This is a genomic window from Streptomyces sp. NPDC004732 (genome assembly GCF_040609235.1).
GTDB lineage: Bacteria > Actinomycetota > Actinomycetes > Streptomycetales > Streptomycetaceae > Streptomyces.
Genome location: NZ_JBEXJR010000003.1, coordinates 452,353 through 505,666 on the forward strand (window position 1 = coordinate 452,353; position 53,314 = coordinate 505,666).

Genomic DNA, 53,314 nt, shown 5'->3' on the forward strand with positions numbered 1-53,314 from the left:
GTACCGACCAAGGACGCGGTTGCCGATCACGGCCGCAGCTACGCCGAACGGCTGCGGTCGGCCGGGACGCCGGTACGGCTCACCGAGTACCCCGGAGCCCGGCACGCGTTCCTCACCCTGCCGGGCGTGGAGCCCCAGGCCGAGGCAGCACGGGCGGAGATCCTGGCCTTCCTCCGAACCGCCCTCACCGCGTGATCGCCCTCACCACGTGGCTGCCCTCACCACGTGACTGCCCTCACTCACCGCATGACGGAAAGGAGAAAGCACTCCGATGACGAAGACACGCCATCAGCGCTGGACAATCGGCGCGATGTACACGGGCCTTGGGCTCACGGCCGCCGCGACGGCCCTCCCCTACGCCGACCGTGCCACCAGCCATCTGCTCGCCGACCACATCCGGGCGGGCTATCCCACGTACACCCCGGCGGAGGTCGACTCGGCCGTCACCACCTATCTGGTCCTGCTGTCCGCCATCGGAGTGCTCGGCGTCATCGGCTGGCTCTGGACGACCTGGGCCGTCAAGGCGGGCAAGTCGTGGGCCCGTCCTGCCACGACCGCGATGTCCTTGCTCAGCGCGAGCGTCGGACTGACCGGGCTGCTCACGATGGACACCTCCGGCGAGACCGGTCTGCCACCGGCGCTGGGGTGGGCCGGGATGGCTCCCACCCTGGCGGCCCTCCTGGCGGTCACGCTCCTGTGGCGGCGCCCGCGAGATTCGGGGCGGGCGTCCGAACCCACGCTCCCGTCAATCCGCGCCCGGTAGGGCCCGTTCGAGGAGGACCTCCGCCGCCGCCCGCGCGTACCGGCCGTAGTCCGCGTCGTCCAGCACCATGGCGCGACTGGCCGCCCCGTCCGCGAGGGTGACCAGCTGTTCGGCGAGCGCGGCGGGCTCCTGGCAGCCCAGCTCCGTCACCAGCGCAGTGACCAGTTCAACCATCCGCAGCTTCTGTTCGCGGGCGTAGGAGTGGACCGCGCTCTTCGGGTCGGGGAACTCGGCGGCGGCATCGATGAAGGGGCACCCCCGCACCGGGACCGCGTCCGCCGCGGGCTGGTCGAACAGTCGCAGGATCCGCTCCCGCGGGGGGATGTCCTCGCGCGTCAGCACGCCTTCCAGGGTCGCGCCGGACGACGCGAGGTTCGCCAGGTGGGCGAGGACCAGATCGTTCTTGGTCCGGAAGTGCGCGTAGAGCGTCCGCTTGGACACCGGCGCCTGGTCCGCGACCTGTTCCATGCCGGTCGCGTTGATCCCCTGGGCCGCGAACAGCTGGGCGGCGGCGGCCAGGATGCGCTCCCGGCCCCCACGTCCTCGCTGCTGAGGTGCGGTCGTCGTCGTGGCCATGGCGCAAGTATACGTCTGCGTTTACTTCAGAGGGTTCGGCTCGCTACGATCACCCCCAGGTAAACGCTCCCGTTTACTTCCGCCATCGCCGAGGAGTGCACCATGAGAAGCCGAATCCCCACCGAACTGAGCGGCTGCGCCGAGAAACTCATACGCGGCCGTCACGCGACCCGCGCGTTCCGCCCGGAGGCTGTGCCCGCGGAGACGATGCGCGCGATCTTCTCGCTGGCGGGCGCCGCGCCGTCCAACTCCAATACGCAGCCGTGGCAGGTGGAGGTGGTGAGCGGCGCGGCGCGCGAGCGACTGGCGACGGCCCTGCTGGCGGCTCACGCCGAGCGGCACACCTCGGTGGACCTCCCGTACTCCGAGGACATGTACGCGCAGGTGCACCGGGCGCGCCGGGCCGCGTTCGGCGCCGAGCTGTACGGAGCGCTGGGCATCGCGCCCGACGACCACGCGGCACGTGCGGCCTACGACGCGGAGAGCCTGCGCTTCTACGGCGCACCGCACGCCGCGTTCCTCTTCGTCGACGGTGACGGCGCGGCACGGCCCGCCGCCGACGTCGGCGCGTACATGCAGACACTGCTCCTGGCGATGACCGCGTACGGCGTGGACAGTTGCCCGCAGGGACTGCTGAGCTTCTACGCCGACACCGTCCGGGACGAGCTCGGCGTCACCGGAGGAAAGCTGCTCGTGGGCATCTCGTTCGGTTACGCCGACGAGAGCGCGCCAGTGAACCGGGTGACGACCGGGCGCGCCGCGCTGGGCGCGACCACGGCCTTCCACGACTAGGCGGCAACCAGGCGGTTTCATCATGGTGGCCGGCCGCCCTGCGCACCGTTGGACTTCGGCCCCGCGGGACGGATGAGGTAAGAAGACACCCGTGACCGAACCACCCCAGACCGCCACCCAGCACGCGTTCATCGCCCTCGCACCGCCCGACGACGCGAAGAACGAGCTGGCGCACGCCCTGGGTCCCGCCTACGCCGCCCACCCCGACCTGCGCTGGAACCGCATAGAGGACTGGCACGTCACCCTGGCCTTCCTGGGCGAACTGCCGGTGCCGATCGTCAAGCGGCTTCGTGCACCCCTCGCCGACCTGGCAGCTGCCCGACCTCCTCTCCGACTGGCGCTGCTCGGTGGCGGGCACTTCGACGAGCGCGTGCTGTGGAGCGGCATCGAGGGCGATCTCGAAGGACTGCACGAGCTGGCCGAAGCGGTACGTGCGCGGGTCAGGGACTGCGGCATCGTTTTCGCCGAGCGTCCGTTGCGCCCCCACCTCACGCTGGCCCGCGCGCGCCGCTACGACACCGCGTCCGTAGCGGCGGCGGCCGCCTGCCTGGACGGCTTCACCGGACGCTCCTGGCAGACCGAGCGCCTCCACCTGGTCGGCAGCACGGTAAGCGGCCACCTGGGCCCGCGGCGCTATCAGGACATCGACGCATGGTCCCTTGCCGCCGGTCACCAGCAAAGGCGGCCAAACCGGCCAAAGGGGACCCGATCCGAAGCCGCCACCGACTGCTCTGCATGATCATGATCACCAGGACGACTCGGTCGAGCAGAAGAACCCCTTGACGGGACGTTACCAAGGGTCCTGCCTGCAACGCCGGGTGCCTGGGACCGGGCAGGTGGCACTCTGGAGACACACCGTGAGGGCGCGGGCGGGGGAGGCCAAGTGGTCAGTACCGCAAGGGCATGGAAAGCCGACGGAGCTGTCGGCAGGTGGAATCAGCCGGCTCCCAGACTCCTTGGGTACCTCGTGTGAGCCCCCGAGACCGTAAGCCGGGTCCGTTTACACAGATGAACGCCCGGGCGTCGGGGCGCGCACAGATCATCCAGGTCGCCGGGGACTACCATCCCGCAATCGGCGACGGCGGCGCGGCCGGCGGGCCCGCCGGCGTGTCACTGCCGCCCGTACCGGGTGGGCTCGTGGGCCGGGACGTTCAGGTGGCAAGCCTCCTGCGCCTGCTGGACCCCCGCGAGCACGCCCGCGCCCAACACGGTGGCCACAACGGCATGAGCGGGAACATGGGCACGGCTGCGGTCGTGGCCGTGTCGGGGTTGCCCGGAGCCGGCAAGACGGCACCTGCCCTGCACGTGGCCCAAGAGGCCTTGAACCGAGGCTGGTTCACCGGCGGCGCGCTGTTCGTGGCTCTCCGCGGCTACGACCCGGCCGGGCAGGTCGGCGCCGCGCAGGCCTTGAGCCTGCTGCTGCGTGGCCTGGGCGTGCCGACGGTCGACCTCCAGCCGACGCTCGACGAGCGCAGCGTGCTGTTCCGAACGGAACTCCACAACCGTGCCGCCCAAAGCCGACCGGTCCTCATCGTGGCGGACGACGCGGCGTCCATCGACCAGGTCCTGCCCCTCGTGCCGCCCGGAGGCGGACACCGCCTCCTGCTCACCTCCCGTCTCAGCCTCTCCTCACCGGCGCTGGCCGCGGCGCTCTTCACCCTGGACCAATTGCCTCCCGGGCCCGCGGCCTCCGTGATCACGAACGCCCTTGCCCGGGCCCGCCCCGACGACAGGCGTCCGGACAGCTCTCCCGGCGATCTGCGCCGGGTCGTCGAGTACTGCGCGGGCGGCGTTCAACCTCTCCTACCGGCGGCTCACCGGGGAACAGGCCCGTGCCTTCACGCTGTGCGGGCTCAATCCCGGCCCGGAGATCTCCACGGAAGCCGCTGCGGCACTCCTCGACGGTCCGGCGCGTCAGGTTCTGGCCGCCTTGGGCCGTGCTCATCTGGTGACCGAGACGGCAGATGGCTCCGACCGCTGGCGAATGCACGACCTGATCAAACTCTTTGCCCGGGAACTGGGCCAGCCGGTCACGACAACGGCAGGGGCGCCGAGGGAAGGCGGCGGGGCCTAGGAGGGCGGAGAGGCGGGAGAGCAGCAGAAAGCCATCGTTTATCAAAGCGGTCGCATAGTTTTCGCGGTACCAAATGAAACGTCGCCGATAACCTGTCGCCGTGTCAACGGTACGGGCATACGCACGGAAACCTTGCCCCATGACGCAAAGCCCGTGACCAAAAGGGCAACTCCTCTTGCCCGCCCGGTTATCCCGGTCCGCCCGAGCAGGCGAACGGCCCGGTTCCGGCCGTGCGATGCACGGCCGGAACCGGGCCGTCACATGGCCTGCGTCAGCAGAGCGAGCAGGTCGTGCACGTGCGGAAACAGGACTCCTCGCCGGAGATCGCGCCTGCGGCGCCGTCCTGGGCGGTGTCCTGGATCGCGGTCTCGGTGAGGTCGATGTCAAAGAGGTCCTGAGTCATGCTTTCGGGCATGGGAATTCCTTCCAGTGGAACCTGTGAAACCGAACGAATCGCCACCCTCGGGTGACGAGATCGGAATCTAGGTACGGATAGCGGACGGAGTCAAGGGGTTACGGGTGAGGGGGCAACTGGGTAGTGTGACGCCATTCCCTGAGAGGGGAATTGGGGTTTCTTAACTCAGTTTTATGGGCCATCCAGTAAGGGGGCAGTTGCACAGATGCGGCGTAACCAAAGCGCGGAACCAGTGTTCCGCTGCGCGGACGGAGTGCTTCTGAGAGCGCCGCTCCTGGCACGGCCGAGAGCCCGTACGACCTGGCACGATGCGGCCCAACAAGACGTGTCCTCGCGGGACGGCGCGAGGAAGGCCCGGGACGAGACCGGCGATGAGGCCCGCGTTGAGCGGAGCGAGGCCGACGCCCTCGACACACCCGATGCACTCCGCGCCCGCCTCACGGAACTGGTCACCGACGCACTGTTCCGCGAGGCCCTGGAGGTCTCCAGCCCCTCGCTCGCCCGCACCCTCGACGCCGTACTTGCCGACGCGCCCGTCGCCGCGTCCGACCTGCGCAAGGCTCATCGCGCAGTGACTCGCTATCTGCTCCGCGCCGCGTCCCGACCCACCCCCTTCGGACTCCTCGCGGGCGTCCTGTGGGGCTCCTTCGGCGCGGCCACCAAGGGTGAGCTCACCGGCGAAGGACACAAGGCCGCGCGGCTGGACGCCGGCCTGCTGGCCCGGCTGATCGCCGAGTGGGAGCGTGACCCGGCCGTGCACCGAGGGCTGAGCGTGGTGGCCAACGGGCTGTGTTTCGTACGCGGCGGGCGCCTGGTCCTGCCGTTCGCCCCGGCCGGACCCGGACAGGGCGCCGCCACCCCGGCGGGCGAGAACCGCCCCACGTCGCGGACGCTGCGCCACACTCCGGTCGTGCGCGCCGTCCTGGAGGCCGCGGCCTGCCCCATACGCTGCGAGACCTTGGTCCAGGAAGTCGAAGCACGGTTCACCGGGGCTCCCGAAGGCGCCGTGGCCCGACTCGTCGCCCAACTCATCGGCGCAGAGGTACTTCTGACGGAGCTGCGCCCGCCTCTGGACGCCCCCGACCCGCTGGCACACGTCGAGGCCCTGCTCCCGGCCGGCGCCCCCGCCGCGAGGCGCGTCGCCGAACTGCGCGGAGCCCTCGACGACTACCTCCGCACCCCGCTCGGGGCGGGAAGAGCCGCCTGGCGCAGGGCACTTGAGGGCGCCGCGGCAGCACTCGACGACACCTCCGCCGATCCCAAGGACACCGCCGCCATCGGCGGGCACGCGATCCAAGTGGACCTGCGCTTGGACGGCACCGTCGAGCTCTCGCACGAGGTCGCCCGTGAACTGGAGCGCGCCGCCGCCGCGCTGTGGCGCCTCGCGCCCTCGGGGCGCGGGCGCCTGACCTCGTACCACCAGGACTTCGTCGAGCGGTACGGCCTGGGGCGCCACGTGCCCGTGAAGGAGCTCCTCGACCCCGACATCGGTCTCGGCGCCCCGGCCGGATACCGGCTGCCCCCGAGCCACCGTCCGGACCCGGGGCCCGCTCCGCTGGGTGCCGCGCGACAGCGGCTGTTGCTGGGGCTTGCGGCCGAGGCGCAGGCACGCGGGGCGCGGGAGGTCGTCCTGGACGAGCAGTGGCTGCGCAGGTTGGAGACCGCGGACGACGGCGGGTCCGCCGAGCGGGGCGGGTCCGCGGACCGGGACGGGGCCGACGGCGGCGTGCGGCCGCCCGCCCTCGAACTCGTCGTGCAGATCGCGGCAGCGTCGGCGGCCGCGGTCGACCGGGGCGACTTCACGCTCGTCCTCAACGGCGCGGCCACCGCGTCCGGCGGTCTCATGGGCCGGTTCGCGCACCTCTTCGAGCCCGCACAGGCCGAGGCGATCCGGCAGACGGTGCGTTCCGCACGCGAGGCTCCCACCGGGCGCCTCGCCGTCCAGGTCCACCACCAGGCCTCCCACCACCGGCACGCCAACGTCGCCCAGGTGCCCACCTGGCTGGACGGACGCCTGGTCATCGGCGCTCACCCGGGTCCTGCCGCGCCGGGCGTCACCGACCTCACCCTCGACGACATCGCCGTCTGCGCCGACTCCGAGGGCTTCCGGATCGTCTCCGTCGCGCTCGGCCGCGAGCTGACCCCAACGGCTCTGCACGTGCTCAACCGCGAACTGACCGCGCCCAACACGGTGCGCTTCCTCATCGAAGCCGCCGCGTTCGGCCGCAGGCAGTGGCGGCTGTGGGAGTGGGGCGCGGCGGAGGATCTGCCGTTCCTCCCTGCCGTACGCACCGGTCGCACCCTGCTCACCCCGGCCCGCTGGCGCCTGGCAGCGACCGGCCCGTCCTTGGCGGAGTGGCGAGAGGTCTGGCACGTGCCCGACCACGTCCAGCTCGCCCTCGGCGACCACCGCATCCCGCTGAACCTCACCGTCCCCGCGCACCAAGAGATCCTGCGCCGCGAGTGCGAACGGACGGGCGAGGCCTTGGTCCACGAACTGCCCCTGGGTCAGGACTCCGACGGCGGCTGGTTGCACGGCCCCGGCGGCCCCCACGAGGTGGAAGCGGTAGCGACCCTGACGCCACGTCAGCCACACCCGGACGCCGCTCAACCTCGATCGCCACGGCCCGCAAGGCTCACACAGCCTCGAACACTACGGCCGACGGGCACCGCACTCCCCGTGAGCCGACCGGGAACCGGCGAAACCCCGCCCGGCGGGCCCTGGCTGTACGCGTCGCTCTACTCCTCCGCCGAGCGCCAGGACGAACTCCTCACCGGGCCGCTGCACCGCTTCCTGTCCGCGCTGCCCACCCCGTCCGACGAGACGGGCGGCGTCGACCGGTGGTTCTTCATCCGGTACGCCGATCCGGACCCACACCTGCGGCTGCGCCTGCACGGCGACCCATCCCTGCTCAACGGTGTACTGCTTCCCCGACTCCACGACCTGGCACAGCAACTGGCCGCGGACGGACTCGCCCGGGGGCTGCGCCTGAACAGCTACTCGCCCGAGACCGAGCGCTACGGAGGACCGACGCTGCTCGGCGCGGCCGAAGAGGTGTTCCATGCGGACAGCCAACTGGTGCTCGAGCGCCTCGCGGCTCCGACGAGCGACCGGATCCTGGCCACCGCGCACGACGTGACCGGGCTGATATCGGCCTTCCACCGGGGCTACGGCGAGGACTGGCGGCACTGGCTCACTCGCACGTACCCCAAGCGGGAACAGCACCACAAGGCCTTCGCGGCACGCAGGAGACAAGCACTCGCCCACCTCGCGCCGGAGGGCCCGGAAGCCCATGCGCACCACGCGGCGGTCGAACGTTTCGGAGGGCTGGTGCGCGAGGAGCAGGCCCGGGGCGTACTGAGCGTCTCCCCCGACGCGGTGCTCGCCTCCCTCGTCCACATGCACTGCAACCGGCGCCTCGGCACGGACCGTACGGCCGAGGCACAGAGCCTGGCCGTGGCCCGCGGCGCGGTCCAGGCCCACCTCGACCGGGAAAGGGCCCGCTCATGACCGAGAACCCCGTCGCGCTCCTCGCCGAGCGCCTCACCGATCCGGTCGCGCTGGCCGCACAAGTGGCCGCGGGGCAGACCCCGGAGCTGGCCGAGACCCGCTCCCTGTGGCATCCCCAGTCCCTTGCGGACGGCCACGCGGGCGTCGCGCTGCTTTTCGCGGCACTCGCCCACACCGCCCCCGACGCCGCGCGCGCCACGCACGCGCACCTGACGGCGGCGGTCACCGGCGTGACCAGACCCGCACGCGAAGGGCTGTACGCGGGACTGCCCGCGGTCGCCTTCGCCGCGCGCACGGCCGTCACCAAGCCCGGCGAGTACGCGGCGCTCCTCACCAAGCTGGACGTTCAAGTGGCGCTGCTGGCCCGGCGACTCATCGAGGAAGACACACCCCGTCTAGCGACCGGAACCACTGGCACGAGGACGGCCGGGGCGAGGATGGCCGGGTACGACGTGGTGGCGGGCCTCTCCGGTCTGGGCCGCCTGCTCCTCGCGGCCGGACCCGAACACCGCGAGACCACCGAGCTCGTCCTCACCCACCTCGTCGCCCTCACCCACCCGGTCACCGAACCGGGCGGCAGGACCGTGCCCGGCTGGTGGACCACCGACCCGATCCTGTTCAGCGAACCCCAGGGAATCCCCGGCGGACACTTCAACGTCGGTCTCGCCCACGGCATCCCCGGCCCGCTCGCGCTGCTCTCCCTCGCCCACCGCGCGGGCGTCCGCGTGCCCGGCCAGGAGCGGGCGATCCGCACCATCACCGAATGGCTGCTGGCCCGTCGCAGCCCGGACGGCGTGGGCTGGCCCAACATCGTGCCGCTGGACGCCGAACTGACCGCGGCCTCCGGAGCCCGCCCCGAGCTGGCCGAGGCGCGCACCGGCTGGTGCTACGGAACACCGGGCGTCGCCCGCGCCCTCCAACTGGCCGCGCTGGCCCTGAAGGAACCGGAGTGGAACCGGCAGGCGGTGACCGCGGTCGCCCGCGCCTGTCACCGCGGCGACTTCGCCGACCCCACGCTCTGCCACGGCCTCGCGGGGCTGACCACGATCGTGACCCTCATGGCCCGGGAGCCCGGCGGAGACGAACTGGTCGCCCTGCTCCCAGGGTTGACCACTTCCCTGGCGGCCGCAGCGGACCCGTCCCACCCCTTCCTGTGGCCCGCCGCCGCCCCCGGAGTCGGGTCGGTGGTCCACCGCCCGGGCTTCCTGGACGGGGCAGCGGGCGCAGCGCTCGCGCTGCACCATGCGACGAATCCTGAGGCACCACTCGGCGAACTGCCGTGGCAGGCGGCTCTACTGCTGTGCTGAAGGAGTCCTGCGAAGCCACGGGACCCTGACGGCCGCGAGTGCGCCGCCCGAGCCCGGACATCGCATGGTGGCGCGGCGTCCACGATGCCCTGCTCGATGAGCCGCACCCGGCCGCCGCTATGCCGGACAGCCGCCCGCAGGTCGCCCGCATGGCCGCCCCCACATGCGGCGTGCCTCCGCGGCCCCGACGCTCGAACCATGCGTACTCCTGCGCGACTGGCCGTCGCCCTCGGCGTCATCCTGTTGCTGACCACCGCGTGCGGCAACGACAGCAAACCGGGCCCGCACAAGGGCGCGGTCGTGGTCGCTGCGGGCAACGAAGGCACCGCGCCGCAGGACGTTTCGGCGCCCGGCATCGGCATCCTCCACCAGCAGGACCGCACCCCGGACCAGATCATGGCCCAGGACCGACCAGCCGTGCCCGACGGGACCCCAGGAAACGGCACGCGCGTGCGGAGGCCCGTATGACGCACCCGGGAACCCTCATCCTGATCACAGGCGTCGCCGTCCTCGCTCCCCTCCTCGCGCACGGCACCCGCCGCTGGGTCCGCATCCCCCTGGTCATCTTCGAGATCGCGCTCGGGATCCTCATCGGCCCCGACGTCCTCGGCCTGGCCCGGCACGACGCGGTCATCGACACGCTCTCGGAGCTCGGCCTGGCCATGCTCATCTTCCTGGCCGGGTACGAGATCGAGTTCGCGGCCATCCGCGGGGACACCCTGCGTCGCTCCGTGTGGGCCTGGCTGGTCTCCCTGGTCCTGGGCCTCGGCGTCGCACTGGCACTGACCGGCATGGACCTGTCCCGGAGCGTGGTCATCGGCACCGCGCTGACCAGCACGGCCCTCGGCACCGTCCTGCCGCTGCTGCGCGACAGCGGCGACCTGCGAGGCCGTTTCGGCACGGTGACGATGGCCTTTGGCGCCGTCGGCGAATTCGGTCCCATCATCGCCATGGCGGTGCTGCTCAGCGGCCGCGAACCAGGCGTGTCCACGGCGGTGCTCGCCGCCTTCGCGATCATCACGGCCGGGGCGATCTACTGGGCGCTGCGCCCCCACCCACCGTGGTTCGCCCAGGTCATCCGCACGACGCTGCACACCAGCGGCCAGTTCGCCGTCCGCTTCGTGATGCTGCTGCTGGTCGCCATGCTCGCGCTGTCCGCGGCGTTCGGCCTCGACGTACTCCTCGGTGCCTTCGCGGCGGGCCTGCTCACCCGACTGGTGTTCCAAGGGGCCGCCCCCGAGGCCGGCGAAGAGGTCCTGGGCAAGGTGGAGGCGATGGGCTTCGGATTCCTCGTCCCTCTGTTCTTCATCGTCACCGGCATCAACTTCGACCTCGCCTCACTGATCGACGGCGGCCGGGCCCTCCTGCTGCTGCCGGTCTTCCTGCTCCTGTTCCTGCTCGTACGAGGGCTCCCGGCCCATGCGCTGGCCCCTCGCGACCTGAGCTCCTCCGACCGCAGGTCCCTGACCCTGTACTCCTCGACCTGCCTGCCGCTCGTCGTCGCCATCACCACCATCGGCCTGGACGACGGGACCTTGGGGAAGGGCGAGGCCGCGGCCCTGGTGGGCGCCGCCATGGTTTCCGTTCTCGCCTTCCCACTCCTCGCCCTGAGGGTTCGGGCAAAGGCACGCAAGACCACGACTCCGAACGGACCCGCCACGGAATCGGAGGCGTGGTGAGGAAGCACTCCACCACTCACGCCCCAGCGTGCGGCTACGGCGCGCACCGCGGGGCCTTGTGGTGTCGCCGTGCCGCGCTGGTTCAGCAACACCGGAGCCGTCCCGAGTCGGGGTAGCCCCGCACAGGCGAGGGAACCGGCCGCGCCGAGCAACGGGGCGGGAAAGATAGGCCCCCTCGCAGGCCACCGAGGCTCACGGCCCAGTCAAGTCCCTTGCACACGAGCTGGTTGCCGATTCGGGTGCGGGCACGCCTCTGAAGTCCTCGCGCGTGACCTTCGCTGCCGCAAGGTCGATACTGCCGACAGCGACACTCCAGCCGTGAGTCGGTCGAGCAGAAGACCCGCCTGACGGGACGTCACCAAAGATCCTGCCTGCCCACCTTCCTAGGAGACACGCATGAGGATGCTGATCAACGTCGCGGAGACCGTGGTCGCCGACGCGCTGCGCGGGATGGCCGCCGCTCATCCCGAGCTGACCGTCGACGTCGAGAACCGGGTGATCGTGCGCAGGGACGCTCCCGTCGAGGGGAAGGTCGCCCTCGTCTCGGGCGGCGGGTCCGGGCACGAGCCGTTGCACGGTGGGTTCGTGGGGCCGGGGATGCTGTCGGCGGCCTGTCCGGGAGAGGTGTTCACCTCGCCCGTGCCGGACCAGATGGTGCGGGCCGCGGCCGCCGTGGACAGCGGCGCGGGTGTGCTCTTCATCGTGAAGAACTACACGGGCGACGTCCTCAACTTCGACATGGCCGCCGAACTCGCCGAGGACGAGGGCATCCAGGTGGCGAAGGTGCTCGTCAACGACGATGTCGCGGTCACCGACAGCCTCTACACCGCGGGGCGGCGCGGCACCGGCGCCACGCTCTTCGTGGAGAAGCTGGCGGGGGCCGCCGCCGACGCGGGCATGCCGTTGGAGCGGGTCGAGGCGATGGCCCGGCAGGTCAACGCGAACACGCGCAGCTTCGGTGTCGCGCTCAGTGCGTGCAGTACGCCCGCCAAGGGCAGCCCCACCTTCGATCTGCCGCCCGGCGAGCTGGAGTTGGGGGTGGGGATCCACGGCGAGCCGGGGCGCGAGCGGCGGGCGATGATGACGTCCCGCGAGATCGCCGACTTCGCCGTCAACGCCGTACTCGAAGACCTCGAACCGCACGATCCTGTACTCCTGCTCGTCAACGGCATGGGAGCCACTCCCCTGTTGGAGCTCTACGGCTTCAACGCCGAGGTCCAGCGCGTGCTCGTCGAGCGCGGCGTCCCCGTGGCGCGCACGCTCGTCGGCAACTACGTCACCTCCCTGGACATGGCGGGAGCCTCGGTGACGCTGTGTCAGATCGATGAGGAGATGCTGCGGTTGTGGGACGCGCCGGTGCGGACTCCCGCGCTGCGCTGGGGGTGCTGACGCCGTGCTCGACGCCCTCTTCTTCCGCCGCTGGCTGACGGTCACCGCCTCAGCCGTCGACCGTGAGGCGGAACGGCTCACGGAACTGGACTCGCCCATCGGCGACGCCGACCACGGCAGCAACCTGAAGCGCGGCTTCACGGCCGTCGCCGCCGTCCTGGAGAAGGAGGCACCGGACACCCCGGGCGCCGTCCTCACGCTGGCGGGACGGCAGTTGATCTCGACGGTCGGCGGCGCGTCGGGGCCGCTCTACGGCACGCTGCTGCGCCGCACCGGCAAGGCGCTCGGCGACGCCCCCGAGGTCGACGAGGCGCGGTTCGCCGAGGCGCTGCGCACCGGCGTCGACGCGGTGGCCGCGCTCGGCGGTGCCGCGCCCGGCGACAAGACGATGCTGGACGCGCTCGTGCCCGGCATCGACGCGCTGGAGGACTCCTTCGGCGCGGCACGCGAGGCCGCGCTCCAGGGCGCCCTGTCGACGACGCCACTACAGGCGCGCAAGGGCCGCGCGAGCTACCTCGGCGAGCGCAGCATCGGGCACCAGGACCCGGGCGCCACGTCCTCGGCACTGCTCTTCGCGGCCCTCGCGGAGGCCGCCGAGGGCACCGGCGACGTGCGGGAGGGCGGCTGTGGCTGACGAGCGGCTGGTCGGCGTCGTCCTCGTGTCGCACAGCGGGCCCGTCGCCGAGGCAGTCGCCGCGCTGGCCACCGGGCTCGCGGGCGGCGGCGCAACCGCGCCCGTGGCCGCCGCCGGGGGCACGGCCGACGGCGGGCTCGGCACCAGCGCGGAGCTGATCTCGGCGGCGGCCTCGCGCGTCGACCGCGGCGCGGGGATCGCCGTCCTCACTGATCTCGGCAGCGCGGTCCTCACCGTGAAGGCCCTGATCGCCGAGGGCGACGAACTCCCGGACGGCACACGCCTGGTGGACGCCCCGTTCGTGGAGGGCGCGGTGGCGGCGGTGGTGACCGCGTCGGCCGGTGGCGACCTCGCCACGGTCGAGGCGGCGGCAGCGGAGGCGTACACGTATCGGAAGGTGTGAGCCGGGAACCGGTGGGCGAGGCCCGCGGTGCCCGGTCCGGCCCCGTCAGTTCCGCCGCACGAACTCCCGCTCAGTTCCGCCGCACGAACTCCCGCGCCAGCGCGTCGCCCCGGGCGACCGCGGCCCCGTGGCTCTCGATCGGCTGCGCCTTGGAGCCCTTGAAGAGGACGTACGTGACGTCTTCGCCCGTGCCGCCCGTGCGCGGGTCGGGGCGGATGCCGAGGGCCCGGGCCGTCGCGTACGACGCCTCGCCGATGAGGTCGGTGGGGCCGGTGTCGCCGACGACGGCGTACTGGACCCGGCCACGGTGGACGACGGCGGCGACGGTGCCGCCCGTGATGCCGTGCTTGGCGTGCTTCCAGCGGTGGCTCGCGCCGGGCACGACGACGTAGGGCAGGCGTGCCGCGTTCAGCTGGCGGCCGTCGGACTGCTGGAAGGCCGTGGTGGGCTGGAACAGCGGGTCGGTGCGACGGTTGCACGCCTTGCTGCGTCGGCCGTCGCAGTCGATGTCCATGTCGGCCTTCCAGAAGACCGCGCCTCGGGTGGCGCACACGGGGACGTCCGCGCGGGCGCCGTCGTCGGTGCGGTACTTGCCGTGCGAGATCTGCTTGCACTTCCGGGTCGCGGCCAGCAGGTCGGCGGCGCCCACCGTTCCCTCACGGGCCGTTCCCTCACGGGCAGGGGCAGCCGCTGAACCCGCCGAACCCGGCGCTCCGCGCGGCGACTTGGCGTCCGGTTCGGACAGCGACTGCTGTGCCGCGGCGGAGTACCAGGCGGGGGCGAGCAGGGCGACTCCGGCAGCGACGACCAGGGCCGTCGTTCTGTTGCGCACGAGAAGAAACCTTTCGTTGGGGACAACTGACGGCTCGAAGGCCAGATATCCCAATTTGTGCGCCGTCGTATGCCCCTTCCGCCGATCACGGTCCGTACGGCGGACGCCCCACCCCTTGATGTGCTCTCGTCACCTGTGTCAAATAGGTCCGTACCAATGCCGTCGAGTGGAAGGCAGCACCGTGCGACGGATCCCCCGCCCGTCCGCCCATCCGGCCCCGCTGGCCCTGCTGACCGTCATGGCCGCGACCGCGGCCGCACTGGGCGGCTGCGCCTGGGGCGGCGACGACGCCGGGGACACCAACCCCCCGGCGGCGCCCCGCGGCCTCACCGTGCAGGCAGGCAGCTCCACCACCGCCCACGTCATGTGGAACCAGGCCACCGACGACACGGCGGTCACCGCGTACGAGGTGTACCGCGGCACCAAGAAGGTGAAGGAGGTGTCGGGGCAGGAGACCATGGTGGACGTCGTCGGCCTGAAGCCGACCGCCACCTACAGCTTCACCGTCCGCGCCCGCGACGCCGAGGGCAACGTCAGCGAGGACAGCAGGAAGCTGTCGGTCACGATGCCCGCCGCGGCCGCCGCCGACCGCAAGCCCCCCTCCCGGCCCGCGGACCTCAAGGGCGAGGCCGAGGGGAGCAGGGCGGCGATGCTCGCGTGGGGCAAGTCGTCGGACAACAAGAAGGTGGCCTCGTACGAGGTCTTCCAGGGCGGCTCGAAGATCCACAGCGTGGGCGGCAACCAGACCGCGACGCTCGTCACCGGGCTGCGGCCCGGCACCCACTACACCTTCACGGTCAAGGCGCGGGACGCCGCCGACAACTTCTCGCCCGCAAGCCGCGAGGTCAGCGTCACCACCGCGGCGGGCAAGGACTCGGGGCGCGGCACCGCGCCGACCGGGTTCCGGGCAGGCACCCACCGGGCCGACGGGGCGTACTACATCGACCTGTCGTGGACGCCGCCGCGCACCGGCGGCGCCGTGGCCGAGTACCAGATCCAACTGGACGGCCGCACCGCCACCTCACTCGTCTTCGGCGGGACGGCCCCGCGGGACAAGGCCGAGCACAGCTTCTACATCGGCAAGAAGGACGGGGAGCGGCACCGGGTGCGCATCCGTCCCAAGCTGCCCGACGGGACCTGGGGCGGCTACTCCCCCGAACGGACCGTCACCACCGGCTGACCCCGCCCCCCCCAGCCCCCGGCCGACGCATGATGCGTCATGACCGCCCGCGCGCGGCGGCGGCCCGCTCGCCCAGGAGCGCCGCCGCGCGTCGGCACCAGTCGCGGGACTCCCGCTCGAAGGCGAGGCCGCGCAGGCAGGTCAGATAGGGGCCGATGCGCTCGCCGGTGCGCAGGAAGTCCTCCTCGTCGGCGCCGCCCCGCAGCCGTACGAGGAGCTTCTCCAGGACCTCGATCTTCGCGTCGGCGACCGCCGCCCGCTCGGTGAGCTGCTCGATGACGGGCGCGGCGGCCACGCCGTCGACGGCCTGCACCTTGACCAGCAGGTCGTCGCGGATGAAGGACGGCTTCGCGGCCCGGGCGGCGAACCGCTCCATCTCGGCGAGGCCCTCGTCGGTGACGTGGAAGAGCCGCTTGTTGGGCCGCCCCTCCTGGACGACCTCCCGCCCGGCGACCAGGCCCTCCGTCTCCAGCTTGGCCAGCTCGGCGTAGAGCTGCTGGGGCAGCGCGTGCCAGAAGTTGGCCACGCCGATGTCGAAGCCCTTGGCCAGTTGGTAGCCGCTGTACTCGCCGTCCAGCAGTGCCGCGAGCACCGCGTGCCGCAGAGCCATCTCCCGGGACCCCTTCCCTTTCGTCGTCCAGCACCCTCATCATAGTCATCAATGTGACTACTCAGATTCATGACTATGGAGCTATGGAGCAGACATGACCCACCCCACCGCCGCGCGCTTCCGCACCATCGTGGAGCAGCGCGATCTCGACGCCCTCGAAGAGCTCTTCACTCCGGACGTCCGCTTCTACAGCCCGGTGAAGTTCACGCCCTTCGAAGGCCGCCCCATGGTGCTCGGACTCTTCGGCGTGCTGCTGCGCACGTTCGAGGACTTCCGGTACGTGGGTGCGTACGCGGGCGAGGCGCAGACCAGCGCCGACGGCACCGAGGCCGAGTCGGACGTGCTGCTCTTCCGCACGACCGTGAACGGCAAGGAGATCCACGGCATCGACCTGCTGCACTTCGACGAGGAGGGGCGGATCAAGGAGTTCACCGTGATGGTGCGCCCGCAGTCCGCGGTCCAGACGCTCGGTCAGGCGGTGTACGAGGGACTCGTCGCGGACGGCCTGGTGCCCGCCCCGCAGTGACACGTCCGCCACGACGCGTCTGCGCCGGACGATGGATTCCGTCACCTGCCCGGCGGCCGTCCGCATGCGGTCCCCGCTCGCGGCACGTTGGCTCTTCGTCAGGTAGCACGGGCCCTTCCCCGACTGCGGCGGCGCATGGGTTGTACCGCCTCCCGTGTCACCGGAGGGCAGACTCATGCGTACCCGTCAGATATGCGTCCGTACCGGCCTGATCGCCGCCGGCGCGCTGCCGCTGCTCCTGACCGCTCCTTCGGCGTTCGCGGGCGGCGGCGACCTCACCGTCACCGCCACCGGTTCCACGGTGCGGGCCACCACGGCCGCATGCACCGACGGCGGCACGGCGTCGCTGATGGGCGCCGCCAACGCCAGCTTCGCCGGAGGCCAACAGGCGGAGCTGGTCAACGGCAGCGCTTCTTGGCAGAACGTCAGCTCCGGCTCCTACACCGTGCTCGTCTCCTGCAAGGACGGCACGTCGGTCGGGCCGCAGACCGTCACCGTCGGCAGTACGCCGACGACCTCCTCGACGACCGCGCCCGCGCGCGGCGTCCGCGGCGGGCTCGGCGGCGGTTCCGAGGACCGGGGCACGCTGACGCTCGTCGGCGGCGGGACGCTGGTGGCCGCGGCGGCGGTCGGCGGCGTCTGGTACCTGCGCCGTCGCGGAGCTGCCGGACGTACCTGATCGGGGCCACGACCGGCACGGCACCACCGGCTGCCGCCCCTCCGTCACCACCGAGGAGGGGCGGCAGTCGCATGCCGAGGCACCCTTGCCCGCCCCACCGAACCGACTTACCGTCCTCCCAGCCGACAGGGAGGGCGCGTTCATGCCACGACCGCTCAGCGTTCAGCTCTACTCCGTGCGCGATCAGCTCGTCGCCGACCGGGAGGGGACGCTGCGCCGCCTCGCCGGTCTGGGGTACGGCGCGGTGGAGGCGTACGACGTGCTCGGCGACCCGAAGGGGCTGCGGCGGATCGTCGACGACCTCGGGCTCACCGTGTCCGGCACGCACGCCGTGCAACTGCTCGGTCCCGACCCGGACCCCGTCCTCGACGCGGTGGCGGTGCTCGGCACCGACCTGGCGATCGTCCCCGCGGGCATCCCGCCCGAGGAGTTCGCCTCGCGCGACGGCCTCGCACGGACCGCCGACCGTCTCAACTCCCTTGCCGAGGTGGCCCGTCGGCACGGCATACGCATCGGCTACCACAACCACTGGTGGGAGATCGAGCCCCGCTTCGACGACGCAGGCGACGCAGGTAACGGAGGCGACGGACAAGCGCTGCTCCCGCACGCCGTCGACGTGCTCGCCGAACTGCTCGACCCCGCCGTGTTCCTGGAGATCGACACCTACTGGGCCGCGGTCGGCGGCGCCGAGGTCCCCGAGCTCCTGCGCCGCCTCGGCGACCGCGTGCGGGCCCTGCACCTCAAGGACGGGCCCGGCACGAAAGAGGACCCGAACGTCGCGGTCGGCGGCGGCACCATGCCCGTGCCGGAGATCCTCGCCGCCGCTCCGGACGCCTGGCGGATCGTCGAGTTCGACTCCTGCGCGGGCGACGCCGACACCCTCTTCGACGAGCTCGCGGCCAGCCGCAGGTACCTCAGCTCGCTGGAGGCGGCATGACCTCGGCACCCGTCGGCTCGGGCCCGGTCGGCGTCGCCGTCGTCGGCGCGGGCGTCATCAGCGCCCAGTACCTGCGTACGCTGAGCCGCTTCCCCGACGTCCGGGTCGTGGCCGTCGCCGACCTCGACGAGGAGCGGGCCGCGGCCGTGGCCCGCACCCACGGCATACCCGTGTCGGGCGGTCCGGCCGAGGTCCTCGCCCTGCCCGAGGTCGAGCTCGTCGTCAATCTCACCGTGCCCGCCGCCCACGCGCAGGTGGCGACAGCCGCCCTGCGCGCCGGGAAGCACGTCTACGGCGAGAAGCCCATCACCCTCGCGCCCGCGGAGGCGGAGAAGCTGCTCGCCGAGGCGTCGGAGCGCGGGCTCCTCGTCGGCAACGCGCCGGACACGTTCCTCGGCGCGGGCCTGCAGTCGGCGCTGCGGGCCGTCGCGGCCGGGCACATCGGCGCTCCGGTGGCGGCGACGACGGTGACGCAGGGCCTCGGACCGGAAGCCTGGCATCCCGATCCCGCGTTCTTCTACCAGCCGGGCGCGGGGCCGCTCTTCGACCTCGGGCCGTACTACCTGACCTCGCTCGTCGCCCTGTTCGGCAGCGTGGAGCGGGTGGCCGCGACGGCGGCGCGCGCCCGCGAGGAGCGGGTGGTCGGGTCGGGGCCCAAGGCGGGCCAGGCCTTCCCCGTCGACGTACCGACGCACGTGTCGTCGCTCATCCTGTTCGCCTCGGGGGTGCGGGCCGATTCGACGTTCAGCTTCGACTCGGCGCTGCCCCGCATCCGCTTCGAGATCACCGGCACCGAGGGCACCCTCTCCGTGCCCGACCCGAACACGTTCGGCGGGCCGCTGAAGCTGCTCCCGAACGGCTCCGACGTCTGGCGCGAACTGCCCGTGCCGGGGCGGACCGACGGCCGCGGACTCGGCGTGGTCGACATGGCCCGTGCCGTGCGCGGCGGCGGGGCCCACCGGGCGTCCGGCGCGCTCGCGCTGCACGTCCTGCAGACGATGAGCGCGATCACGCACTCCGCGAAGCGTGCCGAGTTCCTCCCCATCGGCACCCGGATCGTGCCGCCGGAGCCGCTGCCTGAAGGCTGGGACCCCGAGGAGCCGACCCTGGGGAGCGGAAGACGCGCCACCTGATGACGGCCTCCCCGCCCGGTGAGACGTTGCGCATCCGGGCCGCGCGCCCGGACCCACACAGCGCCGCACCCGCGGCACCGGGGAGGGAGAGTCGCCATGACGAAGGAGTACAAGGGCGTCGTCTACGCGGAGAGCGAGAAGGAGGCGGAGGAGCTGCTGCTCGCCTTCTGCGACCGCATCGACTTCTCTCGGGAGTGGATCTCCGCCGCCACCTGGAAGAACACCCTCGAGATCGCCTGTACCAAGGAGAACGGCATCGACACGGCCGAACGGGCCGTGCTCAAGGACATGCAGGACCGCCAGAGCGCGACGCAGAAGCAGGCCCGCCGGGAGAAGATCTCCGACGACAGGGACGAGATCCTGGGCCAGATCGAGGACGTCGACACCTTCGACGACCACGCCGTCAGCATCTTCAAGCAGGTGTGCGCCCAGTACATCGACGGCGGCGGCCTCAACATGACCTTCGGCCCGAAGCTCTCCCAGGACCGTTACGACGACCTGTGCGGCCACTGGCGGCGGGTGGGCGGCATCGCGGTCAAGGCTGAGAACAAGGTGTTCCGCGGATTCGACTACCTGCCGGTCGAGAACAAGGAGCAGAAGGGCAAGGGCACCACCGGGGACACGCTGGAACGCCGTACCAAGCAGGGCAACTTCTTCTGCACCGTGGTGAACATCCGCTTCAACATCCACATCAACATCAGCTAGCGGCGCGTCGTCGGCCGCTGGTGGACTCGGGGCGCCGTGTCCGTCACGGCGCCTCCAGTTCCTCGATCGTCCGCGTGAGCCACTGCGTCCAGAACGTCTCCAGGTCGATGCCCGCGCGCAGCACCACATGGCGGAGCCGGTCCTCGACCGCGTCCTTGCCGGGCGGGAAGTCCCGCTTCTCGATCTCCTCGTACTCGGCCAACTGCCGCCGGTGGAGGGCGAGATGACGGTGCAGGTCCTCCTGGACGCCCGCCGTGCCGACGACCGCGGCGGCGCGCAGACGCAGCAGGAGGGTGTCGCGCAGGGGCTTGGGGTCCTGGCTGGCGGCGGTCCAGCGGGCCAGCTCGTCGCGGCCCGCCGGAAGCACCTCGTACTCCTTCTTCTGCCCGCGCGTCGCCCCCTGCCGCGGCAGCGCCCGGATGGCGCCGTCCCGCTCCAGCCTGCCCAGCTCGCGGTAGATCTGCTGGTGCGTCGCCGACCAGAAGTAGCCGATCGACTTGTCGAACCTGCGCGTCAGTTCGAGGCCCGACGAGGGCTTCTCCAGGAGCGCGGTGAGGATCGCGTGCGGGAGTGACATGGGGCAATCCTAGGGACGGCGCCGCCGAAGGCGGGGCCGCCTCACAGCGCGGCGGCCAGCTCCGTGCCCTGCTTGATGGCGCGCTTGGCGTCCAGCTCGGCGGCCACGTCCGCGCCGCCGATGAGGTGCACCGCGGACCCGGCCGCGACGAGCTCCTCGTACAGGCCGCGGCGCGGCTCCTGGCCGGAGCAGAGCACGACCGTGTCGACCGGGATCACGGAGGACTCGCCCTCGACGGTGATGTGCAGGCCCGCGTCGTCGATCAGGTCGTAGCTCACGCCCGCCACCATCGCGACGCCGCGGTGGCGCAGTTCGGTGCGGTGGATCCAGCCCGTGGTCTTGCCGAGGCCCTTGCCGACCTTGGACGTCTTGCGCTGCAGCAGGTGGACGGTGCGCGGCGGCGTCGGCCGCTCGGGCTTCGTCAGGCCGCCGCGCTCGCGGTAGTCCATGTCGACGCCCCACTGCCGGAAGTACGTCGCCGGGTCCAGGCTCGCCTTTTCGCCGCCGTCGGTGAGGAACTCGGCGACGTCGAAGCCGATGCCGCCCGCGCCGATGATCGCGACGCGCTCTCCCACGGGCGCCTCGTCGCGCAGCACGTCGAGGTAGCCGACGACGCTGGGGTGGTCGATGCCGGGGATCTCGGGGGTACGGGGGGTGACACCGGCGGCGACGACCACCTCGTCGAAGGCGTCCCCGGTGAGCTCGTCCGCGGTGACGACCGTGTTCAGCCTGACGTCCACGCCGCGCAGGTCGAGCTGGGTGCGGAAGTAGCGCAGGGTCTCGTCGAACTCTTCCTTGCCGGGGATCTTGCGGGCGACGTTGAGCTGGCCGCCGATCTCGTCGGCGGCGTCGAAGAGGGTGACGTCGTGGCCGCGTTCGGCCGCCGAGACGGCGAAGGCGAGACCGGCAGGGCCCGCGCCGACGACGGCGAGGCGCTTCTTGGTGCGGGTGGGCGCGAGCACGAGTTCGGTCTCGTGGCAGGCGCGGGGGTTCACCAGGCAGGAGGTGATCTGCAGGTTGAAGGTGTGGTCCAGGCAGGCCTGGTTGCAGCCGATGCAGGTGTTGATGGCCTCGGGCTGCTCGTCCTTCGCCTTGTTGACGAAGTCGGGGTCGGCGAGCAGCGGGCGGGCCAGCGACACCATGTCGGCGGCGCCGTCCGCCAGCAACTGCTCGGCGATCTCGGGGGTGTTGATGCGGTTGACGGTCACGAGCGGCACGGAGACCTCGCCCATGAGCTTCTTCGTCACGAAGCTGTACGCGCCGCGCGGCACCGACGTCGCGATGGTGGGGATGCGCGCCTCGTGCCAGCCGATGCCGGTGTTGATGATGGTCGCGCCCGCCGCCTCGATCTCCTTGGCGAGCTGGACGACCTCGTCGAGCGTCGAGCCGCCGGGGACGAGGTCCAGCATGGAGAGGCGGTAGATGATGATGAAATCGGCGCCGACGCGCTCGCGGGTGCGGCGGACGATCTCGACGGGGAAGCGGATGCGGTTCTCGTAGGAGCCGCCCCAGCGGTCGGTGCGCTGATTGGTGGGGGCCGCGATGAACTCGTTGATCAAGTAGCCCTCGGAGCCCATGACTTCGACGCCGTCGTAGCCTGCGGACTTGGCGAGCTCGGCGGCGCGCACGAAGTCCTCGACGGTCTGCTCGACCTCGTCGCCGGTGAGCTCGCGGGGCACGAAGGGGCTGATCGGCGCCTGGAGGGCGCTCGGGGCCACCAGCTTGTCGTGGTAGGCGTACCGCCCGAAGTGGAGGATCTGCATCGCGATCTTCCCGCCCTCGGCGTGCACGGCGGCGGTGATCGCCTCGTGCTCCTTCGCCTCGGCCTCGGTGGTCAGCTTGGCGCCGCCGTCCCAGGGGCGGCCCAGCTCGTTCGGGGCGATGCCGCCGGTGACGATGAGGCCGACGCCGCCGCGCGCGCGGGTCGCGTAGAACTCCGCCATCCGCTCGAAGCCGTTCGGTGCCTCTTCGAGGCCCACGTGCATGGAGCCCATGAGGACCCGGTTGGGCAGGGTGGTGAAGCCCAGGTCGAGCGGGTTCAGCAGGTTCGGGTAACGGCTCATGCGGCCCCTCCGTACGCGGTGTCTACAGAACAGTTGTAGACCAGCCACTACCGTTATGCAACTAGTTGCATAAAGCGTGAGCGGAGTCTCGTTCCCGGGACCCCAGGGCGATGTCCGAATCCCGCCAGCCCGGCTCGCGCGCGCGAGCCAGACTTGACCACGTCAAGCTCAGCGAACCAGGCACCACCGAGGAGAGTCCGATGACCGTCTACACGACGACCGACAGCCCGCTGGGCGAGCTGCTGCTGGTGGGCGAGGAGTCGGCCACCGCCAAGGGCGGCACCGCGCTGGTCTCGCTGTCCGTGCCCGGCCAGAAGGGCGGCGCCGCCGTCCTGGCGGACTGGGTGCGCGACGACGCGGCCTTCGACTCGATCACCGCGCAGCTGCGCTCGTACTTCTCCGGCGGTCTGACGCACTTCGACATCGAGTACGCCACCGGGGCGGGCACCGCATTCCAGCGCAAGGTCTGGGCGGCGGTGGACTCGGTCCCCTACGGCACCACGACCACCTACGGGCGGCTCGCCGAACAGCTCGGCCTCTCCCGCGCCGCGGTCCGCGCCCTCGGCACCGCCATCGGACGCAATCCGCTCCTCGTCGTGCGCCCCTGCCACCGAGTGATCGGCGCCGACGGCTCCCTCACCGGATACGCGGGCGGCCTGGAGCGCAAGCAGCTGCTCCTCGATCTGGAGGCGGCGTGACCACCACCGCACGCACGCCCGGCGCGGCGGTCGACTCGGCGGACTGGGCGGCGCTCGCCACCGAGCTCGACGCGCACGGCTGCGCGCTCACGCCCCGGCTGATCGACCCGGCAGGGTGCCGCCGCATCGCCGAGCTCTACGACGACCCCACCCTGTTCCGCTCCACCGTCGACATGGCCAGGCACCGCTTCGGTTCCGGGCAGTACCGCTACTTCACCCACGACCTCCCCGGCCCCGTCGCCGAGCTGCGCGCGGCGCTCTATCCGCACCTGCTCGCCGTCGCCCGCGGCTGGGCGGACCGCCTCGGCCGCCCGGCCCCGTGGCCGGACTCCCTGGAGGAGTGGCTCGACCGGTGTCACGTGGCGGGCCAGACCAAGTCCGCCCAGATCCTGCTGCGCTACGAGGAGGGCGACTGGAACGCCCTGCACCGCGACCTGTTCGGGGACATGGTCTTCCCGCTCCAGGTCGTCATCGGCCTGGACGAGCAGGGCAGCGACTACACGGGCGGCGAGTTCCTGCTCGTCGAGCAGCGGCCGCGGGCCCAGTCCAGGGGAACTTCGACGGTCCTGAAGCAGGGCCACGGCCTCGTCTTCACCACGCGCGACCGCCCGGTCCGCTCCGCGCGCGGCTGGTCCGCGGGGCCGGTGCGGCACGGGGTGAGCACGGTGCGGTCGGGGCTGCGCAGGTCGCTGGGGCTCGTCTTCCACGACGCGGCGTGATCCTCACCGATCCTCGGTGAGACCGCTGACGCGCAGCGTGATGTTCAGCCGCCCGGTCAGCCCAAGGTCCGGCGGCGCCGTGCCGGGGAGCACGCGCGGCACCCCGTGATAGGCGAGCCGTGAGGCACCGCCGAAGACCACCAGGTCACCGCTGCGCAGCTCGATGTCCGTGTAGGGCTTCGTGCGCGTCTGCGTGTTGCCGAAGCGGAAGACGCCCGTGTCCCCGAGGCTCAGCGACACCACCGCGGCGTCCGACTTCTCGTCGCTGTCGCGGTGCATGCCCATCCGCGCGTCGGCGTCGTAGAAGTTGACGAGGGCGATGTCGTACGGGTCCTCGACGTCGTGACCGGCCGCTTCGGCCGCCCGGCGGCCAAGACCGGCGAGCCACGGCGGCATCGGCTTCACCGGGGCGCCGTCCCCGTCGACCACGGTGCGCGCGTACCCGTACGGATACCAGTGCCAGCCCAGGCAGACCTGCCGCGCCGTCATCGAGCCGCCGCCGGGCGTCCTGACCACACGCAGCCCGGCGGGCGGCCCGGCCCACTCCCGGCAGGCCTCCAGAAGCCCCAGCTGAGCCTCCGGTGCCAGCCAGTCCGGCACGTGCACCGCCCCCGGGCCGAGGGCGGTGCGGCTCCTCGGAAACAGCTCGTTCAGTACGGCCACGTCCAGTCGGCGACCTCGGGGAGGTCCGTGCCGTGCTCGCGGATCCAGGCGTGGTGGCGGGTGCGGGCGTCGGCCATCGCCTGGCGCACGCCCGTCGCGCGCACGGCCAGGCCGGGGACGCGGTCGATGACGTCCATGACGAGGCGGTACCGGTCGAGGTCGTTGCGGACGACCATGTCGAAGGGCGTGGTGGTCGTGCCCGCCTCCGTGTAGCCGCGCACGTGCAGGTTGGCGTGGCCGGTGCGGCGGTAGGCGAGGCGGTGGATCAGCCACGGATAGCCGTGGTACGCGAAGATCACCGGCTTGTCGCGGGTGAAAAGCGCGTCGAACTCGGAGTCGGCCATCCCGTGCGGGTGTTCCCCGCTGGGCATCAGGCGGGCGATGTCGACGACGTTGACGACGCGCACGGTGAGCTCGGGCAGGTGGGCGCGGAGCAGCGCCGCCGCGGCGAGCACCTCCTGCGTGGGCACGTCACCGGCGCAGGCGAGGACCACGTCCGGTTCCCGCGCCCCGTCCTCCGTCCCGGCCCACGCCCAGACGCCCGCGCCGCGCGTGCAGTGGGCGCGGGCGTCGTCGAGGGAGAGCCAGTCGAAGCAGGGCTGCTTCCCGGCGACGACGACGTTGACGTAGTCGCGGCTGTGCAGGACGTGCTCGGTCACGCAGAGCAGGGTGTTGGCGTCCGGCGGGAGGTAGACGCGTACGACATGGGGGCTCTTGTTCAGGACGTGGTCCACGAAGCCCGGATCCTGGTGCGAGAAGCCGTTGTGGTCCTGCCGCCACACGTGCGAGGTGAGCAGGTAGTTCAACGACGGCACGGGCGCCCGCCAGGGCAGCGCGCGCGAGGTCTTCAGCCACTTGATGTGCTGGTTGACCATCGAGTCGACGATGTGGACGAACGCTTCGTAGCAGGAGAACAGGCCGTGGCGCCCGGTGAGGGTGTATCCCTCCAGCCAGCCCTGGCAGAGGTGCTCGGAGAGGACCTCCATGACGCGGCCGTCGCTCGCGAGGTGCTCGTCCGTGCCGAGGGTCCGGTCCTGCCAAGCCTTGCCCGTGACGTCGTACAGCGCGCCGAGCCGGTTGGACTCGGTCTCGTCCGGGCCGACGACCCGGAAGTCGCGGCGCTCCGCGGTGTCCGCCATGACCTGCGCGAGCAGACCGCCCGTGATCCGGGTCGGCTCGTGCAGCGTCGTGCCCGGCTTGTCGACGGTGACGGCGAACCGCTCGAGCGGCGGGACGGGCAGCCGTCGGGTGAGCCTGCCGCCGTCGGCGTGCGGGGTGGCACCGAGTCGGCGCTCGCCCTGCGGAACGCAGGACACGACCTGCTCGGTGGGGCGGCCGTCCCCGTCGAAGAGCTCCTCGGGGCGGTACGACCGCAGCCACTCCTCCAACTGCCGCAGATGCTCCGGGTTCTCGCGGACTCCGGACAGCGGCACCTGGTGCGCCCGCCAGGTGTTCTCGACGGGCTCACCGTCCACGGTGGCCGGGCCGGTCCAGCCCTTGGGCGTGCGCAGCACGATCATCGGCCAGGGGGCGCGGCCGTGCGCGCCGCCGCCGCTCCGGGCGGCCTGCTGGATGGCGCCGATGCGGTCGAGTGCCTGGTCCATCGCCGCGGCCAGCGCCTGGTGCACCTCGCGGGGCTCGTCACCGGCGACGTACAGCGGCTCGTGTCCGTACCCCTTGAGGAGCGCGTCGAGTTCGTACTCGGGCAGCCGGGCCAGCACCGTCGGGTTGGCGATCTTGTAGCCGTTGAGGTGGAGGACCGGCAGGACCGCGCCGTCGTGCACGGGGTCCTGGAACTTGTTGCAGTGCCAGGAGGCGGCCAGCGGACCGGTCTCGGCCTCGCCGTCGCCGATCACGCAGGCGACCAGGAGGTCGGGGTTGTCCAGGGCGGCTCCGTAGGCGTGCGCGAGCGAGTAGCCCAGCTCGCCGCCCTCGTGGATCGAACCGGGCGTCTCGGGGGCCACGTGGCTGGGCACGCCGCCGGGGAACGAGAACTGCCGGAACAGCCGTGCCATCCCCTGCGCGTCCCGCGTGACGTCCGGGTACGTCTGTGTGTAGCTGCCCTCCAGCCAGGAGTTGGCGAGGACGGCGGGACCGCCGTGGCCCGGACCCCACACGCACAGTGCGTCCAGGTCCCGCTCCTGGATGACGCGGTTGAGGTGGGTGTGGACCAGGTTGAGGCCGGGCGAGGTGCCCCAGTGTCCGAGCAGCCGCGGCTTGATGTGCTCGGGCCGCAGCGGCTCGGCCAGCAGGGGGTTGCCCATCAGGTAGATCTGGCCGACGGCCAGATAGTTGGCGGCGCGCCAGTGGGCGTCCAGTGCGGCCAGCCGGTCCTTCGCCACGGGTGCCACCAGGTCCTCCTCGCGGGGTTCGGTGCGTACGGGACGGCTCCGCGTCCCAGCACATCAGCCGTACGGGACGACCGCCACCGGGCCGGGCCCGCCCATGACGCTGCCACCGTGCGGCCGTCCGCGGGAGGGCCGAACAGGCCCCGACCGGAACAGCCCCCTGCCGCGAGGAGTCAGCGTTCGCCCTTGACCGCCCGCAGCAGCACGAACTTCGGGTCGCTCGCGACGACTTCCGCGTTGCCGAAGAGCTTGCGGAGCTGCACGTGGTAGCCGAGGTGGCGGTTGCCGATGACCCACAGCTCACCGCCGGGGCGCAGCGCGGCGCGGGCGCCGGTGAACATGCGGCGGGCGGTCGCGTCGGTCGTGGCCTGGTGGCTGTGGAACGGCGGGTTGTTCAGGACGACGTCCACCGTCCCTGGCGGTACGGCGGCGAGGGCGTCACCGGCCACGAAGTGGGCCTTGGCGCCGTCCGCGGCGTTGGCGCGGAAGGTGGCCTCGGCGGAGGCGACGGCCTGGAAAGACTCGTCGATGAAGGTGACCGTGGCGTCGGGGTCGGCGACGGAGGCGGCGGTGCCGAGCACTCCGTTGCCGCAGCCCAGGTCGACGACGTGGGCGCCGCCGCGGGCGCGCGGCAGGTGCTTGAGGAAGAAGCGGGTGCCGATGTCGAGGCGGTCGGCGCAGAAGATGCCCGCGTGGTTGACGACGGTGAGGCCCGCGCCCGCCCCGGAGTCGGCGGGCAGCACGTAACTGCCGGGCCAGGGGTTGGCTCCGGCGGCGCGCGCCGGGTCCGGGGCGGCGAAGATGAGCCGTGCCTTCTGCCGGGCGAGCGAGGTCCGGGTCGGGCCGATGATCCGCTCGAAGAGGTCCAGCGTCGACGTGTGGATCTCGGTGACCATGCCGGTGCCGATGACGACCGTGCCTTCGTGCAGGGCGGGCGCGAGCCGGTGGAGCTGGTCCTCCAGAAGCGCGAGGCTCTTCGGTACGCGGACGAGGAGCACGTCGACGCGGGCGGGCGGGGCGTCCCTGGTCGTCAGGAGACGGGCCGCGTCCGGCGCGTGGCCCGCCCGCGCGAGGTTGGCGCGGGTCGCCTGCTGGGCGAGGAAGGAGTCGGTGATCTGGACCGGCACGCGCGCGTGCCCGGCGAGGGCGGTGGTCAGTGCGCCCCATCGGTCGCCGAGGACGGCCACCGTCCCCGAGAGGTCGACCGTGTCGGAGAAGCCGTCGGGCGCCGCCTCCTCCTCGCCCGTCAACTGCCTCAGCAGATAGGCGTCGGCCGCCGACCAGGCGCGCAGCTGGTCGCGGGGGTCCTCCGGGAAGCGGGTGAGGTCGTACGCGCCCCATGACGTGCTCAAACGGTTCATCGTGCCCTCAGGCTAACGGAGGAGAGCGGTGAGCCCCCGCAGGGTAGGTGCGGGGGCTCCGCGGCTCACTGTGCAGGCTGGGCGGGCTCGAACCAGGTGGGCTCGTCCGCCAGTGCCCGCTTGATCCGGGACAGGGAGAAGTCGTGCAGTTCGGGCAGCGCGTCCACGTCGAACCACGCCACCTCCAGCGACTCGTCGTCGTTGACCCGCGCCTCGCCGCCGACGGCACGGCAGCGCAGGGTGGTGTCCATGTACTGGCAGATGTCGCCGTTGTCGTAGGTCACCTTCTCAAGGGCCTGCACCAGGACCACGCGCTCGGGCACGCAGTGCACGGCCGTCTCCTCGTACACCTCGCGCACCGCGCACTCCGCGGGCTGCTCACCCGGCTCCGGGATGCCGCCGATCGCCGACCACCTGCCGTTGTCGGAGCGCCGCCCCAGCAGCACCCTTCCCTCGTCGTCGAAGACGATGGCGGTGACTCCGGGAAGCCAGAGCAGCTGCTGGCCCGCGTCGGCCCGAATGGTGCGGATGAAATCAGGAGTAGCCATGGTCCGACCCTAACTGCGCCGCACCACCGCCCGGTCCGGGGCCCGGAATCACCGATCGGGGCCCCGCGGGCGGCAGTTGCTTCTCCGCGGTTACTTCTCTGCGGTTACTTCTCCGCGCTCCGCCGGGCCCGCACCGCCGACGTCACGGCCCAGCCGAGACCGCCCGCGGCGATCAGGACCAGGATGCCCTCGGGCAGCACGCCGAGCCGGGTGGCGGGGGTCTGTGACGAGCGCAGCGGGACCTCCTCGACGAGCGAGTCGGCGGTGTACCACTTCGTCTTCGCCCTGACCTTGCCGTCGGGCATGATCACGGCGCTGACGCCGCTGGTCACCGGGACCGCGACGGCGCGGCTGTGCTCGACCGCGCGGATCCGGGACATGGCGAGCTGCTGGTAGGTCATCTCGCTGCGGTCGAAGGTGGCGTTGTTGCTGGGCACCGAGATGATCTGCGCGCCGTGGGTGACGGTGTCGCGCACCGCCCAGTCGAAGGCCGCCTCGTAGCAGGTGGCGATGCCCACCTTCGTTCCGGCCATCGTGAAGACGCCGGGCTCGGTGCCGCGGCTGAAGTCCCGGCGCACCTTGTCGACGTCGCTGCTGAACGCGCTGATCAGCGAGCGCAGCGGGATGTACTCGCCGAACGGCTGGATCTGCCGCTTGTCGTACGTGTGCGTGGGGCCCTTCTCGGGGTCCCAGAGGATCTGCTCGTTGTAGAGCTTGCCGTCCTTGGTCTCGACGACCCCGCCGACGGAGACCGGCACGCCGATGGCCTTGACCGCGCCCTCGATCGCGAGGCGCGCGTCGGGGTTGGTGAACGGGTCGATGTCGGAGGAGTTCTCCGGCCACAGGACGAGGTCCGGGCGCTTGGCCTTGCCCGCCTTCACCTCGGCGGCGAGGCGCTCGGTCTCGAGCACGTGGTGGTCGAGGACCGCGCGGCGCTGGGCGTTGAAGCCGAGTCCCGCGCGCGGGACGTTGCCCTGGATCGCGGCGATGGTCGCCGTGCCGTCCTCCGCCTCGTCGCTGACGAGCGGGCGCGCCGCGAAGGCGCCGACGACGGGGACGAGCACGCTGAGCGCGGCGACGGCCGCCGCGCCCCGGCGCACGACGCGGGTGCCGCGTACGTCGATGACCTGGCGCACGACTTCGTACAGCCCGAAGCCGCACAGGACGACCGCGAAACCGAGCACGGGGGTGCCGCCGAGTGCGGCGAGCGGCAGGAACACGCCGTCCGCCTGGCCGAAGGCGATCTTCCCCCAGGGGAATCCGTTGAACGGCACGCGCGCGCGTGCCGCCTCTCCCGCGATCCACAGGGCCGCCGCCCAGAGCGGATATCCGGGCAGCCGGGAGACGGCCGCGATGCCCGCGCCCACGAGGGCGACGAAGACCGCCTCGACCGCGGCGAGCGCCAGCCACGGGCCCGGGCCCACCTCGACGCCGGTCCACACGAGGAGCGGCAGCAGGAAGCCGAGGCCGAAGAGGTAGCCGAGGCCGAGGCCCGCCTTCCAGGTGCGGCCGTGCAGACACCAGGCGAGGGCGCCGAAGGCCGGGAGCGCAAGCCACCACAGGGTGCGGGGCGGGAAGCTGACGTAGAGCAGCACTCCGGAGAGGGCCGCCACGGCGGCGGGCACCAATCGGCGCAGGAGGCGCGCGGCACGGGAGGCCTGCGGGGGCTGCGGATCGAGCCGGTCCGGCTCGTCCACGGGAGTGGTGGTGGCGGTCACTCGGGGAGTGTACGGCGCCTCACCTGGGCGCCGACAGCTCGGGCGGGGAGGGCTCCGCCGGGCGACGGGGAACCCGGCGCGCGGATGTTCGACGAATCGTTCCTGCACAACTGGTCCCAAAGTGGGGCGTCAGCCATTAGCGTGTGGCCGAGTCCCCGAGGCCGTCCGGTCCACGTCACCGTGGAGCGGTCCGTGCCGGTGGGGACCCGTCACATACCGGGGGGCGACGGGGTGAGGTCAACGGGTACGGCCGTGCCGGCCGGTCCGGCAGCGGCGCACGAGCGGCGGAGCGCGTCCGACGCGACGGGCGGCGCGCTGCTCGGCGCCTGCGCCGCCTGGGCACTGATCACCGCGGGTGTGCACGGCGGCAGCCCCGAGGGGATGCTCCTCGCGGTGCTCGCCGTGGCCGCGGGTTACGCGGGCGGACGGATCTGCGGGGCGCTGCTGCCGGTCGCCGCGCCGTGTGCGGGAGCGCTCGGGGGGCTCGGCCTCGCCGTGGCGGCGCCGCGCCTCACGCTCAGCCCCTCCTCTCCCCTGGGCCACACCGGTGCGACCGCCGCGCTGCTGATCCTCTCGGCCGGTGCGGCCTGCTGCGCGGCCTGGGCGGCCCGGGTCCCTTCGGCACGTCTCGCGCTGCGGCTGCTCGCCGCGGGGATCGCCGGTGCCGCGGCGGCCCTCGGCTCGCCGGTCGGCTGCGCCGGATCCGTCGTGGTGCTGCTCTGCTCGCTCGCGGCGGCCCGGCTGCGGCACCGGGCCCTGGGGATCATCGGACTTGCCGTCGCGTCGGTGCTGGTCACCGGCGCTTCGCTGGCCCTGGCCGACGACTCGCTCCCCGAGGGTCTGACGGCCCCGCTGGAGGGCAGCGTCGGCCACCACCGCGTGCTGCTCTGGCAGGACGCGCTCGGCCTCGCGGAGCGGGAGCCCGCCATGGGGGTCGGCCCCGGCAGGTTCGGCGATGTCAGCCCGGTGGCCACCCGCGACTCCGGCGACTTCCTGGCGGACGACAAGCCGCACTCGGCCGCGCTCCAGCAGGCGTCGGAGCAGGGGCTCGTCGGGGTGGGGCTGCTGGCCGCGGTGTTCTGCTGGCTCCTGTACGCGCTCTGGCTCTCCCCCGGCTCGACCCAGGTCGTCCTGTCGGCGGGCGCGGCCCTCACGGCACTGACGGCCGTGGCGGCGGTGGGCAACGCGCTGAGCGTGACGACGGTGACGACCGGGGCGGGGATCCTCGCGGGGATCGCAACGGCACGGCCCCTGGCCGACGAGCAGCAGGAAGGCGCCGCGGTCAGCTCGGGGTACCGGTGAGGCCCAGACGGGCCCTGATCGCACGCACCGCCGACTCGGCGTTGTCGACCGTCACCGTGAACTTGTGGCCGTCGCCCAGGCTCAGCACCAGAGCCTCACCGCGCCGGACCACCACGGCGGTGCCCTTCTCGGGGCGCCAGCGGTATCCCCAGCCGCCCCACTGCCGGGGCGTCACGGCGGGCGCGAAGTCCGCGCCGACGACGTGCGAGAGCGGAATGTGGCGGCGCGGCAGGCCCAGGTGGCCGCAGCGCACCTCCAGGTAGTCCTTCTCGACCTTCACGGCCACATGGACGAAGGCGAGCGTCCCGAAGAGCATCAGGAGTCCGACGGCGATGCATCCCACGACGGACATGGCCAGCGGTGCGACACCCGAGGTCCACATGGAGTCGACCGCGAGCTCGATGCCGAGCGCCATGCAGGCGGCACCGGCGCACGCGAGCAGCCACTGGACGCGGTTGGTCGCGCGTCCGGTCCAGACTTCGTGCGGGCTGTCGGATGCGGCCCGCTCTTCGGGGGCGTGGTCCTTCATGCAGTCGAGACTACTCAGATTCCGCCGCGAAGCCACCGCGTGACGGAGCGTGACAGCCGCTTCAGAGAGCCGGGCTGGTCTCCGCGAGCATGCGCCCCTCGGCGTACGTGAGTGCCGCCAGGGGCAGCTGCTCCTCGCGGCCGCTGAGCAGGACGATGAGGCCTGGCGAGACGGCCGAGGCGCCCACGGCGGCATCGGCCCTGCGCAGCGCCTGGGCCGCCACCGCACCGGCCGAACCGTGCAGGACCAGCGGCGGCCGACCGGGCTGCTGGACGGCGGCACGAATACGCTCGGCAACCAGCTCGTAATGGGTGCAGCCCAGGACGACGGCCCTTACATCGCGCGGCGTGAGGGCCGCGGCGGCTGCGATCGTCTCGTCGATGGCCGCCTCGTCCGCGTACTGCACGGCGTCGGCGAGGCCGGGGCAGGGCACCTCGGTGACGTCGACCCCGTTCGCGAAGTCGTCGATGAGCCCGCGCTGGTAGGGGCTGCCGGTCGTGGCGGGCGTGGCCCAGATGGCCACGGGTCCGCCGCCCGCGGCCGCGGGCTTGATCGCCGGAACGGTCCCGATGACCGGGATCCCCGGCTCAAGGCGGGCCCGCACGGTGGGCAGCGCGTGCACGGAGGCGGTGTTGCAGGCCACGATCAGCGCGTCGGGACGGTGTGCGGCGGCGGCTTCGGCAACGGCGACGGCGCGCTCGGTGAGGTCCTCCGGAGTGCGCGGTCCCCAGGGCATGCCGTCCGGGTCCGAGGAGAGGACGAGATCGGCGTCGGGCCGAAGGCGACGCACCGCGGCCGCCGCGGCGAGCAGTCCGATACCGGAGTCCATGAGCGCGATCTTCACCCGAGTCCCATCACTTTCTAAGACGTAAGGCCCCAGGTCACAGGGCTTGGGGCCCTACTCCGAGAAAGCGCGAACAAGGACCCTCAAAAGCATGAACGTATCACCCACCCTGACGCGTCCCACGCTGCGCGCAGTTGCAGGCTCACGCGTCTCCGACACCGGAGGCAAGCAGGGCAAGACCTCTCACATCGAGCAGAAGACCACCACAGCCCGGTACATCGACGGCGCGGGCTGGGCGACCGTCGGCTACTTCGAAGACCTCGATGTCTCTGCTCAGGTGTCGCCGTGGGAGCGGCCTGACCTTGGCCCGTGGCTCACGGATCGTTCCGACGAGTGGGACGCCATCGTGTGGGCAAAGGTCGACCGCGCGTTCCGGTCGATCTTCGACTGCGTCGATGTGGCTCGGTGGGCTGAGGACAACAAGAAGATCCTCGTCTTCACCGATGACGGACTGAAGCTCGACTTCAGCGACGGCGCTGACGACATGGCCACGATGATGGCCAAGGTCTTCCTGATGCTCGCCTCGCTCTTTGCCGAGATGGAGCTGAAGCGCATCAAGGGCAGGATGCTGGCCACACATCAGCATCTACGTGGAACTGATCGTTGGGCAGGCGGACAGGCGCCGTACGGCTACAAGATTGCGGACCGTGAAGGCGGCGGGAAGACGCTCGTCTTCGATCTTGAAGCCGTCGCCGTCATCAAGAAGATCATCGCTCTGGTCAAGGAGAAGAAGAGCTTCAACGAGATAGCGGCGATACTCACTGCTCAGGGCATCGACACGCCGTCTGTTCACCGGAGCAAGGCCCTCGCGTCTGGCTACACGTCGCGACGGAAGACCGAGCTTTCTAACCGGTGGCAGGGCAACGGCATCGCTGACCTTCTCCGTCATCCCGCCTTGATGGGCTACAAGACCGTCGGTAAGCGCGGGGACAAGCGCCACAAGCGACGGGTGATCGCCCGTGACAAGGCGGGCATGCCCATCCAGATCACCGAAGGCATTCTCACTGAGCACGAGTTCGAAGAGCTTCAGGTGCTCGTAGATGCGCGCTCAAAGACCGGTGAGCGGACCATGAACACGGCTCCCCACTTGGGCGTGGCCATCTGTGGTGGATGCCAAGAACGCTTGTACCTCCAGAACGGCGTCTACAAGCGTCGGGGCAAGGAGTACAACTACGCGTACTACCGCTGCCAGGCGAGGCCAAAGACGGGCAAGCCCGCCTGCAAGGGCTTCAGCTTCAAGGCAACGATCGTGTCCAAGGCGATCCACCTGTTCGTCACGGAAGAACTCGCTGATCTGCCCTACACGCGTCGAGTGTTCATCCCCGGCGAGGATCACTCCGAAGAGCTGGAGCGCGTCGTCAAGGCGATGACTGCCGTGCGCGAGGAGAAGGACATGGATCTCTACGACTACCCGGGCGGTGAAGAGGAGTACAAGGAGCGCATGACGTCCCTTGCTGCGAAGCGTAAGCATCTGTCAGCACTCCCCTCCCGCACAGCCGAGTGGCGGGATGAACCCACTGATGAAACGTGGGCGGATGCATACGGACGCATGGACGCGGAGGAGCGGCGTCAGCTTCTGCTTGAAGCGGGGGTGACCGTCGTCTTCACCAAGGACGAGGAGCCGTGGCCCACCGCCCCGGCAGACCTCATGGAGAAGATGGCTGCCCTGGCCGCGTAGTGGCCGGATCAGGTTGACCGAAAGCAGATGGATGGTTGACGGCTCGACGCCGCAGAGTGATGTTCGTGCAACAAGTCGCAACTGACTCGACGCGGGAGAGGTAGCCATGTCTCTACTGTTCTTCGGCAAGGACCCCAACACGGAGGAAGATCACTGCCCGTCCGTGTGGGTGGATGCAAAGACCTCTGACCTGATCTTCCAGGGCTGGAAGGCCGACGACGAGATCCGGTCGCAGTGCCTGGAGGACGGGTCCATCCCGCCCTACGAAGACGTGATCCGCATGCCGGTCCGCATGGCGGACCAGATCAGGAAGGCGCTCGATGCAGCAGAACGCGCAGCAGCCGCAGGCGCAGTCTCAGCCGTTCGCGGAACTCCTGCAACGCACTGAGCGTTCAGCCGTCCACTTCGAGGCGCGGGACGCCTACTTCGACAACGCCAAGTTCGCCGCGTGGCGGGACGGTGCGCGAGTCGACTGGGACGACCGCGGATCGTGGTGGACACCGTTCTATGAGCAGATCGCTGATGCCGTAGCCCGTGGGGTCGTGATCCGCAGGCTTCGCGTGGTCAGCGTGCCGTTGTCCGAGTACATCGCCTGGGAGCACTACTACACGCGCGCCAACGTGGAGGCTGGAGAGCAGGTGCGCTGGCTCCCCCGGCGTCATGCATCAACGCTTCTGCTCCCGGGCAACGACTACTGGTTGTTTGATGACCAGCTTGCGCGCATTCACCACTTCGCCGGTGACGGCTCGCTCGTGGAGGACGAGTTCAACACGGACACAGGCGTGCTCAAGTTCCTTGACGACGCCTTCGAGGCACTGTGGGACCACGGCATCCCGCACGAGGAGTTCCGGGTCTGATCAGCCGCGTACCGAGTCAGCAGTCTCATGGCCGTATCGCCGTCATCCAGCGCTCAAGCCGCTCGCGAGTCCATCGCCCAGCGGCTCAAGGAGCTTCGTCTCGACGCTGGTCTGAATACGCAGGGACATGCTGACCGGTGCGGCTGGAGCAAGTCGAAGACCTCCCGCATCGAGAACACCCTGACGACTCCGTCTGACGCGGACATCAGGGTTTGGTGCGCGGCATGCGACGCACCCGGCCAGGCTCAGGATCTGATCACGTCGTCTCGCGACGCCGAGTCCATGTACGTCTCGTGGAAGCGCAAGCAGCACACCGGTCTGCGCCGGGGGCAGCTCGCCAGTGTCCCTCTGTACGAGCAGACATCGATCTTCCGCATGTACTGCGTCAAGGTGATCCCTGGGCTTCTCCAGACGGAGGGCTACGCCCGATCGCTCCTCTCGAAGATCGCTGACTTCAGAGGGCTCCCCGACGACACGGCAGAAGCGGCCAAGGCCCGCGTCGATCGCTCGCGAGTGATCCGTGACGGCCTTCACCGTGCCGTGCTCTACCTCGAAGAGGACGCCCTCTATCACCGCGTAGGCGACTCACAGGTCATGGCCAACCAGCTCCACCATTTGCTGACGGCGATGTCCTACCCGGCCGTCTCCTTGGGGATCATCCCGCAGGGCTGCGAGCGCGTGATGTGGGGCGTCGAGACGTTCTCGGTGTTCGACGACAAGCGCGTGCACGTCGAGCTGCTGTCGGGCAAGGTCACGCTGACCAGCCCAAGCGACGTGGATGTGTACCTGCGAGCCTTCCTGCGGATGCGGGAGATGGCCGTCGTTGGCTCAGACGCCAGGTCACTAATCCAGAGGGCCATTAGCTCTCTCGGGTAGTTCGTCTGCAACAGACTGCAACAACGTAGCCCCGCGGACTCCGCACTTCCTACCTTCAAGTCACGACCCACGCAGGCACGTTGAAGGTGGAGAGGCTATGGCTACCGCTGTCCCCGAGAACCCGGCCCAGCCTCGGCGGCTGGGCAGAAACCCGCGAGAGACCGCCAAGATCATCGCGGACAACGCAGTCCCCCAGGTCGAGCACGCCCTTCAGCTCATGAAGATCCCTGGCGCCGTCTACGCCGCTGGGATCAATGAGTCCTCGGAGGGCAAGCCCGAGGGACTCGTTCACATCTCGCTCAACTCCTCCGAGGCGTACGCCTTCGCGTCCTGGGTCCTGGGTCGCATCACGACCGAGGAAGCTGCGGAACACGCGGAGCGTCAGGAGATGAGCTGATGTATCAGCAGGAAGACATCGTGGTCGACTTCGCTCGCGGCCTGTCCGGCGAGGTCATCGCCATAGAAGGCGCTCAACTGACCTTGTCCCGCCCGAGCGGTCACCAGTGGACGCAGGAGCGCAACGAGTGCCGCCCCGCCACGCCTGCCGAGAAGGTCGACTTCGACAACGCCAGGCATCACGGCACTGACGTGCTCAGGGGCCTGGGAGTGCAAGAGCAGTGGATTACCTGACTGCCACCTAGATTCCCCGGCCCTGCTACGCCTGAGATGGCTGTCTCCGTAGCAGGGCTGGGGCTCCATCCCCTCTACGAGAGAAGGGCACCATGGGCACGCTGACCAATGGCAGTTCCACCATCGCATACGAGCAGTCGAATGCACCGGGTCTGGACTGGCGGAAGTCGGGCCGGACAGATCTCGACCCGATCCTCAAGGAGTGCGTGATCGTCGCCGCCGCTCCTGACGCGAAGGACCACCCGCACGAGCACGTGCCGGACGGCACCCGCATGGTCGCGGTCTCGGACGACAAGGACACCGAGGCGCATGTCCTCCTGTTCACCCGAGCGGAGTTCACGAACTTCGTCGTGAGCGCGAAGGCCGGGGAGTTCGACGAGTTCTTGGCCACGGAGGAGGAGATGGAGGCCGCTCAACGGATCGGTGAGGCGGCTGACATGGCGGAGATCCTTTCCGCCTGATCCACCCAACACGCAGCGGCCTGCTCTCCCCCGAGGCGGGCCGCTGTGCTGTCTGCAAGGAGACAAGCGTGGAGAACTTGGAGCCGTACGACGTGAACGAGGTCTTCCGCAGTGGGGAGAACGTGAACCGCGCGTTCGCCTACGTCGAGAGGAAGTACAACGGTCGCGTCGCCTGCCACTCGTGCAGGGGGCTACAGACGTACGCCACTATCGGTGGTGCAGGTGCCGTGACGGCGATCTGTTTCGCGCCGGACTGCTCGACCATCACGCCGACGCAGATCGGTCATCTGACGGCCATCTGGCATCCGAACTTCGGTCAGCAGCAGCTCGGGCGGAACAACGGCAAGGCCCGGCCGAAGCTGAGAGCAGCCACGTAGGTCGTTGGTCCCCGAGCCGGCCAGGTCGGAAGTCCCACCGCGGAAACGCCCCCTCTCACATCGGGAGGGGGCTTCGTCGTTCATACAGGGATGACTGCCTGTCACCAATTGGCTTGCCACCATCTATTTCTGATGAACCGTCAGATACTGTCAGGCGTCCGGATGTGGTATGTACCCGTGATCAATCGCCCAGAGCACAGCCCAGCTCTCGAACGTGCCGAAGATCGTGTACACGAACATGAGGGCACCGAGCGCGGCAGGGACCCCGAAGGTCGTGATGACGGCGCCCTTGGCCCACTCGGGCCAGGACCAGAAACGAGACAGTACGGACTTCACAGCAGCACCTTAGAAACGACGAAAGAACCCCCTACCATCATCAAGCCGGTAAGGGGGTCTTAGGTCCAGAGTTAGTCCCGAGCGCCCAGGACGTTCGTCACGAGTCGGCAAGGCCGCGGTGCGACGAACCCCCGCGAGGGGACGACTCACGGGGGTTCGGCTATTCAGTTATGCCACCCTCACTCGGAGGTCTTGCGGCGGCCCGCCATCACGAGTCCAGCACCAGCGACGAGGACGCTGGCTGCGGCGAGGCCGGGCACGAGCATGCCGTCGGAGCCGGTGGCAGCCAGCTCAGCACCAGCAGCCACACCACCCTTCGGGGTCACAACGTCCGTAGTGGCGTCGGCCTGGTCTGAGGTAGAGCTGACGGGCTTCACGGCGGCGCCCTTGTCGACAGCGCCGGGCTTCTGCTTGTCCGGCTTGACCGAGGCGCAGTCCTCGTAGTGCTTGTCCTTGTCGGCAGGCTTGAGGCACGTGCAGTCCTCCTTGCCCTCTTCAGGCTTCGGCTTGTCCTTGCCGTCCTCGATCTTGTCGGCCGGAGTGAGCGGGGTGAGCGGCTTCGTGTCCGGGTCCGGCTTGGGCTTCTCCAGCTCCGGGCCGGGCGGGGTGATGACCGGCTTATCCTTGTCGCCTTCCGGCTCAGGCGGCGGAGGCGGGAGGGCCGGGCCCGGGGGAACGATCTGCGGCTTGTCGGGGCCGGGCTCGATGATCTCGGGCTTCTCGGGCTGGACCTCAGGCTCCGGAGGCGGCGGCAGCACCTCGGGGCCAGGCGGGGAAACCTTGTCCTTCTGGGCTTCCTTGTCGTACTGCTCCCGCTGCTTGTCGAACTCCTTGAGGTTCGACGCGTCCGTGTCCGGCTCGTCGATGCCGTCCAGGATCGACGACTCAGCGTCGGGCTGCGCAGTGGCAGCCATGGCCGGGGTGGCAAGGAGCATTGACGCTCCAGCACCTACAAGGGCGATCTTGGCAAGCGTGCGCTTGCGGGGCGCAGAGTGCTTGGACATGCTTGTTCTTACCTCTCATAGGGGTGGCCGGTCGGGCTTCCGTCGAAAGTTGACCCGACCGGTCTTTACCTTTGCATTACCTGTGAGGTTCGCGCCTGCATCCAAGGGCCCTAGCTGGTGGGCCTTTGGTCCTGGCCTAGCTCCACACGCCATCGGCGGCAGCTTCCTTGACCCACGCCTGGAAGGTTCGGGGGGTGCGCCCCAGAACCTCTCGCACACCGTCACGCACATGTGCGTACTCTCCTCGGCGCTGACCAGCGGTCCCCCAGGTGAACCACTTGATCATGGGTTCGGCAATGCCCTGCGAGCGCCACATGTCGGCCCACTCCTCGGTGGGCATGTTGCGGTACTCCAGAAGCTGACCGATCTCGTTGCCGATGAGCCTGAGCGCCTGGCCGTAGGTGATGACCTCCGGCCCATCGAGGTAGTACGTCTTCCCGGCGTGGGCCGTGCTGGTGTCCGTCAGGATCTCGACAGCTACGTCAGCGATGTCACGAACGTCGATGAACGAGATACCTGCACCGTCACCCTCCCCGAGCGGGCGGCGAATACCTCCGTCGGCAATGAGAGTGGGCTCCATCGGTCCGAAGTTCTGCGCGAACACGGTGGGGCGCAGGATCGTCCAGTTCAGCTCGCCCTCGTTGATGCACCGGACGGGCATCTCACGGGACAGCATCCACGAGCTACCGAACTCGGCACTGCACCCCGAGAGGAACACCATGCGGGAGATCCCAGCGGCCTGGACTCGTTCAAGGAACTTGCCTACCGCATCGGCGTCGAAGCTGGGGTCGGTGGGCGTCATCAGGTAGACGGCCGTGACCCCTTCGAGAAGGGCGCCCCATCCCGTCGGGTCCGACCAGTCGAAGCTGATCTCGGTGTTGGGAGCCACCTCGCGTGTGGCGATGCCTCGTTCACGAAGTCCGGCCGCTACGAGGCTTCCGGTCTGGCCGGTTGCGCCGGTCACGAGAACGAGAGGTGCTGCGGAACCCATTAGGGCCTCCTTGGGGTTTCTTTGCTTCCCTTATGCCTTACCTTGACTCACCCTTCGCGATCAAGTTCGGCAAGCTTCTACTCCTGGACGATTGACGGCGCAGGCACAGCACCTCCCAGCACGAGAGCGCCGGACATGCCGATGACAGTAATCTTCCTCAAGCGCATCAACTCCTCATGGGTGCGGCATCGGTCTGATGCCCAACTCCCTCATGACGGCTGCATATTGACCGTCATTGGTAATCCATTCCCAGTCGACGTTGAGGTCTCCTGGGTACGCCGTCCAGCACAGCATGTGCCGCGCTCCGGACGTGCGCTTGTCTGAGCACAGACGCATCGCGTCGGCTCTCGACATGTGCCACAGCACTCGAAGGCGCGGCGGAGCTGTGTTCTTGCTCGCTATGAAGACGTAGACGGTAGGGGCCGCCGCAGCGGCCCCGCCCTGCCTACTTCTTCTTGGCAGCTGAGGGCTTCTCCTCTGCCTCTTTCATGGCGAGCTCGTAGGCCGCCGTGATGTTGGACGGGATGCGGCCTCGATCGTTGACCTCGATGTCGTTGTCCTTCGCCCATGCACGGATCTTCGTGTCCATCGTGGCGTTGCGGCGCCCCTTCTTCTTGGGCTCCAGGCCAACTTCTTCTACCTTGGCGCGGAACTTGTCTGCGGCAGCCAGGTAGGCGTTCTGAGCCTTCTCGAAGGCGGTGGAAGCTGTCTCCAGCTCCTTCATCTTGGCGTCACTGATCTCGACCTCACCCTCGTAGACCTCGTCACCGATTTCGACGGTGAGCTTGGTTACTGTGGCGGCTTTGATGGCCATCCTGAACTCCTTGAGTAAGGTGCGACTGTGCGTTGATCAAACTACTTGGGCATCTATCTAGAAGCAAGTCGTGTTTCAAGACTGTTTCATCCACTCGTTCCAGCTTGAGTTCCAAGAGTTCAGACCGTTGTCGGGCTTCACGGTTTCATCGGCAGAGTTCTTGACTTCTACAACGTCGCCGATCATCGAGTTCTCGAAGAACCACTTGCCGTGAGTCTCTTGATCACGCTCTCGTGCATCAAACATGCCGATGCACCCATGGGTCGTGTTGAACTTTCCGTACTGCTGACGGTTCGCCCAGTAGTTGCCGTGGATGAACGTCCCCGAGTTGGTCAGTCGCATCGCGTGAGGTACGTCAGGGATGTCGTACTCGGGCTTCCCGTCCTCGTCGACCAGGCCGACGGAGTCGCCGCTCATGCGGGTCTCCTCCAGGCGCTCGGAGACAACCATGGCGCCGTTGTACGTCGGATGCTCGTCGGAGCCCGCCGAGATCGGCACACGCTTCAGCACCTTGCCGTCTCGCTCGACGGTCATGGTCTTGGCCTCGACGTCGACAGTCGAGACCTGTCGCCGTGACACGGTGAACGTCACCGGCTCGTCAGTGGCTCCCTTGACGGTGACGCGCTCCCCTGCCTTCCAGTACGTCTGGGGTCGGAAGTCGAGACGCTGCGTCGAGAACCACCTACCGCGGATTTCGCGACCTGAGTCGGAGGTGACCTTGATGGACTCTCGTACTCGCTGCTGATCCTTCACTGGCTGGTTGAACTTGATCGACACCGGCATGCCTGCGCCGTATGAACTCCCGTCCCTCACGGACAAGTTGGCGGTGAACGCCTCGACTGGCTTCGGAGCCGGCAAAGTGGGCTTCGTCACCTTCGGCTGAGCCGCGGGCTTCGGTTTGGCTTCCGCTCCCAGGGCCTCGATTCCGTACGTCGCTCCTGCGGCTAGGGCGGCGACTGCCACTGCGGCAGCCACCCATGTGGCTCGCTCACTGCTCACCAGTACACGACCTCCCCTTCCGGCCAGACGACGCGGCGAACGCCTGCCGCCCGGATCAGCTTCGTGCAGTCCTTGCATGCGGCACGCGTGATGTGGATGGTCGAACCCTGGCAGTCCTCCCACGATGCGTAGAGCAGCGCGTTGGCCTCCGCGTGCGTCTCGATGCAATCTTCGTAGCCCGAGCCTGACGGCTGATCTGAATTGCAGCGCGGACAGCCGCCTGCGAGGCATGAGGGTTGCCCCGGAGGAGACCCGTTGTATCCAGTCGAGCGAATACGGCGGTCAGCGCCGACGAGAACCGCGCCGACCTTCGAACGGTGACAGTCTCCGCGCGCAGCGACCGCCTTCGCGATGCCGCCAAAGTAGTCGTCCCACGATGGACGCTCATGCATAGAACCTCCGTCGCTTCACTTCGCCCTGGGCCTTCGAGTTGAGGGAAGACAGGGCCTCGATGTCACCCTCGGTGTAGTCGCGATCTCGCACGAGTTCGTCATGCCGGTCCTTGTCCATCCACTCATCGAGCATGTCGACCAGGACCCATATCTCGGCGTCGGTCCACTTCCTCACGACAGCTCCATCTCCTCGATCTCGTAGACCCACCAGTCGTCCTCGTCGCGCAGCTCCTCGATGTGATCCTCTGCGTCGCCGTAGTCGTTGAACGCCTTGACGGGGTCGGAGTACGGGGAGCACGGCTCTCCCTTGGTCACCACGTAGACGCTCACAGCGCGAACTCCTTACGGATGTCCGTGACCCCAACGAACGGCCCCGAGGTGACCGGGCCATCCTTCACGAACACCGTCGGCACGGAGTGCACCTCGGGCGGGCACGGATCGTCTTCCACGTCGATGTACTCGAACGTCCAGTCCTCGTCGATGGCCTTCTTGATGAGCTTGGGCTTGACCTGCTTACAGGGCTGACACCAAGAGCCGCCGTACATCGTCACCGTCTTGCTCACTGGTACTCCTTACAGTCAAAACAGAGGTAGGTTTCTTCGTCTTCATCCCACGCGAGGTCTTCAAGACTTCCGCAGATGACACATCCGTCATTCATGTCATTCATCGTACAGCATTCAGGTGGGTGTCAAGCATCGGCACCATAGAGAGACCCCCAGGAACGGAGGCCAACCTCCGGGTCGGTCGGGACGATGAGCCCCTTGAAAACTTCTTGCATCAGCTCAGCGGTCATCTTGGCCGCCTTCTCCGCATGCTGCTTCGGCACCGAGAACACCACCTCGTCATGGATCGGGAGGCGCATGAACCGAGTGAGCTGAGCCTTGTGCATCCGCAGGAGTGCGCGGCACGTGATGTCTCGTGCAGAGCTTTGGATGTAGTAGTTCAGGGCAGCGTACGGACGGTCCTTGTCGACCATGAGGCGTCGACCGGACGCCGTGGTGATGTAGCCGTTGCGCCGCGCTTCCTTCTGGAGCTTGTCAGCGAACGCCTTCACGCCGGGATAGGTCTCCCAGAACGCGTCCACGGCCTTCCTCGCCATCTCCTCAGAGACGCCGTACTGCTCGACGACGGCCTTCCATCCGCCTCCGAAGCAGACGGTGAAGTTGGTGCCCTTACCCGCCTTGCGGTCGACACCGGCAGCGTCAGCGGTGATCTGGTGCAGATCCTCGCCATCACGGAACGCCTTGAGCATGCGCTTGTCGCCAGAGGCGGCAGCGAGCACCCGAAGCTCCATGTTGCTGAAGTCGGTCGACAGGATCACGTGATCTTCCTCGGCCACGAAACATCGCCGGATCATCCAATCCCCCGACGGGAGAGTCTGAGCCGGGATGCCCGTGATGGACATCCTTCCCGTCCTGGCTTGGAGTGTGTTGATTCCGGCGTGGCACCGCCCGTTGGCGTCCATGCCGTCAAGGAACGAGTCGATCCACGTCTTCCGCCATTTACCAGCTCGCTTGCCCTCGACGATCGCAGAGGCCAACTCGTCGCCTGCGTCGACCCGTTCCTTCAGGAAGTTCTTGTCGACCTTGCGCTTCCCGGACGGCGTACGCCCCTTGATGAACACCCCTCGACGCTCGAAGGCGTCGGCACATTGGTCAGTCGAGTTGATGTTCTCGACACCCATGACGCGGGCCTTCTCGACCCAGTCAGCTTCCTTGCGCATGAGGTCTTCACGGAGGCCGCGGGTGTACGGCTCGTCCAGGAGGAACCCGGCTCGCTCCATGTAGCCGCAGACCTCGACGACTTCATGCTCGAACCTGATGAGAGGCCGCGCGGACGCGGGCACCTTGCGCGTGAGGATGCGTGCCAGTCGGAAGGCGAGGCAGGGGTCAAAGGCGGCGTAGGTGAGATATGTGGGGTCCCAGAGGTCGACCTTGCTCCAGATCTTCTCCTTGGTGGTCTTGTACGCCTTGGCGAGCACCTTCATGGAGCCCTTGATCTTCTCGCCAACCTCGCGGTCGATGAACTTGATCGTCAGCTCTTCAAGGCTGTGTCCGAACCCGCCCTTCTCGGCGGGTCTGGAGTCGATGAGCTTGGCGAGTACCTGCGAGTCGAGCAGCTTGGGGAACAGTTCCTCGGCGGTGATGTCCAAGTGCTCGTCGGACACGAGGACGTCGAACTTGCCGTTCTGCGTGACCAGCTTCTCGACGTATCGCAGCGCGCCAACGACGTCGGCCGCGAACTGCTTGTCGTAGCCGTCCCACTCTCTGTCGAGCGGGATGATCCAGGACTCGACCGCGTTGCCGAACTGGGCCAGGCGCACGCGGAAGCCTTCGGCCGCGTAGATGTCCAGACCGGTGGTCTCGGTGTCGAAGCCGATGACTCGGCGGTTGGCCTTGATGAAGGCCCTGAAGCCTTCAAGGTCGTCCACGGTCTCGACGACGTGCGTAAGAATCACGTCTCCCTTGAGACGCGTACAGAACTCGATCACTGCTTCAGGGCCCTCCTAACTACCAAACTAACTAACCGATGGCTGGTGGATGTCAAGTCGCCTTGCTGACGAATCGACCGTTGGTGCCACGGGTCGGCACCTCGTCTTCCAGGTCGGTGATGCGCTGAAGCGTGGTCTCGTAGGCGGCTTCCAGCTCGCCGTATTCCAGTGCCGAGATGTCCAACTCGTCGTGCAGGTTCTCGATGCGCCGGAGCTGCTCGTGGCTCTCCCGCTTCCAGTTGGTTCGGGTGTGCTCGCACTCCTCGCGCAGGATCTCGTTCATCGACTCGATGGCCGTGATGGTGCGGTCCTTGCTGGAGATGATCCGGCGCAGGTGGGCGATCGTCTTCTTCTTGCTGGTGAACATGGTCAGACTCCGGAGGTGATCGGGTGGACGTGGACGGATCGGACGGCGGTGCGGTTGAAGTGGTGGTAACCGTCGGCCTCGGCAACGTGGACGTACTCCTTGCCCAGCTCCAGGAGTTCGCCCTCGAACTCCTCTACTTCGCCGTTCAGGAACTCGATGAAGATGAGCCGGTCGTCAGTCATCAGCACGTCCAACGTTTCGGGCGGCGTCAGTGAAGAGGCTGAAGAAGGAGAAGGCCATCTCCTCGGAGGTGTCCTCGGTGAAGCCCGCGTCCTGGGCGTGCTTCTTGAGGGTCTTCGACTTGGTGATGATGGTGGCGAACATCTGGACGGCCTCGTTCATCTGGGCGTCGATCGGGTCGAACCCGAGCCCCTTGAGGTAGTCGGCGAACTCGTCGGGGTCAGGAAGTCCGTTGGTCTCAGACATGGTTGGGTCCCTACTTCGAGAGGCGGTCGGCGAGGAGAGCGGCAAGGTAGATGCCTGCCGCGATGGCGACGATGGCGTACAGCCACATCACTTGATGGCCTCGTTCAGGGCATCAATCTGCGCCTGGAGGATCATGCGGGACAGGTAGTCGTCCGTCTTCTTCAGACCGTCGAGCTTCTTCTGAAGCGCGTACAGCTTGTTCTTCACCGCGAGGCGCGTCTTGTCGCTGTCCTCGGTGACGATCTTGACCTCCTTGACGTGCACGTTGGTGAAGTCGAAGCTGCGGTGCTCCCCGTAGCTGTCTCGCCAGAACGAGTCGCTGAAGGGGGGTTCCATGATGGGCATTAGCGATCAAATCCGATCTTGACGACGTTGCTGACGTTGGGGGTGATGCGGAGTGTTGAAGTGCCGTAGACGTACAACTCGCCATCTCGGACTGATACTTCAATCTCTTTCCGGGAGAACCGCTTCGGGTTCTTCGGTTCGAGCATGAAGAGCACACGCGAGTGCTTGGGAAGGTCCCAGTCCCCGTTCACGTAGTCGCGTACGAAGATGTCGGTGCTGGGGTTCTGTCCGTGCATCTCCGCAATGACCTTGTCGGCCTCTCGGAGGCGCATGCGGAGCAATCGAAGTTCCTCCTGGGCCCACTTGGGCAGCTTGGGCTCCCTCGGGTCAGCCGGGTACTTGTCCGTGCCCTTGCACTTGAGTCCGTAGACCGGCGTCTCGCCGGTGAAGCACCGGTCGTACTCGTGGGCGTCGTGCGGGTCTCTGCGACCGCAGTCGGCAGTCACTCGGAGTCCTTGAAGACCAGGTTGCCGGTGGCGTCTACGGAGACGTAGAAGAACTCCCGGTCCTTGGGGATCATCAGAGCCAGCCGGTTGGTGAAGTCGATCAGCGCCTTGACCGACACCTCATGGGACGTGCTCGCCTCCAGGACGATTTCGGTTCGCATCACTTCGCCTCACCGGATCCACGCTCGTAGCTCAGCGGCTTCTCGACGTCGTAGTCCTGGAAGCACGCCGGGGAGATGCCCTTCAGCTCGACGAGGAGCTGCCGTGCAAGCTCTTGGATCTCCTTGTCTGCCGCGACATGCCAGCGCTTCGAGATGACCTCGCGCCAGGCCCTCATGTTGCCCGTGACGACCATGCCGACCGGGGCGCACTCGGGGAGGTAGTGGCGAGCAGCCTCGCGGGCCTGCTTGTTGTTCAGGCCCTCGTCCTTCAGCGCGGCAACCTGGACCTCATAGCGGGCGATGCACTGCTTGTAGTGCTCCTTGAGATCTGCGACGGCGACCTCGTCGTCCGCGATAGCCGGGGGGATGACCGGTTCGGTCTTGGCGTAGTTGATGTACCGCTGGCTGTTGATGGAGAACGACAGGTGGCGGTGTCGGGTCAGCTCGGCCATGAGCGCTCGGGAGACGCCCTCGACGACGAAGGTGACCGATCCGTGCTCCATGACGCTGAAGTGGGCGTGGTCGATGATCTGGGCAACGTAGGCGTCGTTCTTGGCGGTCTTGGGGTTCTTGCGCCCCCACGCCTTGTAGCAGTTGCGACCGGCGAACTCGACCAGCTCGTCTATGTACTCGACGAATCCCGTCTCGGCGTCGAACTCCTGCGGTACGTAGCCGGTCTGGTGACCGGCCTCGTAGGGGTTGAAGTGGGTCCATGCAACAGGGACGGCGATCACTTGCTTGGTTCTTTCTGGTTGGGAGATATGCGGGGCCTGCCCGTGTGGCAGGCCCCGCGGTGGGACCTAAGTCCCCGAGCCGGCAAGGGCGAAGGTCATCGAATCCACTTGATGAAGTCGCACGCCGCCGGGTCGCGGTAGTCGGCGACCTTGGTGGCGCACTTGAACGCCTTGTTCGGCTGGCCAGGGTTGTACTTGTTCTCGCCCCACTCGGTGTAGGCCGACGCGTCGCCGCACTCGCACGGCGGGCCCTGCTTGGCAGTCGCCTGGCCGCCACTCTGGTTCCCCGGGCGCTGGACTCGACCGTTGTTGAAAGTCGGCTTACCGGCCTGCGCAGCGGGGGCGGACTTGCCCAGGTGCTTCGAGCGGGTGTACTCGGCGGCCTTGGCCGTCAGCTCGATGAGGCCGACTTCCTGCATCGCGACGAGGAGGTCACGGCCGCGCTCGGCGGTCTGTGTGGCGTCGGCGCCATAGACGGTCGGCGTCAGCCACTCGGCCTCGAAGCCGGACGCGGCCTTCAGCGTGAAGCCGATCTTGAAGGGGTTGGGAGCAGTGGCGACATTGGTGACGGCCGGGGGCGTGGTCTGCGGGGCCTCGGCGGTGGCGTCGTTGGAACCGGAAGCGAAGGGGTCGTACGTCAAAGTGATCTCCTAAGTGGTGGATGTAAAGTGCGAGGTTTAAGAGATGGGGCCGCAGGGCCCCTTCAACCTCAAGGTCTCATTTTCAGTTGGTGGATGTCAAGTCGTCTCGCCATGGATAGTCCGTGATGCACTGACGGCCTCCGCATTGAATGCAGTCGTCTTCATCTTCGAACCACCAGTCCTGTTCGCAGCTCACTTGATCGGACATGCTCCCGTCGAGCACTCCATGTCGATGGCGTCTCCGGTCTCAGTCAGTTCAGCCGCTTCGAACTCTTCCTTCGTGATGCGCTCGTACGGAGCCTGAGCGTACGAGCCCTCCGGCAGCACAGTCGTGCCCTTGATGTACGGCAACTGGTCGAGTAGAGCTTCAGCGAGTTCTTCACGACTCACCTTCTTGGGGTCAAAGTTGACGGTGAACGAGATGGCAGAGTCCACGAAGTTCTGCTGATAGAACGCCTGGACATCGAGCATCTGCTTCACGGTGAGGTCATCAGCCGACTCAACGATGTCGTCAGCGCTGAAGCCAGCGGCATCCACAGCTTCCATGAGTCCGTCCTTGGTCGGGATGGTCACGACCTTCGTGAACGGCGCGTACACGCAGTCCTCGACGTGGTAGCCGTCCGCCTCGTACTGCTCCAGCTTCGCCTTCTGCTTCGGGTCGGTCGACGAGAACCTGATCCGACGGTTGAAGTACCGCGAGTAGATCGTGTGCAGGCCCTCAGAAACGCCGGGCATCTTGGAGATGGAACCCGTCGGTGCGATGGTCGTCAGCTTCACCGGCACCGGGATGCGCAGCTCTCGCGCGTAGTCCTGGGCGTGGGCCTTCACGAACTCGTACAGCTCACCAAGGATGTCTGCGAATTCGTAGTCCGTGGGGATGGTCGAGAACCGGATTCCGCGGAGGTTGGCGAACCACTGAACTCCGAGGTGACCAAGACCGATTCGTCGATCCCGCTCCATGATCTTCTTCTGCTTGGGGTAGGTGATGTCACCGTACGTCGCCCGGATCAAGAAGCGCGTCATGAGGCGATGCGCCTCGAAGAGCTGGTCCTCGTCATGCCAGTCAGGGAAGGCCGCGAGGTTCACGTGCCCGAGCACGCATGCACCCATTTCCGGGAGCGGCTGCTCGCCACACGGATTTGTAGCAACCACTGTATTGGGCTCGTCCTGGTTGCTCAGCTCCTCGTTCCACAGGCCGGGTTCACCGTTGAGGTACATGCCGGTGACCGCTGCATCGAAGACTCGACGAGCATCCGAGTCCGGCTCGTAGATCGCCTGAAGTGTCTGGATGAACTCGTTGTCGATGATGACGGAGATGTTCGTCGTCCAGTGGCCTCCGTGCTTCTTCGAGTTGATGAAGGACAGGATCTCCGGATCGGTCCAGTGCATCATCGCCATGCGGGCGCTGCGGCGGTTGCCACCAGACACGACGCACTCCGCCACGAAGTGGTCGATCTCCATGGCCTCAACGCCCGAGATCGGGCGACGGAACATACCGGCCGCGTTCATGATGCGGGCGACCTCTCGCAGCATCTTGGCCAGCGGGAGCGGACCAGAAGCCGTACCACCGAAGGTGCGGAGCGGTGCGCCAGACGGGCGAACGCCGGACAGGTCATAGACGCGGTTCGCGTTCTTCACCTCGGGACGCAGGTAGGTGTCCACGAGATCGACGAGGGCAGCCGCCCAGCCCTCTCGGGAGTCCTCGACCTTGAAGGCCCCGGGCCACTCGTAGCCGTACTCCATGCTGACGTGACCGGCCTCGACCATACTCAGGTAGTCGGCGTGGTCGGGGGCGCAGACGAGGTGGAGGTTCAGCTCTCGCGCGACCGGCTCTGTCGGCTGGCAGTCGACGCCGTACCGGGAACCGACTCCCCCGCCCTCCATGAGACGCATGAAGACGAACTCGACGTGATCGGCCAGGCCGTCACTCCACGGGGCAACGTGGCAGTTGTAGAGGAACTGACGGCCGGGGACGCCAGAGGCCCAGAGATGGCGGCCAGCGGGAAGGATCTCGAAGTTGGTCATCATGTTGATGAGCGCCTGGCGCTCTCCCGCCCCGACGAACTTGGGGTCGACGAGCCCCAGGTTGCCGTCTACGACGCGCTCAACAGTCTCGGCCCACTCCTCGTAGGAGCCGTCAGGCTTCGGGCGGCTGTACGTGCGCTGGTAGACATCGTGGCCGGTGGTGGTGAACTTCATGCAGTCTTCTCCTCGTCGTCAATGAAGGCGTAGGGGCCCTGAAGGAACTCGTAGTCGTTGGCGTCTTTCAGGTCTCCAGTCCCGCTGAGGAACTGGGACAGCCACTCGTCGTAGGTCACTTGGACCCACCAGGCGAGTACTGGTTGGAGGTGAGCCAGTAGGCGGCGCCGTTGCTCAGGGCCTTGCGACTGCCAGGACCGTCGTGGTCGGTGTTGTGCTTGGCGGAGTGGCTGTTCATGTGGAGCGCCAGGCTGCTGACGGCTCGGGAGAGCTGCTTCCGCTCGTCGTCGCCAAGCCGCTCCTCCAGGACGTAGCGCTTGATGATGACGTTCTGGTTGGTTCCGGTCAGCTTCGCGAACCCGAGGTTCAGGTCGATCCGGTCGTCCACGTTCACTCGCTCGGAGAAGTCCTTCTTCGACTTCTTGCCGGTCATCAGCGAGTTGAGCTGAGCCTCGAAGATGTTCTCGCCCTTGTCGTTCTTCCCGCAGGCACGGTCGGAGAGCATTCCTCGGGACAGGAGCTTGCGCACATAGTCAGAGGTGTACGTGAACTCTCCGCTGTGCAGGCGCCGGTCGTTGAGCTCCTTGGAACCGACCTGGTTGGCCATGATGAGAATGGCCTTGAAGGCCGTGTTGTCGTTGCTCTCGTTCCAAGAGTTCAGCAGCTTGCGCGCTGCCGACTCGCACTCGACGAAGCGCTCCATCACGTCCTGCGTGATGTCGTCGGCCTCGACGCCGGGGAACTTGTGGGAGACCATCCGGCCCGCCTTCTCGGCGACGGCGAACAGCTTGTCCCACTCGTCAGCCTGGATTTCGGTGAAGCTCATGTACCCGTCTCTCTTGTGGTGGATGTCAAGTCTGGGAGCTAGTTAGGGAGGTCCCGTAGGACCGCAAGGTTCTTCTTCGAGTAGTAGAGGTACGAACCGAACGCATCCATCTCGGTCGGGTACTCACCGAGGTAGCGCTTCCCGCAGTCGACGCAGTCCCTCTTGAACGACTCGTCGTATCCGTCGAGACAGGTGTGGCACTTCATCACTTGCCTGCCTTCGCGAAGTGGCCGCTTGCGGTTCGCCGGATGACGCCGTACCGCTCCCCCTCGACGACGAACGAGCCGTCGCGGCGGACGTCGACCGCTACGGGGCTGACGTCATACTTGCCGCAGTACAGCAGCCCAAAGCCCATCTGCCAGTTGCACACGCCTCCAACCCCGAGGTACTGCGCCTTCTTCGGGTCCATCAGGGCACCAACTTCGAAGCCCCATCGCATGGTTGAGCCGGTGTGGACGTTACCCGCGGTTTCCCGCCTGATCCCCAGTCGATGCGTGTGCCCCATGACCACGTTGGCCCCTGCCTTGCGGGCGTGGTTGTAGGCCGTCGTCCCCGCGATGTTGGACATGCCCTTGATCTCGTGCCCGTGGATCAGAACGGTGTCCGGTCCGACCTTGTGAAACGAGGGCGTGAGGTCGACGCCGAAGCCGTCGAAGTCGAGAAGGCTCTTGAAGTGGAAGGCGTCGGAGAACTCGGCCAGGGCCGGGGCGTTCTCGGCGAGGTACTGGCGGGGCCGAAGGTCGTGGTTGCCCTCCAGGACACCGAGGGGACCGTCGTAAACCTTCCGGAGAGGTGCCAGGAAGTTCCGCTTGGTGTACTCCGAGTCCTCGACGACTCGCTGCTCGAACTCGCCTCGGGTGTTCTTGTTCCAGCGGCTCGGCGTCGGGTAGTCCACGAGATCACCGATCTGGTAGACCGCGTCCGGCTGATAGTCCCCCACGAAGCTGATGACGTTCTTCAGCGCTCGTGGATCGTGGTACGGGAGTTGGGTGTCGCTGATGACGACTACGCGCTTCGTCACTTGTCCCCCTCCGCCTGCTTGATGACCTTCTTCAGTTCCTTACGAATGGCCTTGGCCTCACGCACGCTGATGTTGGCGAGTACGACGGCCGTGCCAGCCCCGTGTGCTCCCTGCACGTCCAAGCCGATCATCTGGCCGTACAGTCCCGCACTCAGGTAGTGGGAGTATCCGTATGGGGTGTGGTGGTTGAACTCGATCACTTGCTGCTCTCCCGCTTCTCGATCTCGAACTCGATGTTCTTGATGGCCTTCTTGAGGTCCTGAACCGCGTCGCCCTTCAGACCAGCGCGCCAGAGGTACTTGATCGCTGAGCCGATGGGGAAGCTGAAGTGCTTCACGATCTCGATGCACTCCACCCCGCTCGGGTGGCTGGTGTAGTGGTTCGGGTGCTCCACCACGTCCTCATTGGTGGATGTCAAGTCCTTGTCCTGCTTGATGGGCTTGGCGCTGAGGATCTTCCCGCCCCAGGTTTCGACGGCCTCCATGTTGTAGTCCGTCAGCTCCAGCTCATCAGTGTCGAAGGAGTATTCACCCCTGATGTCGTTGCCACCGGCCTCGGTGATGTCGACGACCCAGCCATAGCCGCCGCCTCCATGACGGACGATGCAGCCGACTGCGTCCTTGAACGTGGTGAGGGTGTCGCCCGTGACGCGGACCCAATCCCCGACTACGAATCCCATTACCGGCCTACCTTCTCTAGAACGGCCTCGCGGCCCTTGGTCGTGTGC

The 53,314-nt window shown here is 68.6% G+C and carries 68 protein-coding genes (2 of these 68 running past the window's edge); 28 read left to right on the forward strand and 40 right to left on the reverse strand.

The features are described from left to right. Together ABZV77_RS11110 and ABZV77_RS11115 are read left to right on the forward strand one after the other, a co-directional pair. Window positions 1-195 carry the final stretch of an alpha/beta hydrolase gene (locus ABZV77_RS11110; RefSeq protein ID WP_356253498.1) on the forward strand. Its footprint begins 789 nt before the window's first position, so 195 of the gene's 984 nt are visible here — the last part of the coding sequence; its start codon lies beyond the left edge, outside the window; its stop codon occupies window positions 193-195. A 76-nt stretch (window positions 196-271) separates the two neighbouring features. Then, entirely contained in the window at window positions 272-763 is a 492-nt protein-coding gene (locus ABZV77_RS11115) for a hypothetical protein (protein ID WP_356253501.1), read from the forward strand. On the opposite strand, the gene ABZV77_RS11120 is transcribed toward ABZV77_RS11115, so the two are convergent. Then, the gene (locus tag ABZV77_RS11120; RefSeq protein WP_356253504.1) at window positions 746-1,339 is read right to left on the reverse strand and encodes a TetR family transcriptional regulator; all 594 of its coding nucleotides are present in this window, start codon (window positions 1,337-1,339) and stop codon (window positions 746-748) included. The two genes, ABZV77_RS11115 and ABZV77_RS11120, sit on opposite strands and share 18 nt — an antisense overlap. Before the next feature lie 102 nt (window positions 1,340-1,441). On the opposite strand from ABZV77_RS11120, the gene ABZV77_RS11125 reads away from it, so the two are divergent. After that, the gene (locus tag ABZV77_RS11125; protein WP_356253507.1) at window positions 1,442-2,131 is read left to right on the forward strand and encodes a nitroreductase; all 690 of its coding nucleotides are present in this window, start codon (window positions 1,442-1,444) and stop codon (window positions 2,129-2,131) included. A gap of 91 nt (window positions 2,132-2,222) precedes the next feature. Continuing rightward, a complete protein-coding gene (thpR, locus tag ABZV77_RS11130; RefSeq protein WP_356253510.1) occupies window positions 2,223-2,870 on the forward strand; it encodes an RNA 2',3'-cyclic phosphodiesterase in 648 nt (215 codons plus the stop codon). A gap of 371 nt (window positions 2,871-3,241) precedes the next feature. Here the strand turns inward: thpR and ABZV77_RS11135 are convergent, their stop codons facing one another. Together ABZV77_RS11135 and ABZV77_RS11140 are read right to left on the reverse strand one after the other, a co-directional pair. Then, the gene (locus ABZV77_RS11135; RefSeq protein WP_356253513.1) at window positions 3,242-3,727 is read right to left on the reverse strand and encodes a hypothetical protein; all 486 of its coding nucleotides are present in this window, start codon (window positions 3,725-3,727) and stop codon (window positions 3,242-3,244) included. Between the two features lie 749 nt (window positions 3,728-4,476). Further along, the gene (locus tag ABZV77_RS11140; protein WP_356253516.1) at window positions 4,477-4,620 is read right to left on the reverse strand and encodes a hypothetical protein; all 144 of its coding nucleotides are present in this window, start codon (window positions 4,618-4,620) and stop codon (window positions 4,477-4,479) included. A gap of 325 nt (window positions 4,621-4,945) precedes the next feature. Here ABZV77_RS11140 and ABZV77_RS11145 point away from each other — a divergent pair, with 325 nt between their 5' ends. The 7 genes from ABZV77_RS11145 (at window position 4,946) to ABZV77_RS11175 (ending at window position 13,543) form a co-directional block, all read left to right on the forward strand. Next, the gene (locus ABZV77_RS11145) at window positions 4,946-8,131 is read left to right on the forward strand and encodes a lantibiotic dehydratase (RefSeq protein ID WP_356253518.1); all 3,186 of its coding nucleotides are present in this window, start codon (window positions 4,946-4,948) and stop codon (window positions 8,129-8,131) included. Next, complete coding sequence (locus ABZV77_RS11150) at window positions 8,128-9,438, forward strand: lanthionine synthetase C family protein (RefSeq protein ID WP_356253521.1); 1,311 nt, start codon at window positions 8,128-8,130, stop codon at window positions 9,436-9,438. The genes ABZV77_RS11145 and ABZV77_RS11150 overlap by 4 nt, the downstream gene beginning before the upstream one ends. A gap of 198 nt (window positions 9,439-9,636) precedes the next feature. Next, the gene (locus ABZV77_RS11155; protein ID WP_356253524.1) at window positions 9,637-9,906 is read left to right on the forward strand and encodes a hypothetical protein; all 270 of its coding nucleotides are present in this window, start codon (window positions 9,637-9,639) and stop codon (window positions 9,904-9,906) included. Further along, a complete protein-coding gene (locus tag ABZV77_RS11160) occupies window positions 9,903-11,117 on the forward strand; it encodes a cation:proton antiporter (protein ID WP_356253527.1) in 1,215 nt (404 codons plus the stop codon). Before ABZV77_RS11155 ends, ABZV77_RS11160 begins: the two co-directional genes overlap by 4 nt. Before the next feature lie 396 nt (window positions 11,118-11,513). After that, window positions 11,514-12,506 carry a dihydroxyacetone kinase subunit DhaK gene (gene dhaK, locus ABZV77_RS11165; RefSeq protein WP_356253530.1) on the forward strand — a complete coding sequence of 331 codons (993 nt, stop codon included), beginning with the start codon at window positions 11,514-11,516 and terminating at the stop codon, window positions 12,504-12,506. Window positions 12,507-12,510: 4 nt separating this feature from the next. After that, on the forward strand, window positions 12,511-13,140 hold the full coding sequence (gene dhaL / locus ABZV77_RS11170) for a dihydroxyacetone kinase subunit DhaL (protein ID WP_356253533.1): 630 nt from the start codon (window positions 12,511-12,513) through the stop codon (window positions 13,138-13,140). Next, window positions 13,133-13,543, forward strand: coding sequence for a PTS fructose transporter subunit IIA (locus ABZV77_RS11175; protein ID WP_356253535.1), 411 nt, complete (start codon window positions 13,133-13,135; stop codon window positions 13,541-13,543). The genes dhaL and ABZV77_RS11175 overlap by 8 nt, the downstream gene beginning before the upstream one ends. Window positions 13,544-13,613: 70 nt before the next feature. Here ABZV77_RS11175 and ABZV77_RS11180 read toward each other — a convergent pair whose 3' ends face one another. Then, the gene (locus ABZV77_RS11180; RefSeq protein ID WP_356253538.1) at window positions 13,614-14,375 is read right to left on the reverse strand and encodes a glycoside hydrolase family 75 protein; all 762 of its coding nucleotides are present in this window, start codon (window positions 14,373-14,375) and stop codon (window positions 13,614-13,616) included. Between the two features lie 181 nt (window positions 14,376-14,556). Between ABZV77_RS11180 and ABZV77_RS11185 the strand changes: the two genes are divergently transcribed. Continuing rightward, entirely contained in the window at window positions 14,557-15,555 is a 999-nt protein-coding gene (locus tag ABZV77_RS11185) for a fibronectin type III domain-containing protein (RefSeq protein ID WP_356253540.1), read from the forward strand. 37 nt (window positions 15,556-15,592) lie between these two features. Here the strand turns inward: ABZV77_RS11185 and ABZV77_RS11190 are convergent, their stop codons facing one another. Beyond that, complete coding sequence (locus ABZV77_RS11190) at window positions 15,593-16,165, reverse strand: PadR family transcriptional regulator (RefSeq protein ID WP_356253543.1); 573 nt, start codon at window positions 16,163-16,165, stop codon at window positions 15,593-15,595. A 94-nt stretch (window positions 16,166-16,259) separates the two neighbouring features. Between ABZV77_RS11190 and ABZV77_RS11195 the strand changes: the two genes are divergently transcribed. From ABZV77_RS11195 to ABZV77_RS11215, 5 genes are all read left to right on the forward strand, one after another. Further along, on the forward strand, window positions 16,260-16,691 hold the full coding sequence (locus ABZV77_RS11195) for a nuclear transport factor 2 family protein (protein ID WP_356253546.1): 432 nt from the start codon (window positions 16,260-16,262) through the stop codon (window positions 16,689-16,691). A gap of 175 nt (window positions 16,692-16,866) precedes the next feature. Then, complete coding sequence (locus tag ABZV77_RS11200; RefSeq protein ID WP_356253549.1) at window positions 16,867-17,370, forward strand: hypothetical protein; 504 nt, start codon at window positions 16,867-16,869, stop codon at window positions 17,368-17,370. 142 nt (window positions 17,371-17,512) lie between these two features. Further along, entirely contained in the window at window positions 17,513-18,307 is a 795-nt protein-coding gene (locus ABZV77_RS11205; RefSeq protein ID WP_356253551.1) for a sugar phosphate isomerase/epimerase, read from the forward strand. Continuing rightward, window positions 18,304-19,440, forward strand: coding sequence for a Gfo/Idh/MocA family oxidoreductase (locus ABZV77_RS11210; protein ID WP_356253554.1), 1,137 nt, complete (start codon window positions 18,304-18,306; stop codon window positions 19,438-19,440). The genes ABZV77_RS11205 and ABZV77_RS11210 overlap by 4 nt, the downstream gene beginning before the upstream one ends. Before the next feature lie 96 nt (window positions 19,441-19,536). Further along, the gene (locus tag ABZV77_RS11215; RefSeq protein WP_356253557.1) at window positions 19,537-20,145 is read left to right on the forward strand and encodes a hypothetical protein; all 609 of its coding nucleotides are present in this window, start codon (window positions 19,537-19,539) and stop codon (window positions 20,143-20,145) included. 43 nt (window positions 20,146-20,188) lie between these two features. Here the strand turns inward: ABZV77_RS11215 and ABZV77_RS11220 are convergent, their stop codons facing one another. Both ABZV77_RS11220 and ABZV77_RS11225 read right to left on the reverse strand, forming a co-directional pair. After that, window positions 20,189-20,722, reverse strand: a complete 534-nt coding sequence (locus ABZV77_RS11220) for a PadR family transcriptional regulator (protein ID WP_356253560.1) — start codon at window positions 20,720-20,722, stop codon at window positions 20,189-20,191. Between the two features lie 41 nt (window positions 20,723-20,763). Continuing rightward, window positions 20,764-22,785 carry an NADPH-dependent 2,4-dienoyl-CoA reductase gene (locus ABZV77_RS11225; protein ID WP_356253563.1) on the reverse strand — a complete coding sequence of 674 codons (2,022 nt, stop codon included), beginning with the start codon at window positions 22,783-22,785 and terminating at the stop codon, window positions 20,764-20,766. 200 nt (window positions 22,786-22,985) lie between these two features. On the opposite strand from ABZV77_RS11225, the gene ABZV77_RS11230 reads away from it, so the two are divergent. Next, window positions 22,986-23,483: a methylated-DNA--[protein]-cysteine S-methyltransferase gene (locus ABZV77_RS11230; protein ID WP_356253566.1), complete on the forward strand. Its 498-nt coding sequence runs from the start codon at window positions 22,986-22,988 to the stop codon at window positions 23,481-23,483. Beyond that, window positions 23,480-24,202, forward strand: a complete 723-nt coding sequence (locus tag ABZV77_RS11235) for a 2OG-Fe(II) oxygenase (protein WP_356253569.1) — start codon at window positions 23,480-23,482, stop codon at window positions 24,200-24,202. The genes ABZV77_RS11230 and ABZV77_RS11235 overlap by 4 nt, the downstream gene beginning before the upstream one ends. A gap of 3 nt (window positions 24,203-24,205) precedes the next feature. Here ABZV77_RS11235 and ABZV77_RS11240 read toward each other — a convergent pair whose 3' ends face one another. From ABZV77_RS11240 to lnt, 5 genes are all read right to left on the reverse strand, one after another. Then, window positions 24,206-24,865 (reverse strand): alpha-ketoglutarate-dependent dioxygenase AlkB, encoded by a 660-nt coding sequence (locus ABZV77_RS11240; RefSeq protein WP_356253572.1) that lies wholly within the window; start codon window positions 24,863-24,865, stop codon window positions 24,206-24,208. Further along, complete coding sequence (locus ABZV77_RS11245; protein WP_356254289.1) at window positions 24,853-27,219, reverse strand: phosphoketolase family protein; 2,367 nt, start codon at window positions 27,217-27,219, stop codon at window positions 24,853-24,855. The genes ABZV77_RS11240 and ABZV77_RS11245 overlap by 13 nt, the downstream gene beginning before the upstream one ends. A gap of 167 nt (window positions 27,220-27,386) precedes the next feature. Beyond that, window positions 27,387-28,574: a methyltransferase gene (locus ABZV77_RS11250; protein ID WP_356253575.1), complete on the reverse strand. Its 1,188-nt coding sequence runs from the start codon at window positions 28,572-28,574 to the stop codon at window positions 27,387-27,389. A gap of 65 nt (window positions 28,575-28,639) precedes the next feature. Further along, the gene (locus ABZV77_RS11255; protein ID WP_356253578.1) at window positions 28,640-29,122 is read right to left on the reverse strand and encodes an NUDIX domain-containing protein; all 483 of its coding nucleotides are present in this window, start codon (window positions 29,120-29,122) and stop codon (window positions 28,640-28,642) included. A 104-nt stretch (window positions 29,123-29,226) separates the two neighbouring features. After that, entirely contained in the window at window positions 29,227-30,840 is a 1,614-nt protein-coding gene (lnt, locus tag ABZV77_RS11260; protein ID WP_356253581.1) for an apolipoprotein N-acyltransferase, read from the reverse strand. Between the two features lie 252 nt (window positions 30,841-31,092). On the opposite strand from lnt, the gene ABZV77_RS11265 reads away from it, so the two are divergent. Further along, window positions 31,093-32,142 carry an O-antigen ligase family protein gene (locus tag ABZV77_RS11265; RefSeq protein ID WP_356253584.1) on the forward strand — a complete coding sequence of 350 codons (1,050 nt, stop codon included), beginning with the start codon at window positions 31,093-31,095 and terminating at the stop codon, window positions 32,140-32,142. Here ABZV77_RS11265 and ABZV77_RS11270 read toward each other — a convergent pair. After that, a complete protein-coding gene (locus ABZV77_RS11270; protein ID WP_356253587.1) occupies window positions 32,123-32,671 on the reverse strand; it encodes a hypothetical protein in 549 nt (182 codons plus the stop codon). The two genes, ABZV77_RS11265 and ABZV77_RS11270, sit on opposite strands and share 20 nt — an antisense overlap. Before the next feature lie 61 nt (window positions 32,672-32,732). Continuing rightward, window positions 32,733-33,500, reverse strand: coding sequence for an aspartate/glutamate racemase family protein (locus tag ABZV77_RS11275; protein WP_356253590.1), 768 nt, complete (start codon window positions 33,498-33,500; stop codon window positions 32,733-32,735). Between the two features lie 106 nt (window positions 33,501-33,606). On the opposite strand from ABZV77_RS11275, the gene ABZV77_RS11280 reads away from it, so the two are divergent. The 8 genes from ABZV77_RS11280 (at window position 33,607) to ABZV77_RS11315 (ending at window position 38,394) form a co-directional block, all read left to right on the forward strand. Beyond that, window positions 33,607-35,193 carry a recombinase family protein gene (locus ABZV77_RS11280; protein ID WP_356253593.1) on the forward strand — a complete coding sequence of 529 codons (1,587 nt, stop codon included), beginning with the start codon at window positions 33,607-33,609 and terminating at the stop codon, window positions 35,191-35,193. Between the two features lie 106 nt (window positions 35,194-35,299). After that, on the forward strand, window positions 35,300-35,581 hold the full coding sequence (locus tag ABZV77_RS11285) for a hypothetical protein (RefSeq protein ID WP_356253596.1): 282 nt from the start codon (window positions 35,300-35,302) through the stop codon (window positions 35,579-35,581). Further along, window positions 35,514-36,050, forward strand: a complete 537-nt coding sequence (locus ABZV77_RS11290; protein WP_356253599.1) for a DUF6879 family protein — start codon at window positions 35,514-35,516, stop codon at window positions 36,048-36,050. The genes ABZV77_RS11285 and ABZV77_RS11290 overlap by 68 nt, the downstream gene beginning before the upstream one ends. Before the next feature lie 27 nt (window positions 36,051-36,077). Beyond that, complete coding sequence (locus ABZV77_RS11295; protein WP_356253602.1) at window positions 36,078-36,926, forward strand: helix-turn-helix transcriptional regulator; 849 nt, start codon at window positions 36,078-36,080, stop codon at window positions 36,924-36,926. A gap of 97 nt (window positions 36,927-37,023) precedes the next feature. Further along, a complete protein-coding gene (locus ABZV77_RS11300) occupies window positions 37,024-37,323 on the forward strand; it encodes a hypothetical protein (protein WP_356253605.1) in 300 nt (99 codons plus the stop codon). Then, window positions 37,323-37,556, forward strand: a complete 234-nt coding sequence (locus ABZV77_RS11305; RefSeq protein ID WP_356253608.1) for a hypothetical protein — start codon at window positions 37,323-37,325, stop codon at window positions 37,554-37,556. Before ABZV77_RS11300 ends, ABZV77_RS11305 begins: the two co-directional genes overlap by 1 nt. 92 nt (window positions 37,557-37,648) lie before the next feature. After that, the gene (locus ABZV77_RS11310) at window positions 37,649-38,017 is read left to right on the forward strand and encodes a DUF397 domain-containing protein (protein ID WP_356253611.1); all 369 of its coding nucleotides are present in this window, start codon (window positions 37,649-37,651) and stop codon (window positions 38,015-38,017) included. Window positions 38,018-38,085: 68 nt separating this feature from the next. Then, window positions 38,086-38,394, forward strand: a complete 309-nt coding sequence (locus ABZV77_RS11315) for a hypothetical protein (RefSeq protein ID WP_356253614.1) — start codon at window positions 38,086-38,088, stop codon at window positions 38,392-38,394. A 150-nt stretch (window positions 38,395-38,544) separates the two neighbouring features. Here ABZV77_RS11315 and ABZV77_RS11320 read toward each other — a convergent pair whose 3' ends face one another. The 26 genes from ABZV77_RS11320 to ABZV77_RS11445 form a co-directional block, all read right to left on the reverse strand. Further along, window positions 38,545-38,730, reverse strand: coding sequence for a hypothetical protein (locus tag ABZV77_RS11320; RefSeq protein WP_356253617.1), 186 nt, complete (start codon window positions 38,728-38,730; stop codon window positions 38,545-38,547). A gap of 179 nt (window positions 38,731-38,909) precedes the next feature. Beyond that, window positions 38,910-39,734: an LPXTG cell wall anchor domain-containing protein gene (locus tag ABZV77_RS11325; RefSeq protein ID WP_356253620.1), complete on the reverse strand. Its 825-nt coding sequence runs from the start codon at window positions 39,732-39,734 to the stop codon at window positions 38,910-38,912. A gap of 136 nt (window positions 39,735-39,870) precedes the next feature. Beyond that, on the reverse strand, window positions 39,871-40,725 hold the full coding sequence (locus ABZV77_RS11330; protein WP_356253623.1) for an NAD(P)H-binding protein: 855 nt from the start codon (window positions 40,723-40,725) through the stop codon (window positions 39,871-39,873). 445 nt (window positions 40,726-41,170) lie between these two features. After that, window positions 41,171-41,539, reverse strand: coding sequence for a histone-like nucleoid-structuring protein Lsr2 (locus ABZV77_RS11335; RefSeq protein ID WP_356253625.1), 369 nt, complete (start codon window positions 41,537-41,539; stop codon window positions 41,171-41,173). 75 nt (window positions 41,540-41,614) lie between these two features. Continuing rightward, the gene (locus ABZV77_RS11340) at window positions 41,615-42,538 is read right to left on the reverse strand and encodes an Ig-like domain-containing protein (protein ID WP_356253628.1); all 924 of its coding nucleotides are present in this window, start codon (window positions 42,536-42,538) and stop codon (window positions 41,615-41,617) included. Beyond that, window positions 42,535-42,930 carry a deaminase gene (locus ABZV77_RS11345; protein WP_356253631.1) on the reverse strand — a complete coding sequence of 132 codons (396 nt, stop codon included), beginning with the start codon at window positions 42,928-42,930 and terminating at the stop codon, window positions 42,535-42,537. The genes ABZV77_RS11340 and ABZV77_RS11345 overlap by 4 nt, the downstream gene beginning before the upstream one ends. Next, window positions 42,923-43,105 (reverse strand): hypothetical protein, encoded by a 183-nt coding sequence (locus ABZV77_RS11350; protein ID WP_356253634.1) that lies wholly within the window; start codon window positions 43,103-43,105, stop codon window positions 42,923-42,925. The genes ABZV77_RS11345 and ABZV77_RS11350 overlap by 8 nt, the downstream gene beginning before the upstream one ends. After that, the gene (locus ABZV77_RS11355; RefSeq protein ID WP_356253637.1) at window positions 43,102-43,260 is read right to left on the reverse strand and encodes a hypothetical protein; all 159 of its coding nucleotides are present in this window, start codon (window positions 43,258-43,260) and stop codon (window positions 43,102-43,104) included. Before ABZV77_RS11355 ends, ABZV77_RS11350 begins: the two co-directional genes overlap by 4 nt. Continuing rightward, window positions 43,257-43,493, reverse strand: a complete 237-nt coding sequence (locus ABZV77_RS11360; protein ID WP_356253640.1) for a hypothetical protein — start codon at window positions 43,491-43,493, stop codon at window positions 43,257-43,259. Before ABZV77_RS11360 ends, ABZV77_RS11355 begins: the two co-directional genes overlap by 4 nt. Before the next feature lie 125 nt (window positions 43,494-43,618). Beyond that, entirely contained in the window at window positions 43,619-45,421 is a 1,803-nt protein-coding gene (locus ABZV77_RS11365; protein ID WP_356253643.1) for a DNA polymerase, read from the reverse strand. Between the two features lie 52 nt (window positions 45,422-45,473). Next, a complete protein-coding gene (locus tag ABZV77_RS11370; protein ID WP_356253646.1) occupies window positions 45,474-45,788 on the reverse strand; it encodes a hypothetical protein in 315 nt (104 codons plus the stop codon). 2 nt (window positions 45,789-45,790) lie between these two features. Continuing rightward, on the reverse strand, window positions 45,791-45,970 hold the full coding sequence (locus ABZV77_RS11375) for a hypothetical protein (RefSeq protein WP_356253649.1): 180 nt from the start codon (window positions 45,968-45,970) through the stop codon (window positions 45,791-45,793). Continuing rightward, window positions 45,963-46,214: a hypothetical protein gene (locus ABZV77_RS11380; protein WP_356253652.1), complete on the reverse strand. Its 252-nt coding sequence runs from the start codon at window positions 46,212-46,214 to the stop codon at window positions 45,963-45,965. Before ABZV77_RS11380 ends, ABZV77_RS11375 begins: the two co-directional genes overlap by 8 nt. 87 nt (window positions 46,215-46,301) lie before the next feature. Next, entirely contained in the window at window positions 46,302-46,550 is a 249-nt protein-coding gene (locus ABZV77_RS11385) for a hypothetical protein (protein WP_356253655.1), read from the reverse strand. Window positions 46,551-46,558: 8 nt separating this feature from the next. Next, window positions 46,559-47,005, reverse strand: coding sequence for a hypothetical protein (locus ABZV77_RS11390; RefSeq protein ID WP_356253658.1), 447 nt, complete (start codon window positions 47,003-47,005; stop codon window positions 46,559-46,561). Further along, the gene (locus ABZV77_RS11395; protein ID WP_356253661.1) at window positions 47,002-47,166 is read right to left on the reverse strand and encodes a hypothetical protein; all 165 of its coding nucleotides are present in this window, start codon (window positions 47,164-47,166) and stop codon (window positions 47,002-47,004) included. Before ABZV77_RS11395 ends, ABZV77_RS11390 begins: the two co-directional genes overlap by 4 nt. Beyond that, complete coding sequence (gene thyX, locus ABZV77_RS11400) at window positions 47,166-47,900, reverse strand: FAD-dependent thymidylate synthase (protein WP_356253664.1); 735 nt, start codon at window positions 47,898-47,900, stop codon at window positions 47,166-47,168. Before thyX ends, ABZV77_RS11395 begins: the two co-directional genes overlap by 1 nt. A 95-nt stretch (window positions 47,901-47,995) precedes the next feature. Then, window positions 47,996-48,541, reverse strand: a complete 546-nt coding sequence (locus tag ABZV77_RS11405) for a hypothetical protein (protein ID WP_356253667.1) — start codon at window positions 48,539-48,541, stop codon at window positions 47,996-47,998. A 192-nt stretch (window positions 48,542-48,733) separates the two neighbouring features. Next, window positions 48,734-50,740 (reverse strand): ribonucleoside-triphosphate reductase, adenosylcobalamin-dependent, encoded by a 2,007-nt coding sequence (gene nrdJ, locus ABZV77_RS11410; RefSeq protein WP_356253670.1) that lies wholly within the window; start codon window positions 50,738-50,740, stop codon window positions 48,734-48,736. Then, complete coding sequence (locus ABZV77_RS11415) at window positions 50,737-50,859, reverse strand: hypothetical protein (protein WP_356253673.1); 123 nt, start codon at window positions 50,857-50,859, stop codon at window positions 50,737-50,739. The genes nrdJ and ABZV77_RS11415 overlap by 4 nt, the downstream gene beginning before the upstream one ends. Further along, window positions 50,856-51,566: a hypothetical protein gene (locus ABZV77_RS11420; RefSeq protein WP_356253676.1), complete on the reverse strand. Its 711-nt coding sequence runs from the start codon at window positions 51,564-51,566 to the stop codon at window positions 50,856-50,858. Before ABZV77_RS11420 ends, ABZV77_RS11415 begins: the two co-directional genes overlap by 4 nt. A 38-nt stretch (window positions 51,567-51,604) precedes the next feature. Continuing rightward, window positions 51,605-51,772, reverse strand: a complete 168-nt coding sequence (locus tag ABZV77_RS11425; protein ID WP_356253679.1) for a hypothetical protein — start codon at window positions 51,770-51,772, stop codon at window positions 51,605-51,607. Next, the gene (locus ABZV77_RS11430) at window positions 51,772-52,587 is read right to left on the reverse strand and encodes a metallophosphoesterase (RefSeq protein WP_356253682.1); all 816 of its coding nucleotides are present in this window, start codon (window positions 52,585-52,587) and stop codon (window positions 51,772-51,774) included. The genes ABZV77_RS11425 and ABZV77_RS11430 overlap by 1 nt, the downstream gene beginning before the upstream one ends. Next, window positions 52,584-52,787, reverse strand: a complete 204-nt coding sequence (locus tag ABZV77_RS11435; protein ID WP_356253685.1) for a hypothetical protein — start codon at window positions 52,785-52,787, stop codon at window positions 52,584-52,586. Before ABZV77_RS11435 ends, ABZV77_RS11430 begins: the two co-directional genes overlap by 4 nt. Continuing rightward, window positions 52,784-53,266: a DUF3310 domain-containing protein gene (locus tag ABZV77_RS11440; protein WP_356253688.1), complete on the reverse strand. Its 483-nt coding sequence runs from the start codon at window positions 53,264-53,266 to the stop codon at window positions 52,784-52,786. Before ABZV77_RS11440 ends, ABZV77_RS11435 begins: the two co-directional genes overlap by 4 nt. Next, on the reverse strand, window positions 53,266-53,314 hold the end of the coding sequence (locus tag ABZV77_RS11445; RefSeq protein ID WP_356254341.1) for a toprim domain-containing protein. Its footprint extends 596 nt past the window's final position; only the last 49 of its 645 coding nucleotides appear in the window; the start codon falls outside the window, past its right edge; it ends in the stop codon at window positions 53,266-53,268. Before ABZV77_RS11445 ends, ABZV77_RS11440 begins: the two co-directional genes overlap by 1 nt.

Coding starts and splice junctions, on each gene's coding strand:
- ABZV77_RS11115 (WP_356253501.1), top strand. CDS start 272: ATGACGAAGACACGCCATCAGCGCTGGACAATCGGCGCGATGTACACG.
- ABZV77_RS11120 (WP_356253504.1), bottom strand. CDS start 1,339: ATGGCCACGACGACGACCGCACCTCAGCAGCGAGGACGTGGGGGCCGG.
- ABZV77_RS11125 (WP_356253507.1), top strand. CDS start 1,442: ATGAGAAGCCGAATCCCCACCGAACTGAGCGGCTGCGCCGAGAAACTC.
- ABZV77_RS11140 (WP_356253516.1), bottom strand. CDS start 4,620: ATGCCCGAAAGCATGACTCAGGACCTCTTTGACATCGACCTCACCGAG.
- ABZV77_RS11150 (WP_356253521.1), top strand. CDS start 8,128: ATGACCGAGAACCCCGTCGCGCTCCTCGCCGAGCGCCTCACCGATCCG.
- ABZV77_RS11155 (WP_356253524.1), top strand. CDS start 9,637: ATGCGTACTCCTGCGCGACTGGCCGTCGCCCTCGGCGTCATCCTGTTG.
- ABZV77_RS11160 (WP_356253527.1), top strand. CDS start 9,903: ATGACGCACCCGGGAACCCTCATCCTGATCACAGGCGTCGCCGTCCTC.
- dhaK (WP_356253530.1), top strand. CDS start 11,514: ATGAGGATGCTGATCAACGTCGCGGAGACCGTGGTCGCCGACGCGCTG.
- ABZV77_RS11190 (WP_356253543.1), bottom strand. CDS start 16,165: ATGGCTCTGCGGCACGCGGTGCTCGCGGCACTGCTGGACGGCGAGTAC.
- ABZV77_RS11195 (WP_356253546.1), top strand. CDS start 16,260: ATGACCCACCCCACCGCCGCGCGCTTCCGCACCATCGTGGAGCAGCGC.
- ABZV77_RS11200 (WP_356253549.1), top strand. CDS start 16,867: ATGCGTACCCGTCAGATATGCGTCCGTACCGGCCTGATCGCCGCCGGC.
- ABZV77_RS11205 (WP_356253551.1), top strand. CDS start 17,513: ATGCCACGACCGCTCAGCGTTCAGCTCTACTCCGTGCGCGATCAGCTC.
- ABZV77_RS11210 (WP_356253554.1), top strand. CDS start 18,304: ATGACCTCGGCACCCGTCGGCTCGGGCCCGGTCGGCGTCGCCGTCGTC.
- ABZV77_RS11215 (WP_356253557.1), top strand. CDS start 19,537: ATGACGAAGGAGTACAAGGGCGTCGTCTACGCGGAGAGCGAGAAGGAG.
- ABZV77_RS11220 (WP_356253560.1), bottom strand. CDS start 20,722: ATGTCACTCCCGCACGCGATCCTCACCGCGCTCCTGGAGAAGCCCTCG.
- ABZV77_RS11225 (WP_356253563.1), bottom strand. CDS start 22,785: ATGAGCCGTTACCCGAACCTGCTGAACCCGCTCGACCTGGGCTTCACC.
- ABZV77_RS11230 (WP_356253566.1), top strand. CDS start 22,986: ATGACCGTCTACACGACGACCGACAGCCCGCTGGGCGAGCTGCTGCTG.
- ABZV77_RS11250 (WP_356253575.1), bottom strand. CDS start 28,574: ATGAACCGTTTGAGCACGTCATGGGGCGCGTACGACCTCACCCGCTTC.
- ABZV77_RS11255 (WP_356253578.1), bottom strand. CDS start 29,122: ATGGCTACTCCTGATTTCATCCGCACCATTCGGGCCGACGCGGGCCAG.
- ABZV77_RS11270 (WP_356253587.1), bottom strand. CDS start 32,671: ATGAAGGACCACGCCCCCGAAGAGCGGGCCGCATCCGACAGCCCGCAC.
- ABZV77_RS11275 (WP_356253590.1), bottom strand. CDS start 33,500: ATGGACTCCGGTATCGGACTGCTCGCCGCGGCGGCCGCGGTGCGTCGC.
- ABZV77_RS11280 (WP_356253593.1), top strand. CDS start 33,607: ATGAACGTATCACCCACCCTGACGCGTCCCACGCTGCGCGCAGTTGCA.
- ABZV77_RS11285 (WP_356253596.1), top strand. CDS start 35,300: ATGTCTCTACTGTTCTTCGGCAAGGACCCCAACACGGAGGAAGATCAC.
- ABZV77_RS11290 (WP_356253599.1), top strand. CDS start 35,514: ATGCAGCAGAACGCGCAGCAGCCGCAGGCGCAGTCTCAGCCGTTCGCG.
- ABZV77_RS11295 (WP_356253602.1), top strand. CDS start 36,078: ATGGCCGTATCGCCGTCATCCAGCGCTCAAGCCGCTCGCGAGTCCATC.
- ABZV77_RS11300 (WP_356253605.1), top strand. CDS start 37,024: ATGGCTACCGCTGTCCCCGAGAACCCGGCCCAGCCTCGGCGGCTGGGC.
- ABZV77_RS11305 (WP_356253608.1), top strand. CDS start 37,323: ATGTATCAGCAGGAAGACATCGTGGTCGACTTCGCTCGCGGCCTGTCC.
- ABZV77_RS11310 (WP_356253611.1), top strand. CDS start 37,649: ATGGGCACGCTGACCAATGGCAGTTCCACCATCGCATACGAGCAGTCG.
- ABZV77_RS11325 (WP_356253620.1), bottom strand. CDS start 39,734: ATGTCCAAGCACTCTGCGCCCCGCAAGCGCACGCTTGCCAAGATCGCC.
- ABZV77_RS11330 (WP_356253623.1), bottom strand. CDS start 40,725: ATGGGTTCCGCAGCACCTCTCGTTCTCGTGACCGGCGCAACCGGCCAG.
- ABZV77_RS11335 (WP_356253625.1), bottom strand. CDS start 41,539: ATGGCCATCAAAGCCGCCACAGTAACCAAGCTCACCGTCGAAATCGGT.
- ABZV77_RS11345 (WP_356253631.1), bottom strand. CDS start 42,930: ATGCATGAGCGTCCATCGTGGGACGACTACTTTGGCGGCATCGCGAAG.
- ABZV77_RS11370 (WP_356253646.1), bottom strand. CDS start 45,788: ATGTTCACCAGCAAGAAGAAGACGATCGCCCACCTGCGCCGGATCATC.
- ABZV77_RS11375 (WP_356253649.1), bottom strand. CDS start 45,970: ATGACTGACGACCGGCTCATCTTCATCGAGTTCCTGAACGGCGAAGTA.
- ABZV77_RS11380 (WP_356253652.1), bottom strand. CDS start 46,214: ATGTCTGAGACCAACGGACTTCCTGACCCCGACGAGTTCGCCGACTAC.
- ABZV77_RS11385 (WP_356253655.1), bottom strand. CDS start 46,550: ATGGAACCCCCCTTCAGCGACTCGTTCTGGCGAGACAGCTACGGGGAG.
- ABZV77_RS11395 (WP_356253661.1), bottom strand. CDS start 47,166: ATGCGAACCGAAATCGTCCTGGAGGCGAGCACGTCCCATGAGGTGTCG.
- nrdJ (WP_356253670.1), bottom strand. CDS start 50,740: ATGAAGTTCACCACCACCGGCCACGATGTCTACCAGCGCACGTACAGC.
- ABZV77_RS11420 (WP_356253676.1), bottom strand. CDS start 51,566: ATGAGCTTCACCGAAATCCAGGCTGACGAGTGGGACAAGCTGTTCGCC.
- ABZV77_RS11425 (WP_356253679.1), bottom strand. CDS start 51,772: ATGAAGTGCCACACCTGTCTCGACGGATACGACGAGTCGTTCAAGAGG.
- ABZV77_RS11440 (WP_356253688.1), bottom strand. CDS start 53,266: ATGGGATTCGTAGTCGGGGATTGGGTCCGCGTCACGGGCGACACCCTC.